Source organism: Acidovorax sp. GW101-3H11, from assembly GCF_001633105.1.
Classification (GTDB): domain Bacteria; phylum Pseudomonadota; class Gammaproteobacteria; order Burkholderiales; family Burkholderiaceae_C; genus Acidovorax.
In genome coordinates, this window is record NZ_LUKZ01000032.1 from 34,396 (window position 1) to 80,613 (window position 46,218).

Annotated in this window: 45 protein-coding genes; 13 read left to right on the top strand and 32 right to left on the bottom strand. The window is 65.3% G+C overall.

All coding sequences use genetic code 11. The annotated features are described in order from the left end of the window. Window positions 1–358: 358 nt before the first annotated feature. From A1D30_RS25660 to A1D30_RS22620, 15 genes are all read right to left on the bottom strand, one after another. Entirely contained in the window at window positions 359–673 is a 315-nt protein-coding gene (locus tag A1D30_RS25660; protein ID WP_131798519.1) for a hypothetical protein, read from the bottom strand. 244 nt (window positions 674–917) lie between these two features. Continuing rightward, on the bottom strand, window positions 918–1,190 hold the full coding sequence (locus A1D30_RS25665; protein WP_131798520.1) for a hypothetical protein: 273 nt from the start codon (window positions 1,188–1,190) through the stop codon (window positions 918–920). A 118-nt stretch (window positions 1,191–1,308) separates the two neighbouring features. Next, a complete protein-coding gene (gene dgoD, locus A1D30_RS22560; protein WP_063462977.1) occupies window positions 1,309–2,457 on the bottom strand; it encodes a galactonate dehydratase in 1,149 nt (382 codons plus the stop codon). A gap of 57 nt (window positions 2,458–2,514) precedes the next feature. Next, entirely contained in the window at window positions 2,515–3,174 is a 660-nt protein-coding gene (locus tag A1D30_RS22565) for a 2-dehydro-3-deoxy-6-phosphogalactonate aldolase (protein ID WP_063462978.1), read from the bottom strand. Beyond that, the gene (locus tag A1D30_RS22570) at window positions 3,171–4,220 is read right to left on the bottom strand and encodes a 2-dehydro-3-deoxygalactonokinase (protein ID WP_063462979.1); all 1,050 of its coding nucleotides are present in this window, start codon (window positions 4,218–4,220) and stop codon (window positions 3,171–3,173) included. Before A1D30_RS22570 ends, A1D30_RS22565 begins: the two co-directional genes overlap by 4 nt. Before the next feature lie 11 nt (window positions 4,221–4,231). Continuing rightward, window positions 4,232–5,170: a dihydrodipicolinate synthase family protein gene (locus tag A1D30_RS22575; protein WP_063462980.1), complete on the bottom strand. Its 939-nt coding sequence runs from the start codon at window positions 5,168–5,170 to the stop codon at window positions 4,232–4,234. A 132-nt stretch (window positions 5,171–5,302) separates the two neighbouring features. Continuing rightward, window positions 5,303–7,036, bottom strand: coding sequence for an IlvD/Edd family dehydratase (locus A1D30_RS22580; RefSeq protein WP_063462981.1), 1,734 nt, complete (start codon window positions 7,034–7,036; stop codon window positions 5,303–5,305). Between the two features lie 34 nt (window positions 7,037–7,070). Beyond that, on the bottom strand, window positions 7,071–8,108 hold the full coding sequence (gene yjfF, locus A1D30_RS22585) for a galactofuranose ABC transporter, permease protein YjfF (protein WP_063462982.1): 1,038 nt from the start codon (window positions 8,106–8,108) through the stop codon (window positions 7,071–7,073). Further along, on the bottom strand, window positions 8,105–9,151 hold the full coding sequence (locus A1D30_RS22590; RefSeq protein WP_063462983.1) for an ABC transporter permease: 1,047 nt from the start codon (window positions 9,149–9,151) through the stop codon (window positions 8,105–8,107). The genes yjfF and A1D30_RS22590 overlap by 4 nt, the downstream gene beginning before the upstream one ends. Next, window positions 9,144–10,697, bottom strand: coding sequence for a sugar ABC transporter ATP-binding protein (locus A1D30_RS22595; protein WP_242422012.1), 1,554 nt, complete (start codon window positions 10,695–10,697; stop codon window positions 9,144–9,146). Before A1D30_RS22595 ends, A1D30_RS22590 begins: the two co-directional genes overlap by 8 nt. Then, window positions 10,694–11,923, bottom strand: coding sequence for a multiple monosaccharide ABC transporter permease (mmsB, locus tag A1D30_RS22600; protein ID WP_063462985.1), 1,230 nt, complete (start codon window positions 11,921–11,923; stop codon window positions 10,694–10,696). The genes A1D30_RS22595 and mmsB overlap by 4 nt, the downstream gene beginning before the upstream one ends. A 1-nt stretch (window position 11,924) precedes the next feature. Further along, window positions 11,925–13,442, bottom strand: a complete 1,518-nt coding sequence (mmsA, locus tag A1D30_RS22605; RefSeq protein WP_063462986.1) for a multiple monosaccharide ABC transporter ATP-binding protein — start codon at window positions 13,440–13,442, stop codon at window positions 11,925–11,927. A gap of 110 nt (window positions 13,443–13,552) precedes the next feature. Then, on the bottom strand, window positions 13,553–14,623 hold the full coding sequence (gene chvE, locus A1D30_RS22610; protein WP_063462987.1) for a multiple monosaccharide ABC transporter substrate-binding protein: 1,071 nt from the start codon (window positions 14,621–14,623) through the stop codon (window positions 13,553–13,555). Between the two features lie 214 nt (window positions 14,624–14,837). After that, window positions 14,838–15,803 (bottom strand): ABC transporter substrate-binding protein, encoded by a 966-nt coding sequence (locus A1D30_RS22615; protein WP_063463018.1) that lies wholly within the window; start codon window positions 15,801–15,803, stop codon window positions 14,838–14,840. A gap of 73 nt (window positions 15,804–15,876) precedes the next feature. Beyond that, the gene (locus A1D30_RS22620; RefSeq protein ID WP_063462988.1) at window positions 15,877–17,328 is read right to left on the bottom strand and encodes an aldehyde dehydrogenase family protein; all 1,452 of its coding nucleotides are present in this window, start codon (window positions 17,326–17,328) and stop codon (window positions 15,877–15,879) included. A 144-nt stretch (window positions 17,329–17,472) separates the two neighbouring features. On the opposite strand from A1D30_RS22620, the gene A1D30_RS22625 reads away from it, so the two are divergent. Continuing rightward, window positions 17,473–18,435 (top strand): LysR substrate-binding domain-containing protein, encoded by a 963-nt coding sequence (locus tag A1D30_RS22625; protein WP_063462989.1) that lies wholly within the window; start codon window positions 17,473–17,475, stop codon window positions 18,433–18,435. Between the two features lie 1,146 nt (window positions 18,436–19,581). Here the strand turns inward: A1D30_RS22625 and A1D30_RS22630 are convergent. Then, window positions 19,582–20,403 carry an SDR family oxidoreductase gene (locus tag A1D30_RS22630; RefSeq protein WP_063462990.1) on the bottom strand — a complete coding sequence of 274 codons (822 nt, stop codon included), beginning with the start codon at window positions 20,401–20,403 and terminating at the stop codon, window positions 19,582–19,584. 120 nt (window positions 20,404–20,523) lie between these two features. Here A1D30_RS22630 and A1D30_RS22635 point away from each other — a divergent pair, with 120 nt between their 5' ends. Then, entirely contained in the window at window positions 20,524–21,474 is a 951-nt protein-coding gene (locus tag A1D30_RS22635; protein WP_063462991.1) for an SMP-30/gluconolactonase/LRE family protein, read from the top strand. A gap of 191 nt (window positions 21,475–21,665) precedes the next feature. After that, window positions 21,666–22,607 (top strand): aldose 1-epimerase, encoded by a 942-nt coding sequence (locus A1D30_RS22640; protein ID WP_063462992.1) that lies wholly within the window; start codon window positions 21,666–21,668, stop codon window positions 22,605–22,607. Between the two features lie 72 nt (window positions 22,608–22,679). On the opposite strand, the gene A1D30_RS22645 is transcribed toward A1D30_RS22640, so the two are convergent. Both A1D30_RS22645 and A1D30_RS22650 read right to left on the bottom strand, forming a co-directional pair. Continuing rightward, entirely contained in the window at window positions 22,680–23,528 is an 849-nt protein-coding gene (locus A1D30_RS22645) for a nucleotidyl transferase AbiEii/AbiGii toxin family protein (protein ID WP_063462993.1), read from the bottom strand. Beyond that, entirely contained in the window at window positions 23,525–24,106 is a 582-nt protein-coding gene (locus A1D30_RS22650) for an AbiEi antitoxin N-terminal domain-containing protein (RefSeq protein ID WP_199866035.1), read from the bottom strand. The genes A1D30_RS22645 and A1D30_RS22650 overlap by 4 nt, the downstream gene beginning before the upstream one ends. 234 nt (window positions 24,107–24,340) lie before the next feature. Between A1D30_RS22650 and A1D30_RS26560 the strand changes: the two genes are divergently transcribed. Beyond that, window positions 24,341–24,625 (top strand): hypothetical protein, encoded by a 285-nt coding sequence (locus A1D30_RS26560; RefSeq protein ID WP_242422014.1) that lies wholly within the window; start codon window positions 24,341–24,343, stop codon window positions 24,623–24,625. A gap of 293 nt (window positions 24,626–24,918) precedes the next feature. Here A1D30_RS26560 and A1D30_RS22660 read toward each other — a convergent pair whose 3' ends face one another. Further along, window positions 24,919–25,560, bottom strand: coding sequence for a TetR/AcrR family transcriptional regulator (locus A1D30_RS22660; RefSeq protein ID WP_063462996.1), 642 nt, complete (start codon window positions 25,558–25,560; stop codon window positions 24,919–24,921). 95 nt (window positions 25,561–25,655) lie between these two features. Here A1D30_RS22660 and A1D30_RS22665 point away from each other — a divergent pair, with 95 nt between their 5' ends. Both A1D30_RS22665 and A1D30_RS22670 read left to right on the top strand, forming a co-directional pair. Continuing rightward, on the top strand, window positions 25,656–26,549 hold the full coding sequence (locus A1D30_RS22665; RefSeq protein ID WP_063462997.1) for an NAD(P)/FAD-dependent oxidoreductase: 894 nt from the start codon (window positions 25,656–25,658) through the stop codon (window positions 26,547–26,549). 148 nt (window positions 26,550–26,697) lie between these two features. Beyond that, window positions 26,698–27,162 carry an isoprenylcysteine carboxylmethyltransferase family protein gene (locus A1D30_RS22670; RefSeq protein ID WP_063462998.1) on the top strand — a complete coding sequence of 155 codons (465 nt, stop codon included), beginning with the start codon at window positions 26,698–26,700 and terminating at the stop codon, window positions 27,160–27,162. Window positions 27,163–27,214: 52 nt separating this feature from the next. Here the strand turns inward: A1D30_RS22670 and A1D30_RS22675 are convergent, their stop codons facing one another. Beyond that, the gene (locus A1D30_RS22675) at window positions 27,215–28,159 is read right to left on the bottom strand and encodes a LysR family transcriptional regulator (RefSeq protein WP_063462999.1); all 945 of its coding nucleotides are present in this window, start codon (window positions 28,157–28,159) and stop codon (window positions 27,215–27,217) included. A 97-nt stretch (window positions 28,160–28,256) separates the two neighbouring features. Between A1D30_RS22675 and A1D30_RS22680 the strand changes: the two genes are divergently transcribed. Beyond that, window positions 28,257–29,468, top strand: coding sequence for an MFS transporter (locus tag A1D30_RS22680; RefSeq protein WP_063463000.1), 1,212 nt, complete (start codon window positions 28,257–28,259; stop codon window positions 29,466–29,468). 110 nt (window positions 29,469–29,578) lie between these two features. On the opposite strand, the gene A1D30_RS22685 is transcribed toward A1D30_RS22680, so the two are convergent. Next, window positions 29,579–30,178, bottom strand: coding sequence for a hypothetical protein (locus A1D30_RS22685; RefSeq protein WP_063463001.1), 600 nt, complete (start codon window positions 30,176–30,178; stop codon window positions 29,579–29,581). A 243-nt stretch (window positions 30,179–30,421) separates the two neighbouring features. Between A1D30_RS22685 and A1D30_RS22690 the strand changes: the two genes are divergently transcribed. Beyond that, window positions 30,422–31,618 carry an MFS transporter gene (locus A1D30_RS22690; protein ID WP_242422013.1) on the top strand — a complete coding sequence of 399 codons (1,197 nt, stop codon included), beginning with the start codon at window positions 30,422–30,424 and terminating at the stop codon, window positions 31,616–31,618. A gap of 18 nt (window positions 31,619–31,636) precedes the next feature. Here A1D30_RS22690 and arsB read toward each other — a convergent pair whose 3' ends face one another. From arsB to A1D30_RS22710, 4 genes are all read right to left on the bottom strand, one after another. After that, on the bottom strand, window positions 31,637–32,659 hold the full coding sequence (gene arsB / locus A1D30_RS22695) for an ACR3 family arsenite efflux transporter (RefSeq protein WP_063463003.1): 1,023 nt from the start codon (window positions 32,657–32,659) through the stop codon (window positions 31,637–31,639). A 273-nt stretch (window positions 32,660–32,932) separates the two neighbouring features. Then, window positions 32,933–33,439, bottom strand: a complete 507-nt coding sequence (locus A1D30_RS22700) for an arsenate reductase ArsC (protein ID WP_063463004.1) — start codon at window positions 33,437–33,439, stop codon at window positions 32,933–32,935. Between the two features lie 13 nt (window positions 33,440–33,452). Then, window positions 33,453–33,944, bottom strand: a complete 492-nt coding sequence (locus A1D30_RS22705) for an ArsI/CadI family heavy metal resistance metalloenzyme (RefSeq protein ID WP_063463019.1) — start codon at window positions 33,942–33,944, stop codon at window positions 33,453–33,455. A 50-nt stretch (window positions 33,945–33,994) separates the two neighbouring features. Then, complete coding sequence (locus A1D30_RS22710) at window positions 33,995–34,321, bottom strand: metalloregulator ArsR/SmtB family transcription factor (protein ID WP_063463005.1); 327 nt, start codon at window positions 34,319–34,321, stop codon at window positions 33,995–33,997. Between the two features lie 295 nt (window positions 34,322–34,616). On the opposite strand from A1D30_RS22710, the gene A1D30_RS22715 reads away from it, so the two are divergent. Both A1D30_RS22715 and A1D30_RS22720 read left to right on the top strand, forming a co-directional pair. Then, window positions 34,617–35,672 carry a methionine ABC transporter ATP-binding protein gene (locus A1D30_RS22715; RefSeq protein WP_063463006.1) on the top strand — a complete coding sequence of 352 codons (1,056 nt, stop codon included), beginning with the start codon at window positions 34,617–34,619 and terminating at the stop codon, window positions 35,670–35,672. A gap of 14 nt (window positions 35,673–35,686) precedes the next feature. Then, window positions 35,687–36,352: a methionine ABC transporter permease gene (locus tag A1D30_RS22720; protein WP_055397552.1), complete on the top strand. Its 666-nt coding sequence runs from the start codon at window positions 35,687–35,689 to the stop codon at window positions 36,350–36,352. A gap of 869 nt (window positions 36,353–37,221) precedes the next feature. Here A1D30_RS22720 and A1D30_RS22725 read toward each other — a convergent pair. The 3 genes from A1D30_RS22725 to A1D30_RS22735 all read right to left on the bottom strand — a co-directional run bounded on the left by A1D30_RS22725 (window position 37,222) and on the right by A1D30_RS22735 (window position 40,256). Then, the gene (locus A1D30_RS22725; protein WP_063463007.1) at window positions 37,222–37,995 is read right to left on the bottom strand and encodes a GNAT family N-acetyltransferase; all 774 of its coding nucleotides are present in this window, start codon (window positions 37,993–37,995) and stop codon (window positions 37,222–37,224) included. 42 nt (window positions 37,996–38,037) lie between these two features. Further along, a complete protein-coding gene (locus tag A1D30_RS22730; protein WP_063463008.1) occupies window positions 38,038–39,057 on the bottom strand; it encodes a tripartite tricarboxylate transporter substrate binding protein in 1,020 nt (339 codons plus the stop codon). Between the two features lie 107 nt (window positions 39,058–39,164). Further along, window positions 39,165–40,256, bottom strand: coding sequence for a tartrate dehydrogenase (locus A1D30_RS22735; RefSeq protein ID WP_063463009.1), 1,092 nt, complete (start codon window positions 40,254–40,256; stop codon window positions 39,165–39,167). A 168-nt stretch (window positions 40,257–40,424) separates the two neighbouring features. Here A1D30_RS22735 and A1D30_RS22740 point away from each other — a divergent pair, with 168 nt between their 5' ends. Next, window positions 40,425–41,399 (top strand): LysR substrate-binding domain-containing protein, encoded by a 975-nt coding sequence (locus tag A1D30_RS22740; protein ID WP_063463010.1) that lies wholly within the window; start codon window positions 40,425–40,427, stop codon window positions 41,397–41,399. A gap of 100 nt (window positions 41,400–41,499) precedes the next feature. Next, window positions 41,500–42,072 carry a DUF1566 domain-containing protein gene (locus A1D30_RS22745; RefSeq protein ID WP_063463011.1) on the top strand — a complete coding sequence of 191 codons (573 nt, stop codon included), beginning with the start codon at window positions 41,500–41,502 and terminating at the stop codon, window positions 42,070–42,072. A 111-nt stretch (window positions 42,073–42,183) separates the two neighbouring features. Here the strand turns inward: A1D30_RS22745 and ttdB are convergent, their stop codons facing one another. Genes ttdB through A1D30_RS22760 form a run of 3 tightly spaced genes read right to left on the bottom strand, consistent with a single transcriptional unit; the run spans window position 42,184 to window position 44,712 of the window. Next, complete coding sequence (gene ttdB, locus A1D30_RS22750) at window positions 42,184–42,792, bottom strand: L(+)-tartrate dehydratase subunit beta (protein ID WP_063463012.1); 609 nt, start codon at window positions 42,790–42,792, stop codon at window positions 42,184–42,186. Further along, window positions 42,789–43,688 carry a L(+)-tartrate dehydratase subunit alpha gene (gene ttdA / locus A1D30_RS22755; protein ID WP_063463013.1) on the bottom strand — a complete coding sequence of 300 codons (900 nt, stop codon included), beginning with the start codon at window positions 43,686–43,688 and terminating at the stop codon, window positions 42,789–42,791. The genes ttdB and ttdA overlap by 4 nt, the downstream gene beginning before the upstream one ends. Before the next feature lie 43 nt (window positions 43,689–43,731). Then, entirely contained in the window at window positions 43,732–44,712 is a 981-nt protein-coding gene (locus A1D30_RS22760; protein WP_063463014.1) for a tripartite tricarboxylate transporter substrate binding protein, read from the bottom strand. Between the two features lie 127 nt (window positions 44,713–44,839). Here A1D30_RS22760 and A1D30_RS22765 point away from each other — a divergent pair, with 127 nt between their 5' ends. Further along, complete coding sequence (locus A1D30_RS22765; protein ID WP_063463015.1) at window positions 44,840–45,775, top strand: LysR family transcriptional regulator; 936 nt, start codon at window positions 44,840–44,842, stop codon at window positions 45,773–45,775. A gap of 97 nt (window positions 45,776–45,872) precedes the next feature. On the opposite strand, the gene A1D30_RS26235 is transcribed toward A1D30_RS22765, so the two are convergent. Beyond that, window positions 45,873–46,218: hypothetical protein (locus A1D30_RS26235; protein WP_206779312.1), on the bottom strand; the 346-nt coding region annotated here is incomplete at its 5' end.

The window sequence follows — 46,218 nt, forward strand, 5'->3', positions numbered from 1 at the left end:
GGGAGTGGTGCGGGCGTTCTTGTGCAGGGCAATCAACATGGCTTCACTCCCTGGATAGATTGCAAGGACTCTATCAACTCCTTCAAAACAGCTCGGGCCATGAAGAGTGGATAGCGTTTAGAGTCTATGCAATCGTCCGGGATGCGACATCTACCCCATGCAACGCCATCAATCGCCAACAGTTCGGGCACTGATGGCGTTTCTCTCGGAACAGATCCCCAAAAGGTTGAAGACACTGTCGATCTGATTTGCCTCGGGGTGACTAGACACTTTTTAGCTGCCGAGACCGGGTTTTGGGAGAGCTGCCTGCCTCAAATCAGTCGTTCGTCAAGGTCAGCAGATGGCCGAGAGCAGTTTGTTATAAATTCTCCTGAATGCTCAGCGCCAATTTAATTGTTGGAGTCAACTTGAAAGTTTCTTCTGAATTCGGGATCTCTTCTACTTTGCTGAATTTTATTTCGGCAATTTCATTTGTACTACGGGAGCATTCAAATATTCGCCAATCTCTTGTGACAATTATTGAATACTCCATTTCATCTTCGCTTTCCGCAAATGCGACAAGCAGTGTTTCCGCCGGATCATAGCCAAGCAGCTCAATGCATAGCCTGACATCAAGCCACTCATTCCTCATTAAATCGGTTAGCTCCTCTATTTCTTGAAGATGGCTAGACATTATTTCCCTCATTTGTATACGGTGAGCTTTCCCTGAAGGCGGCTCCAAAACTTACAGTTATGTACTCTCAGCTGCACGGCTTCAACTCAAGCCCGTTTCTCCATCATTCGAGATCGAAGCGGCGACGTTCAAGCCACTCTAGAAAATCACCGATTGAAGCAGCTATGAGCACGTATTCAGGTGAGCAGCGCGAATAAAATAGATCTTATTATCAGACGTTGGACAAGCATATTGGTTGCCACCGTCATCCTGAGCAGATGACACACCCAGCCAACTTTCCACGATCAATCAGGTGCATCCACTCTGCGCGGAAGCTCAGTACTTCAGCGATATCGCCGTAGCCGGTCGCGGTAAGGAACGCCTCGGCGCTCTCAGGAACTGGCACTTCCCCGCCGGTACCTGGGCTTGGGCGGCGGTACGGCTCAAACGGTTTGAACAACGGATGCAGTCGCCGCAACGTCGTTCGCTGGCCGGTCATCAGACGAACGATAAAGTCATTGATCTGTGTTGTAGCCATGCTCCTCCAATGTCTCCTTCTGGCCGATATTACTCATTCGTTTGCGGTCAGCGTATGACTGCAACCAGCCTAAAGCCGCCCATTGCCACCGAAGCCACTGACGAAGATCCCAACCCGCTCACCACTCCGCAAAACTCCCATCCCGGTGCCGCCACACCGGATTCCTCCACCGGTGCCCCTCCACTGCACGCTCGCGCACATAGTCCTCGTTCACCTCAATGCCCAATCCTGGCCCGTTCGGGATCGCAACCATCCCGTCTTCGTACGCAAACACCTCGGGGTTGGACACATAGTCCATCAGGTCGTTGGCCTGGTTGTAGTGGATGCCCAGGCTCTGCTCTTGGATGAACGCGTTGTAGCAAACCGCATCCAGCTGCAGGTTGGCCGCCAGGGCAATCGGGCCCAGCGGGCAGTGCAGGGCCAGGGCCACGTCGTAGGCCTCGGCCATGCTGGCGATCTTGCGGGTTTCGGTGATGCCGCCTGCATGCGAGGGGTCGGGCTGGATGATGTCGGCATAGCCGCCTTGCAGCACGCGCTTGAAGTCCCAGCGCGAGTACAGGCGCTCGCCCAGGGCGATGGGGGTGGACGAGATGCGGGCGATCTCCTTCAGCGCCTCTTCGTGTTCGCTCAGTACGGGCTCTTCGATGAACATGAGCTTGTAGGGCTCCAGCTCCTTGACCAGCACCTTGGCCATGGGCCGGTGCACACGGCCGTGGAAGTCCACGCCAATCCCCACATTCGGCCCCACGGCCTCGCGCACGGCGGCCACGTTCTGCAGGCAGCGCTCCACCTTGTCGTAGCTGTCCACGTACTGCACCTCTTCGGTGCCGTTCATCTTCACGGCCGTGAAGCCGCGCGCCACGGCCGCTTGGGCAGCAGCGGCTGTCTCGCTGGGGCGGTCGCCGCCGATCCAGCTGTAGACCTTGATGTGGCTGCGCACATTGCCACCCAGCAGCTCGGACACGGGCACGCCCAGTGCCTTGCCCTTGATGTCCCACAGCGCCTGGTCGATGCCGGCCAGCGCGCTCATGTGCACGCCGCCGCCCCGGTAAAAGCCGCCCCGGTACAGCACGGTCCAGTGGTCTTCGATGTGGCGCGGGTCTTTGCCGATGAGGTAGTCGGCCAGTTCATCCACTGCAGCGGCCACGGTGTGGGCGCGGCCTTCCAGCACGGGCTCGCCCCAACCGGTGATGCCTTCGTCGGTTTCGATTTTGAGGAAGCACCAGCGCGGCGGAACGATGAACGTGGTGAGTCGGGTGATCTTCATGGGAGCGATGCGATGCGTTGGGAAACGCGGGGTTGTTGGGGACGAACTGAGGGCTGGTCAGGTGGTGGCGGGTGCTGTGCCGAACGACGCCTGCCAAGCCCGCGCAAACGCTGCGGCCTTGTGCGCCACCTCGGGGGCCTGGTCGCCGGGCCGGTACAAGGCCGAGCCCAGGCCAAAGCCGCTGGCCCCTGCTGCCGCGTAGGGCGCGATGCTCTCGGGCACGATGCCGCCCACGGGTACCAGCGCCATGGGCGGCGTGATGACGGCGCGCCAGGCTTTGAGCACATGGGGCGGCAGCGCCTCGGCGGGGAACAGCTTGAGCATGTTGGCGCCCGCTGCCAGCGCGGCATAGGCTTCGGTCAGCGTGGCCACGCCGGGCGCGCAGGCCATGCCAGCGGCGCGGGCAGCGCGGATCACATCGGGGTCGCTGTGAGGCATGACGATGATCTGCCCACCGGCTGCGGCCACATCGGCCACGGCATCGATGGAGAGCACGGTGCCTGCGCCCACCAGGCAGTCGGCGGGCAGTGCATCGCGCAGCGCGCGGATGCTGGCCAGCGGCTCGGGCGAGTTGAGCGGCACTTCGATGATGCGAAACCCTGCGTCGTACAGCGCGTGGCCGATGGCCACCACCTCGTGCGGCTGCACGCCGCGCAGGATGGCGATGAGCCCGCAGCGCTGCAGGATGTGGAACAGGGCTTTGTCGATGGGGTTCATGCGGGCAGGCTTCCGGCGGTGAAGGGGTGTGAGGGGGAGGGCTCGGGCGCAACGACCAGCCCCGCCGCCAGCGCGATTTGCCACAGCCCGGTGGCTGTGGCCTGCGTGGCGATGGTGGGGGCGGCAAAGCCGTAGGTCTGCAGTGCAATCGCGTAGCGGCGGCACAGGTCGGGCTCGCCGCACAGCACCAGCGTTTGTGGTGTTGTTGGGGTTTGATCCTGTGCGCGGCTCAGGCTCGCCACCTCGTGCCCGATCAGCAGGCCCGAGAGGTAGTCCGCTTGCGCGGTAGGCGCCAGCGCGCCGGTTAGCCCCAGCGTGCGGGTGCTGAAGATGTGCGAGAGCAGTCCCAGCGCGGCATCGCTGCCGCGTGCCACCTCCAGCCCGCGCGCAAAGGCATCGTCGTCGGGTGTAACTGCAGCCTGCATGGTCTTGCCCAGAATCGTGTGGCCGCGCAGAGCGGCAAACACCTCGCCGGTCATGAAGGTGTGGAACTGTTCGATGTGGCCTTGGCGTGCCAGCACCCATTTGCTGTGGGTGCCGGGCAGGCCGATGAGCACGGGCCCATCCGCACGCAGTGCAAGGCCTGCCAGCACCCCCAGCACCTGGGTTTCTTCCCCGCGCATCACGTTGGGCAGCGTGCCCTGCTGCAACAGACCCGGCACGATGTGCAGCGGCGGGCCGTCGCGCCGCTCCGCCAGCGTCAGGCCCCGGGCCAGTGCATCGAGCGAGGTGGGCGTGGGCAGGTACTTGGCCTCGCGCCAGCCCTGCGCGCTGCCCACCATGCCGCAGGCCAGCAGGGGCAGGCCGGGTGTGGCGGCCAGCCAGTCGCCGCAGGTGTCTTGCAGTGCGCGTTCAAACGCGGCGCCGGGCTCGATGTCTGCCGCGCTCGCGGTGGTGGGGGGCAGGTTCATGATGCCCCAGGGGCGGTGCCGCGTCTCCAGCACCTCGCCATGCGCGCCCATGCGGAAGGCGCGCAATGCGCTGGTGCCCCAGTCCAAAGCGATAAGGCCCGCCTCGGCGGGCACCAGATAACGTGCAGGCGCCATGGGTGTCCTGCTTACCGTGCCCAGCGCAGCACCAGCGGGTCCAGCCGCCGCGCGATATCGACCAGGCCGCGCCGCACCTCGGGGTGCATGGCCGGGAAGGGATGGCGGCCTGCCTCGCAGGCGATCACGCCGCCTTCCTTCATCAGTGCCTTGGCGGTCAGGATGCCGCCCTGGCGGTTTTCGTGGTTGATGAGGGGCAACCAGCGCTGGTAGAGCGCAAACGCCTGGTCCATGTCGCCCTGGCGGTGTGCCTCGATGATGGGGCGGATGCCGTCAGGGAACGCGCCGCCCGTCATGGCACCCGTGGCGCCCGCATCCAGGTCGGCCAGCAGGGTGATGGCTTCTTCGCCGTCCCACGGGCCTTCGATGGCGTCTCCACCCAGGCGGATCAGCTCGCGCAGCTTGCTGGCGGCGCCGGGCACTTCGATCTTGAAGTAGGCCAGGTTTTCAATCTCTTGCGCCATGCGGGCCAGGAAGGGGGCCGACAGCACGGTGCCGCTGGCGGGCGCGTCCTGCACCATGATCGGGATGCGGATCGCATCCGACACACGGGCGTAGAACTCGTAGATCTGCGCCTCGGGCACGCGGAAGGTGGCACCGTGATACGGCGGCATGACCATCACCATGGCGGCGCCCATGTCCTGCGCGGCGCGGCTGCGCTCGGCGCACACGCGGGTGCCGTAGTGGGTGGTGGTGACGATGACCGGCACGCGACCCGCCACGTGCTCCAGCGATGTGCGGGTGAGGACTTCGCGCTCGGCATCGGACAGCGAGAACTGCTCGGAGAAGTTGGCCAGGATGCAGACGCCATCCACACCGGCGTCGATCATGAAGTCGAGGCAGCGCTTCTGGCTGTCGAGGTCGAGCGTGCCGTCTTCGTGGAAGGTGGTGGGCACGACGGGGAAGATGCCTCGGTAGCGAGGGTTCTGGAGGGAATGGGGGGCAGGCATGGCGGGTATGGGTAAAAAATTGAGTGAAATGAGTCTCTGTCGCCTGTCCATTAAGCTCTGATTGCTATCAAATGTGTAGCATTCTTCTGTGGCGGGCGCGGCAAAGGCGCGAAGCGGCTCCGGGGGCGTCCTTCAATGAGAGTGACGCGGGACCGCCGCACCTCGGCAACCCACCAGAAAGTCAAAGTCGCAACCATCGTCGGCCTGCAGTACGTGGTCCACATACAGGCGCTGGTAGCCGCCGCGTCCGCCCTGGTCGGTATTGGCCAATGCGGCCAGGCGCGCCGCCAGTTCCTCATCGCTGATATCCAGGTGCAGTCGGCCGTTTTCGCAGTCCAGCTCGATGAAGTCGCCATCGCGCACTGCGGCCAGCGGGCCACCCGCAGCCGCCTCGGGCGCCACGTGCAGCACCACGGTGCCGTAGGCGGTGCCGCTCATGCGCGCGTCGGAGATGCGCACCATGTCCTTCACGCCCTGGCGCAGCAGCTTCGGCGGCAGGCCCATGTTGCCCACCTCGGCCATGCCGGGGTAGCCCTTGGGGCCGCAGTTCTTGAGCACCATCACGCAGCTGGCGTCGATGTCCAGGTTCTCATCGACGATGCGCTCCTTGTAGTGCTCCAGGTTTTCAAACACCACGGCCCGGCCCCGGTGCTTGAGCAGCTCGGGCGATGCGGCCGAGGGCTTGAGCACCGCGCCGCGCGGCGCCAGGTTGCCGCGCAGGATGCAGATGCCGCCGTCGGCGATCAGCGGGTTGCTGATCGGGCGGATGACCTCGTCGTTGTACTGCGGGGCTTCGCGCACGTTGTCCCACAGGCTCTTGCCGTTGACGGTGAGCGCATTGGGGTGGGGCAGCAGGTTGTTCTCGCCCAGGCGGCGCAGCACGGCGGGCAGGCCGCCCGCGTAGTAGAACTCTTCCATCAGGAAGCGGCCCGAGGGCTGCAGGTCTACCAGCGTGGGCGTGCCACGGCCAATGCGCGTCCAGTCCTCCAGGTCCAGCTGCACGCCGATGCGGCCCGCGATGGCCTTGAGGTGGATGACCGCATTGGTCGATCCGCCGATGGCCGCATTGGTGCGGATCGCGTTCTCAAACGCCTCGCGGGTCAAGATCTTGGAGAGCGTGAGCCCTTCGTGCGCCATCTCCACAATGCGCTTGCCCGACATGTGGGCCAGCACATAGCGGCGTGCGTCCACTGCCGGGATGGCGGCGTTGTGCGGCAGCGAGGTGCCCAGCGATTCGGCCATGCAGGCCATGGTGCTGGCCGTGCCCATGGTGTTGCAGGTGCCCGCCGAGCGCGACATGCCCGCCTCGGCCGCGAAGAACTGGTGTTCGTTGATCTCGCCCGCCTTCAGCGATTCGTGCAGGCGCCACACGGCCGTGCCCGAACCAATGTCCTTGCCGTCGAGCTTGCCGTTGAGCATGGGGCCGCCCGTGACCACGATGGCGGGCACGTCACAGCTGGCTGCGCCCATCAGCAGCGCGGGCGTGGTCTTGTCGCAGCCCACCAGCAGCACGACCGCGTCGATAGGGTTGCCGCGAATGGCTTCTTCCACATCCATGCTGGCCAGGTTGCGCGTAAGCATGGCCGTGGGGCGCAGGTTGGACTCCCCGTTGGAGAACACCGGGAACTCGACCGGGAAGCCGCCCGCCTCATAAATGCCGCGTTTCACATGCTCGGCAATCTTGCGAAAGTGGGCATTGCACGGGGTCAGCTCGGACCAGGTGTTGCAGATGCCGATCACGGGGCGGCCGTCGAACGCGTGGTCGGGGATGCCCTGGTTCTTCATCCAGCTGCGGTACATGAAGCCGTTTTTGTCGGCGGTGCCGAACCATTCGGCGGAGCGGAGTTTGCGCTTGGGGGTGGTCATGGTGGGGTGCGAGAGAAAGGGGAGAAATGAAAAGTCAGCGGGCCTTGCTCGAGCGGCGCGAGAGCAGCCGCTGCAGCAGGCAGAAAGCGAACAGCAGCACACCGACGACGATGCGCGTCCACCAGGAGCTGAGCGTGCCGTCGAAGGAAATCAGGGTCTGGATGATTCCGAGCATGAGCACGCCAAACAGCGTGCCCGCCACATAGCCCACGCCACCGGTGAGCAGCGTTCCGCCAATGACCACGGCGGCAATTGCGTCTAGTTCCATGCCCACGGCATGCAGGCCGTAGCCTGAGAGCATGTAGAACGTGAACACCACGCCTGCCAGCGCTGAGCAAAAGCCCGAGAGCGTGTAGACGCCAATCAGCGTGCGGCGCACCGGCAGGCCCATGAGCACCGCCGAGTGCTCGCTGCCGCCCACCGCATACACGCTGCGGCCAAACGGCGTGCAGTGCGCCACAAACAGGGCCACCAGCAGCACGGCGATGGCGATGAGCGCGCCCAGCGATAGGGATGCGCCTTCCCACAGCGGCAGGCGCCACTGGGCCAGCTCCGAATAGCCTTCGTGTGTGATGCTGATCGAGTCGATGCTGATCAGGTAGCACAGCCCGCGCGCCAGGAACATGCCCGCCAGCGTGACGATGAAGGGCTGCAGCCGAAAGCGCTCGATGAGGAAACCCATGAACGCGCCAAATGCCGTGCCCATCAGCAGCACCAGGGGTATGGCAACCATCGGGTTCCAGCCCCGGTGTTCCACCAGCGCGGCCAGCACCATGGTGGTCAGCGCCACCACCGAGCCCACCGACAGGTCGATGCCGCCCGACAGGATCACGAACGTCATGCCCACCGCCACGATGATGAGGAAGGCGTTATCGATCAGCAGGTTGAGGAACACCTGGGCCGAGAAGAAGCCGGTGTACAGCACCGAGCCCAGCGTGGCCATCGCCACGAACAGCGAGATGGTGGCGGCCAGCGGCAGGTACTTGGGGTTGAACCGCGCGCGCGCGGCGGTGGCCTGTGGGGCAGGGTGGTTCACGGTGCCGAAGCCTGCGGTCTTGGGTACGGCGCTCATTGCAAAGCTCCCGCGCCGGGGCGGCGTGCCAAGGCGCCCACTTGCGCCCGGAACTCGGGCGACTGCAGCAGCATCACGATGAACACCACCACGGCCTTGACCACCAGGTTGATCTCGGGCGGTACGCCCAGCGAATAGATGGCGTAGGTCAGCGTCTGGATGATGAGCGCGCCAATCACGCTGCCCACAAGGCTGAAGCGCCCACCGGTGAGCGCGGTGCCACCCAGCGTGACGGCCAGGATGGCGTCCAGCTCCAGCAGCTGCCCGGCGTTGTTGCCGTCCGCACTCTTCACGTTGGAGCTGATCAGCAGCCCCGCAATGCCCGCGCACACGCCGCAGAACACATAGGCCGCCACAATGAGCCGCCCCGCCTGCACACCCGCCACCCGCGCCGCCGTGGGGTTGATGCCCACTGCCTGGATGAACAGGCCCAGCGCAGTGCGCGTGATGGCGAGGTACAGCGCCACGAAGACAGCGGCCACTACGAACACAGAGAACGGCAGCCCTGCCAGATACCCGCCACCCAGGAAGAAGTAGGGCGTGTAGTAGATGGTGATGATCTGCCCGTCGGTGATGAGCTGGGCAATGCCCCGGCCCGCCACCATCAGGATCAGCGTGGCGATGATGGGCTGCATGCCCACCTTGGCGACGAGCACGCCGTTCCACAGCCCGCATAGCAGCGCCACGCCGATGGCGCCCAGGATGGCGACCGGCAGCGGGAACCGGCTTTCGGTGCCCGATACCGATCCGCCGATCATCCAGGCCGCCACCGCCGCTGCAATGGCTACCGTGGCACCCACCGAGATGTCGATGCCGCGCGTGGCAATCACCAGCGTCATCCCCAGAGACACGAGCACCAGCGGTGCGGCGCGGTTGAGGATGTCGATGAGGCTGCCGTACAGGTGCCCGTCGCGCCATTCAATGTGCAGGAAGCTGCTGTTGAACACCGTGTTCACGACGAGCAGCAGTGCCAGCGTGATCAGGGGCCAGGCCAGACGGTGTCGCAGCAACGCCGCCAGAAGGGAAGGGGAACGTTCAAGCATGTTCGGCAGCAATCAGGTCGTAAACGGCGTCTTCGCTGCTGCCCGCAGGCAGCTCACCCACCTTGCGGCGGTCGCGGAGCACCACTATGCGGTGCGCCACGCGCACCACCTCGCTCATTTCGGAAGAGATGAACAGCACGGCCATGCCCGCCTGGGCGAGGCGCAGGATCTGGTCCATGATTTCCTGCTTTGCGGCCACGTCGATGCCGCGTGTGGGTTCGTCCAGGATCAATAGGCGCGGCTCGATGGCCATCCAGCGCGCGAGGATCGCCTTTTGCTGGTTACCACCCGAGAGCAGGCCGATGGGCTTGTCCACGGTTTCGGTCTTGATGCCCAAAAGCTTCACATAGCGCTCGGCCAGCTCCGTCTGCTCGGAGCGCGAAAGGAACTTGCCGACGCCCATGCGCGCCTGCAGCGCCAGCGCAATGTTTTCGCGCACCGACAGCTCGGCCACGATGCCGTCGGTCTTGCGCTCTTCGGGGCACAGGGCCAGGCCGTGGCGGATCGCATCCATGGGGTTCGCGAACTTCACCACCTGCCCGTCGATGCGCAGCGCGCCCCGGTCGGGCTGCTCCAGGCCGAACAGCAGACGTGCCAGCTCGGTGCGGCCTGATCCCAGCAGCCCGGCCAGGCCCACCACCTCGCCCGCGCGGATCTGCAGGTCCAGCGGCTGCAGTTGCGTGTCTTGTCCCAGGCCCTCGGCTTGCAGCAGGTTGGCATGGCGGCTGTCCACAGCGGGTGCTGGTGCGGGTTGCTCCGATGCAGCGGCCAGGTCGCGGCCCAGCATGGCAGCAATCAACGCCTGCGGGCCCAGGTCCTTAGCCAGCCACTCGCCGACCCAGCTGCCGTTGCGCAGCACGGTGATACGGTCGGACACGGCATACACCTGGTTCAAGAAATGCGTCACAAAGACGATGGACAGCCCCTCGCTGCGCAGGCGCCGCAGCACCTCGAAGAGCTTTTGCACTTCGTCGTCGTCCAGGCTGGAAGTGGGCTCATCCAGGATCAGCACGCGCGATTCGATGCTGAGTGCACGCGCAATCGCCACCAGCTGCTGCACGGCCACGGGGTAGTCCGACAGCAGGCGCGTCACGTCGATCTGCAGACCGATGCGCGCCACCAGATCGCGGGCGCGCTGGTGCAGCGTGGCCCAGTCGATGCGAAAGCCCTGCGCGATACCGCAGCGCGGGTAGCGGCCCGCAAAGATGTTCTCGGCCACCGAGAGGTTGGGGCAGAGGTTGACCTCCTGGTACACGGTGCTGATGCCCAGGCGCTGCGCGGCCAGAGGCGAGTCGGGCCACACGGCTTGCCCGCCCAGCCGCATCTGCCCGCCGCTGGCCTCCAGCACGCCCGTCAGCACCTTGATCAGCGTGGACTTGCCCGCACCGTTTTGCCCCATCAGCGCATGGATCTCGCCAGGGTAGAGGTTGAGCTGCACATCGCGCAGCACGGTGATGCCCGCAAACTGCTTGTGGATGCCCGAAAGCTGCAGCACCGGGGCTGCAGCAGGGGCGTGAGCGGTGGATGCGTCCATGGAAACCGTCATGCCTTGTTCTTGTTGTAGACATCCACGAGCACGGCTGCCAGCAGCACGACGCCCTTGATGACCTGCTGGTAGTCGATGCCGATGCCCAGGATGGACATGCCGTTGTTCATCACGCCCATCACAAAGGCGCCAATGACCGCGCCCATCACCTTGCCCACGCCACCCGATGCCGATGCGCCGCCGATGAAGCACGCCGCAATCACGTCCAGCTCAAAACCCAGCCCCGCTTTGGGCGTGGCGGTGTTGAGCCGCGCTGCAAACACCAGCCCTGCCAGGGCCGCCAGCACGCCCATGTTGATAAAGGCATACAGCGTGAGCCGCTCGGTCTTGATGCCCGAGAGCTTGGCCGCCTTCTCGTTGCCGCCCATGGCGTAGATGCGGCGGCCGATGGTGGTGCGGCTGGTGACGAAGTCGAACAGCACGATCAGCAGCGCCATCACGATGAGCACGTTGGGCAGGCCCTTGTACGAGGCCAGCAGGTAGCTGAAGTACACCAGCAGCCCGCCGAACACCACGGTACGCGCGATGAACAGGCCTGCAGGCTCTGTCTGCACGCCGTGGCGCAGCCGGTTGGCGCGCTGGCGCAGGCCGCCCACAGCCAGGGCCGCAGCCACGGCCGCGCCCAACAGCAGCGAGGTCATGCGCAGCCCCTCCACACTGAACAGGTCGGGGATGAAGCCCGAGCTGAGCATCTGGAAGGCCGAGGGGAACGGCCCCACCGACTGCCCCGCCAGCAGCGCTAGCGCCAGCCCCTTGAACACCAGCATGCCCGCCAGCGTGACGATGAACGAGGGAATGCGCGAGAAGGCCACGAAACTGCCCTGGATGGCGCCGATGAGCCCGCCGCACAGCAGGCACACCAGCGTGGCAGGCACAAAGTGCCAGTTGTACTCAACCATCAGCACCGCTGCCAGCGCGCCGATGAAGCCACACACCGAGCCCACCGACAGGTCGATGTGCCCGGCCACGATGACCAGCAGCATGCCCAGCGCCATGATGACGATGTAGCTGTTCTGCAGCACCAGGTTGGTGAGGTTCAAGGGCTGCATCAGCGTGCCCTCGGTCATGTACTGGAAGAAGCCCATGATGGCCACCAGCGTGATCAGCATGCCGTATTCGCGCAGGTTGTGCTGGAGGTGCTGTAGCAGCGATTTGTCGTGCCGCGCCGCAGTTGTTGGGTTTCCGTCGGCCAGCGTGCTGGCGGGGGGATGGGTGGTCTGGCTCATATCAACTGGCTTTCACAATCGCTCGCATGATCTTTTCTTGCGAGGCCTCTGAAGTTGGCATCTCGGCCACAAAGCGGCCTTCGTTCATCACATAGATGCGGTCCGTGATGCCCAGCAGCTCTGGCATCTCCGAAGAAATCACGATCACACACTTGCCCTCGGCCGCCAGCTGGGCGATGAGCGTGTAGATCTCGTACTTGGCGCCCACGTCGATGCCGCGCGTGGGCTCATCGAGGATGAGCACTTCGGGGCTGGTGAACAGCCATTTGCTCAGCACCACTTTTTGCTGGTTGCCGCCCGACAGGTTCAGCGTCTTCTGGTCCACGCCCGAGCAGCGGATGCGCAGCTTCTCGCGGTAGTCCTGCGCCACGCGGTGCTCCTGCCCGCTGTCGATCACGCTGGCGAACGACACACCCGGCAGGTTGGCCAGCGAGGTGTTGAACTGGATGTCTTCGTTCAGCACCAGGCCATTGCCCTTGCGGTCTTCGGTCACATAGGCCAGGCCGTGACTCACGGCTTTCTCTACCGTGCTCACATCGATGGGCTGGCCGTGCAGCCGCACCTCGCCGCTGATGCGCTGGCCCCACGAGCGGCCAAAGATGCTCATGGCCAGCTCGGTGCGGCCTGCGCCCATCAGGCCTGCGATGCCCACGATCTCGCCGCGCCGCACGTTCAGGTCGATGCCCTTGAGGTGCTCGCGATCGCTGCGCTGCGGGTGGTGGGCGCGCCAGTTGCGCACCTCAAAAACAATCTCGCCCACCTGAGGCTGGCGCTGCGGATAGCGGTCGCTCATCTCGCGGCCCACCATGGCCTGTATCACGCGGTCTTCGCTCACCGGGCCTTCGCGGCAGTCCAGCATCTGTACGGTGCTGCCGTCGCGCAGCACGGTGATGGCATCGGCCACGCGCGAGATTTCGTTGAGCTTGTGCGAGATCAGGATGCAGGTGATGCCCTGGGCTTTCAGCTCCAGCAGCAGGTCCAGCAGGGCCTGGCTGTCGTTCTCGTTCAGGCTGGCGGTGGGCTCGTCCAGGATCAGCAGGCGCACCTTGCGCGACAGCGCCTTGGCAATCTCCACCAGCTGTTGCTTGCCCACCCCCAGTTGGCCCACTGGCGTGTCGGGCGATTCGCCCAGGCCCACCTTGTGCAGCAGCGCCTGGGCGCGGCTGTGGGCGGCCATCCAGTCGATGACGCCGTGCCGCGCGGTTTCGTTGCCCAGGAAGATGTTCTCGGCAATCGACAGCAGCGGCACCAGCGCCAGCTCTTGGTGAATGATGATGATGCCCAGGTGCTCGCTGTCGCGGATGCCCGCAAACTCGCGCTCCTGCCCGTCGAACAGGATCTGCCCGCTGTAACTGCCGTGCGGGTACACACCCGACAGCACCTTCATCAGCGTGGATTTGCCCGCCCCGTTTTCGCCGACGATGGCATGGATCTCCCCGGCCTGCACCTGCAGGTTGACCTGGTTCAGCGCCACCACGCCGGGGAAGGTTTTGCGGATGTTCCGCATTTCAAGAAGCATGGTCTCTCAGTCTGTTGGCGGGGCCTCTGGCCCCATCCCGGTTGCAGGCCGCCTGCGCTGCCCCGGTGGCATTCGCAGGCGGCGGCTTTAGATGCAGAAGCCGCTCGTGCTCACTTGATTTGCGATTCCTTGTAGTACCCACTGCCTACCAACACCGCGTTCCAGTTGGAGGAATCCACCGCCACCGGCTTGAGCAGGTACGACGGCACCACCTTCACGCCGTTGTTGTAGGTCTTGGTGTCGTTGATCTCAGGCTGCTTGCCTGTCAGCACGGCGTCCACCATGTTGGCGGCTACCTTGGCCAGCTCGCGGGTGTCCTTGAACACCGTGGAAGATTGCTCGCCCTTGAGGATGGACTTGATCGAAGGCACCTCAGCGTCCTGGCCGCTGACCACTGGGCAGGGCTGCTGGGCAGTGCAGTAGCCCACGCCCTTGAGGGAGGACAGGATGCCGATGGAGATGCCGTCATACGGCGACAGCACGGCATGCACCTTGTCCTTGCCGTAGTAGGCCGACAGCAGGTTGTCCATGCGCGCCTGGGCCACCGAGCCGTCCCAGCGCAGGGTGCCTACCTTGTTCATACCCGTCTGCTTGCTGCGCACCACCAGCTTGCCGCTGTCTATGTAGGGCTGCAGCACGCTCATTGCGCCGTCGTAGAAGAAGAAGGCGTTGTTGTCGTCGGGCGAGCCGCCAAACAGTTCGATGTTGAACGGGCCCTTACCTTGCTTGAGGCCCAGCTTGTCCACGATGGACGTGGCCTGCAGCACGCCGACCTGGAAGTTGTCGAACGTGGCGTAGTAGTCCACGTTCTTCGATCCCTTGATGAGGCGGTCGTACGCAATGACCTTCACGCCCTTGTCGGCCGCGTTTTGCAGCGCCTTGGACAGCGTGGTGCCATCAATGGACGCGATCACCAGCACCTTGGCGCCCTTGGTGATCATGTTCTCGATCTGCGCGAGCTGGTTGGGGATGTCGTCATCGGCGTACTGCAGGTCGGTCTTGTAGCCGCGCTCCTTGAGCACCTTGACCATGTTGTCGCCATCGGCAATCCAGCGCGCCGAGGACTTGGTGGGCATCGAGATGCCGATGGCGCCCTTGTCCTGGGCCGATGCCACGGACGTGGCGCCGATGGCAGTCAGTGCCATGCTGGCCAACACGGCCTTGAAAATTGCACGCTTCATTTGAGTCTGTCTCCTGTTTTGAATTTGTTTTTCGGGAACGGCCTATGACTTGCTGCTGCCCGTAGGGACTGGCGCGGCCCCAGGCCAGAGCCACCGCCCAAGGGCCGCCATGCAGCGAAGGCTGCGTTTCACTTGCGGGTGCCGGTGGCGTCCCCCTTCCCGCATCGCGCAGCGATGCGAGAGAAAGGGGGAAGGCGCGCAGCGCCTCAGGGGGTTAATACTTGCGGTTAGGCATTTCCTTGGCCGCCACTTCCATCGGGAAGATGCCTTCCTCGGTCACGATGCGCTTGGGCACCGCTTTGCCAGCCTTGATGTCTTTGACTGCGGCCATGAGTTGCGGGCCCAGCAGGGGGCTGCACTCCACGCTCACGTTGAGCTTGCCGGCGATCATGGCTTCGAAGGCGCCCTTCACTGCATCGATGGAGATGATCACGATGTCCTTGGCTGGCTTCATACCGGCCTCTTCGATGGCCTGGATGGCGCCAATCGCCATGTCGTCGTTGTGCGCGTACAGCACGTTGATCTTCTTGCCCTCGGCCTTCAGGAAGGCTTCCATCACTTCCTTGCCCTTGGCGCGGGTGAAGTCGCCGGTCTGGCTGCGGATGATCTTGAACTTGGGGTCGGCCTTGATGATTTCCTCAAAACCCTTCTTGCGGTCGATGGCAGGGGCGGAGCCCACGGTGCCTTGCAGCTCGACGATGTTGACCTCGCCCTTCTGGTCCTTCATCTTCTCCACCAGCCAGCGGCCGGCCTTGCGGCCTTCTTCCACAAAGTCCGAGCCCATGAACGTCACGTAGAGCGACGTGTCCTTGGTGTTCACTGCACGGTCGGTCAGCACCACGGGGATCTTGGCGGCCTTGGCTTCGCGCAGCACCGGCTCCCAGCCAGACTCGACCACGGGCGAGAACGCAATCACGTCCACCTTTTGGGCGATGAACGAGCGGATGGCCTTGATCTGGTTCTCTTGCTTTTGCTGCGCGTCTGAGAACTTCAGCTCAATGCCAGCCTCTTTGGCGGCGGACTTGATGGACTCGGTATTGGCGGTGCGCCATTCGCTCTCGGCCCCCACCTGGCTGAAGCCCAGCACGAGGGGCTTTTGCGCCCAGGCAGTGCTGGGCAGCAAGGCGGCCACAGGCACGCTGGCCAAGGCGGCAGCAACGGTGCGGCGGTTCATTTTCATCATCTTGTCTCCTGTCTGTAATGGTTGGTTGACGACGGTTGCGGGATGGAAAGAAAGAACAAAAGAAGGAGGCTCAGGCCAGCATGTAGCCCGTCTTGACGGTGGTGTAGAACTCGGCCGCGTAGCGCCCCTGCTCGCGGGCGCCGTAGCTCGACTCCTTGCGGCCCCCAAAAGGCACATGAAAGTCCACACCCGCCGTGGGCAGGTTCACCATGGTCATGCCCACGGCGGCGTGGCGCTTGAAGTGCATGGCGCGCTTGAGCGATGTGGTGCAGATGCCCGCGCACAGACCAAACGGCGTGTCGTTGGCCAGGGCCAGCGCGTGGTCGTAGTCGTCGGCCCGCAGCACGCAAGCCACGGGGCCAAAGATTTCCTCGCGCGCCACGCGGTGCTCGGGGCGGGCCAGGAAGAGGGCGGGGCTCATGTAATGGCCTGGGGTGGGGCGCTCCAGGCGCTCGCCACCCCAGACATGCTCCGCCCCCTCGCTTTTTGCAATGTCGATGTAGCCCAGGTTTTGCGCCAGCTGGTTGTCGTCCACCACCGGGCCCATCTCGGTGCCACGCTCCAGCGCGTGGCCCACTTTCAGGCTGGCCAGCCGGTTGCGCAGGCGCGCCACAAAGGCGTCGTGCACCTCGGCTTCGACAATGAGGCGGCTCGACGCCGTGCAGCGCTGGCCGGTGGAGAAGTACGAGCCCTGCAGCGCGCAGTCCACCGCCTGATCCAGGTCGGCGTCGGCCAGCACGATGAGCGGGTTCTTGCCGCCCATCTCCAGCTGCACCTTGGCGCGGCGCTGGCTGGCGGCGCGCAGGATGCGGTCGCCCGTGGCCACCGACCCAGTAAAGCTCAGCGCGTTGACCAGTGGGTGGTCCACCAGCGTCTGACCCACCTCGCGGCCGCTGCCCATGATGAGGTTGAACGCACCGGCGGGCAGGCCGCTGCGGCTGATGATTTCGGCCAGCGCCCAGCCACAGGCGGGCACCAGCTCGGCGGGCTTGAACACCACGGTGTTGCCGTAGGCCAGGGCTGGGGCGATCTTCCAGGCCGGGATGGCGAACGGGAAGTTCCACGGCGCGATGATGCCCACCACGCCCACGGGCTCGCGGGTCACGTCCACCTGCACGCCCTGGCGCACAGAGGCCAGCAGCTCGCCCTGGATGCGCAGCGCCTCGCCCGCAAAGAACTTGAAGATCTGCCCGCTGCGCGCCACCTCGGCCACGCCTTCGGGCAGGGTCTTGCCTTCTTCACGGGCCAGCAGCGCACCCAGCTCGTCCTTGCGTGCCAGCAGCTCGCTGCCGATCATGTCCAGCACGTCGGCGCGGCGTTGGGGGGTGCTCTGGCTCCAGGTGGGCAGGGCGTCGGCTGCGGCGCGCACGGCCAGCTCGGTCTGGTTGCGGTCGGCGCGGGCATATTCGGCCACCACCTCGCGGGTGTCCGACGGGTTGGTGCTGATGCCGGTGGTGGTGCCGATTTCCCACCGGCCATTGATCAGGTGCCGGGGGCTGAGCTGGAGGTCGCCGAGCTTCATGGAGAGGGGCCTTTGTTGCAGTTGCGGCGAAGTCTAGGCAAGGTTTTGATATCACTCCAATCATTTTTTAGACAAAATACATATCGTTCTTCGCATTCTGGAAAACCCCTCCCTTTTCTCGCCCTCTCTCCCTTCCTTCCTTCCATGAGCACCTACAACCACTGGTTCATCCGCGCCCGCCTCAAGACGCGCCAACTGCTGCTGCTGGTGGCCCTGGCCGAAGAAGGCAACATCCACCGCGCCGCCCAGGTGCTCAGCATGACCCAGCCCGCCGCGTCCAAGCTGCTCAAGGACCTGGAGGACGTGCTGGAGGTGTCGCTGTTTGACCGCCTGCCGCGCGGCATGCGCCCCACCTGGTATGGCGAAACGATGATTCGCCACGCACGCATGGCCCTGGCCAACCTGAACCAGGCGCACGACGAGATCGGTGCACTCAAACGCGGGCACTACGGCCAAGTGGGCATCGGCGCCATCACTTCACCCGGCCTGAGCCTGCTGCCCGCCGCTGTGGCGCAGGTCAAGCAGGAGCACCCCAGCCTGCGCATCTCGCTCGACATCGAGACCAGCCCGGTGCTGCTGGAGCGGCTGGAGCAGGGCAAGCTCGACATCGTGGTGGGCCGCCTGTACGAGGAGCACGATAAGGAGAACCTGCGTTATGAGTCGTTGACGGAGGAGCTGGTCTGCGCCATGACGCGCCCGGGCCACCCGCTGTCGAGCATGAGCGGGCTGACGCTGCGCGATGTGGTGTCGGCCAGCTGGATCGTGCCGCCTGCGGGCAGCGTGCTGCGGCACCGCTTTGACCTGATGTTTCAGCAGGACGGGCTGGCGCCGCCGCTGCACACGGTGGAGACATCGGCCCTGCTGTTCATCACGCGCATGCTGCAGCAGAGCGACATGATTGCGGTGGTGGCGGAGGATGTGGCGCGCTATTACGCGGCGCATGGGATCGTGACGGTGTTGCCACTGGCGATGCCGTGCCATATGGATGCGTTCGGAATCATCACGCGGTCGGACCGGCTGTTGTCGCCGGCGGCGAAGGTGATGATGAAGGCGTTGAAGCAGACGAGTCTGGTGCAGTACGGGCGGAGGTTGGAGGTGGGGGATTGATTTTTGGATGAAAATCGCTTCTGCCGCCTGCTGGTAAAGCGTTGATAGCTATTGTTTTTGTAGTGGATGCCTACTGGCTGTGAGGGGCGGGTCTGTCGAAGTTCATGTGGCTTGCGAACCGTTCGGGCTGAGCTGGTCGAAGCCTTGGTGTTCTGGTTTGGAAGGCGTGCTGGGGTTGAGGGCGGGAGCCGGGTTGTCGCCCCGGCAGGCGACTCACTTTCTTTTGCTTCGCCAAAAGAAAGTAAGCAAAGAAAAGGCGACCCCCAGTCTGCGACCCCTGCGCTGCGCTACGGGGCAAACCNTTTGGAAGGCGTGCTGGGGTTGAGGGCGGGAGCCGGGTTGTCGCCCCGGCAGGCGACTCACTTTCTTTTGCTTCGCCAAAAGAAAGTAAGCAAAGAAAAGGCGACCCCCAGTCTGCGACCCCTGCGCTGCGCTACGGGGCAAACCTGCGGCGGGGCGATTGCGGGGTGCGCCGTGGAACTCGCTTTGCTGCTACGCAGCGCCGCTCGAACAACCACGGCGAGTCAGAGCACGAAGCACGCGCGCTCCGACGCGCGTGCCACCCCGCAACCGCCCCGCCGCAGGCGCAGCCAGCAGGGGGTGGACAGCCGAGCAGCCACCCGGGCCTTTGCTTCGCTCGGCCCCATCTCGCGGGCGCAAGCGCCACGCACCACGCGCTGCGCAGGCGGGGCCGAGCGCAGCGATGGCCCGTGTGGATGTCCGATTCGCGGGTCCCCTTCACGATGCGCCGAGGAGCACAGGGCGTGGGGCGGCACGGGCGTCGGAGCGCCCGTGCTTCGTGAACTGACTCGCTGCGGTTGTCCGAGCGAAGCGCGCAGCGCGTAGCGAGTTCCGCAGCGCGCCCCACGCACGAGCACCGCAGGTTGCCCGCAGCGAAGCGAAGGGACGCAGCGTGTAGGGTCGCCCTTTCTTTGGTGACTTTCTTTCGGCGACGCGAAAGAAAGTTACTGCGCCGCCGGGCGCACACCCCGGCCTCCGCCTTCAACCCAAGCATGCTTGTCAAACCAGCCCGCCAAGGCTTCGACACGCTCAGCCCGAACGGCTCGGAGGGCGCTAGCAACTACAAAAATAATAGCTACCAGCGCTTAATGGATAAGCGCCAGAGCCCAAAAAAACCTCAAAACCTCAAACCCACCCCGCATCCACCTTGAACTCCTGCGCCGTACACATCGCCGCATCATCCGACGCCAAAAACAACACCATCCGTGCAATGTCATGCGGCCGCAGCTTGTCTGGCAAACACTGGTTGCGCGCCAGTTCCTTCTCGCCCTCGGCGTCCAGCCACAGCTTGATCTGCCGCTCCGTCATCACCCACCCCGGCGACACCGTGTTGATGCGGATCCGGTCCTGCCCCAGCGTCTTGGCCAGCCCGCGCGTGAGGCCGTTCACCGACGACTTGGCAATGGCATAGCAGGGGTAGCCCGTACCCTTGCCTTGCCAGCCGGTGGAGCCCAGGTTGATCACCGAGCCCGCGCCCAGCCTGCGCATGCCGGGCACCACGGCCTGGATGGCGAAGAAGGCGGGGCGTTCGTTGATGGCCATGCGCTCGTCGTAGTACTCCGGCGTCACGGACTCCAGCGTATGCCGGTCGTCGCTGGCCACGTTGTTCACCAGCACCGCAAAGTCGCTGCCCAGCTCGGCCGCTGCATCGGCCATGCAGGCTTGCAGGGCTTGCACATCGCGCACATCACACACACGCCACCAGGGGCGGGGCAGGCCCGCGTCGGCGATGTGCTGGGCCAGGGCCTCGCTGGCCTCGCGGGCCACGTCCACAAAGGCCACGCGGGCGCCCTGTTCGGCAAACGCCGCCACGATGGCCGCGCCAATGCCGCTGCCGCCGCCCGTCACAAACACGGCGCGGCCCTGCAGGCTGGGGAACTTTGCCAGGCCCTGGGGGGCGCCCGTGGCGTCGGTCGAGGAAGAGGAGGGGGCAAAAAGCTGTGTCATATCAATATTGCAATCAATCAATGGCAAAAAATTTCATTTCAAGCATCAATTGGCGTTGATAAGATGCCGTTCGTCAAGTGCCTGGCGGCAGGCCGATACAAAAAAAGACCGGAGACACGCATGCGCCCCTTTCTGGATACCCCCTTCTCTCCGCCCGAGGGCGCTGCCTTTTCCGCGCCCGTCACAGGCGCCGTGCGCTGCGTGATCGCACTGGGCAACGCGCTGGGCGAAGGCGTGCTCTGGTCGGTGCGCGAGCAGGCCGTGTACTGGGTGGACATCCTTGGTCGCGAGCTGCACCGCTGGGACCCGGCCACCGGCGCCCACCAGCGCTGGACGTTTGACGAAGAGATCTCCGCCATTGCCGAACGCGCGCACGCGCCGGGCTTCATCGTCACGCTGCGCCGGGGTTTTGCGCTGTTCGACCCGGCCACCGACATGGCGCCGCGCTACCTGCACCAGCCCGAGCCCGACCGCGCGGGCAACCGCTTCAACGACGGCAAGTGCGATGCACAAGGGCGCTTCTGGGCGGGCTCCATGGACTTCGCGTGCGAGGCGCCCACGGGCGCACTCTACCGCTATGACTCCGACGGCAGTTGCACCCGCCACGACGACGGCTTTGCCGTGACCAACGGCCCCACCTGGTCTGGCACGGGGCAGGGCGCGGCCATGTTTTTCAACGCCACCATCGAAGGCAACACCTACCGCTACGACAGCGATCTGGCCACAGGCACCGTGTCCAACAAAACGCTGTGGAAGCATTGGCTGCCCGAAGACGGCCTGCCCGACGGCATGACCACCGACGCGCAGGGCCGCCTGTGGATTGCACACTGGGGCGGCTGGTGCGTGACCTGCCACGACCCGGTCACCGCCGCCGAGCTGGGCCGCGTGCGCTTGCCGGTCAGCCAGGTCACCACCTGCGCGTTTGGCGGCGCAGACCTGCGCACACTGTTCATCAGCTCCGCGCGGGTAGGCCTCACGCCCGAGCAGCTGGCGGCCGAGCCGCTGGCCGGGGCCCTGTTTGCGGTGGACACCGACAGCCTGGGCCTGCCCGCCCATCCATTTGGCGGCTGAGAGCGGCTCACAAAACCCTTCTGGCGTCGTTGCCGCGTCTTGTCGTACTAACTCGTACTGCCTGCGACGCGGCGCCTGGCCAGAACCGCTTCGCTGGGTTTTGTTATCCGCTCTCAGCACTGAAGAACGCAGCCCTGCGCGCTCTGCCAACCCGCAATCCCTGTCAACACCCCAAAGAAAGCACACCGCCCATGACCGAGGCCGCATCCCCCCATCCCATCGTCTGGCTGCACCACGCGGGGCAGCACTTGGGCCTGGTGCCTACCCTCGGCGGCAGCGTGGCGGCCTGGCAGATCGACGACCCGCAAGAGGCGGGCGCGCGCATCGACCTGTGGCGCCCGTGGGACGGCTCCACGCCCGATCTGTATCAGCTTGCGTCCTTCGCCATGGTGCCCTGGTCCAACCGCATCAGCGGCGGCGGGTTTGAGCACGCGGGCCAGTTCCACCCCATGCGCCCCAACCGCGTGGGCGAGCCGTACCCCATCCATGGCGATGGCTGGCTGCAGCCCTGGCAGATCACCCAGCCCGCGCCCGACACGCTGCAAATGCAACTACGCTCACAGCGCTTTGACGGCAACCCCTACGAGTACGAATGCGTGCAGACCTTCCGCCTGGTGGACGGCGGCCTGGACCAGTCGATGCAGGTGCGCCACCTGGGCGCGCAGCCGCTGCCCTACGGCCTGGGCCTGCACCCCTGGTTTCCGCGCACTCCCGGCACGCGTATCACGGCGCCGGTGCAGGGCGTGTGGCTGTGTGGCGACGACCCCTTGCCCACAGAGCACACGCAGCACTTCCCGCCCGGCTGGGACTTGAACAGCGGCGCGCCCGCCAACGGCGGCTTGATCGACAACGCCTACACCGGCTGGGGCGGCACCGCGCAGATTGACTGGCCCGAGCGCGGCCTGCGCCTCACGGCCCGCATGCCTGATTTTGAAAAAGACGGCGGCACGGCACACCACTACTGCCTGGTCTACCGCCCCCCGCAGGGCCCCGCGTTCTGCTTCGAGCCCATCACCCAGCCCATCGACGCCTTCCACCAGCCGGGGCAGCCGGGCCTGCGCACGCTGGGGCAGGGCGAGACGATGGTGATGAATGTGCAGTGGCGCTACGCGCACCGCCCGCAAGGGCATTGATGGCGTCTGCCTGCTGTGGGGTGTGGGCACCCCCGATCAGCCCCATGGCATGACCCCCGTGGCTCCATCGCTTCACAGCGTCTGTAGCTTCTTGAATTCGCTGCGCAGCAACCCCACCACCTCTGCAAGGTCCAGGGCTTGCAGGCGGTTCTTTTTCAGAAACGCGGCCCATTGTTTCTGCTTGGCCGCATCTTGTGCAAACGCATCGCTCAGGCCTGAGGGAATGGCATGGGGCAAGGCCAATTGGCGCCGATGGAACGTGGCGGCCACTGCGCGGCGCAGTTCTTGCGGGTCCAACACGCCTTCGGTCAGCAACACCCACAGGTCAAAGTAGTCCTTCATGCGCGTGTTGGCCATGCCCAGCAGGCACACCGCATGAAACTTCTCCGCTACCACCGTGTACTTGGGGTAAGCGCGCAACTGGGGCGCGGGCAGGTCCTGCAGCAGCACCGGGTAGTGCACCGCCTCGGGCGCCGGGGTCACCGCGTCGCCAAAGCCAATGTCCACTTGCAACGCAATGCGTGCCCCATCCAGTGTGGCTAGAAGGTCCACCCGCACACCGCCATACCCCGCCTCTTTGCGAATGGTGGTGCCTTTGACCGAGGCCGGTTCAAACGCCATTCCATCGTCCACCTCAATCTGGCACATCTCGCGGAACGCCAGCACGGCGGATTCGATGTCGTCTGGCCCAAAGCCCAACAGGTCCGCATCGCGCGTGGGCCGGTGGGGCTGGTCAAACCACAGCGAGAACAGCAGGGCGCCTTTGAGCAGATAGCGGTTGGCGTGCGGCGAGATCGACAGCCGGTACAGCAGCCGCTCCAGCCCGTAGCGGGTCAGCGTCAGGTTGAAATCCTGTTGGCGCGCATCGGCATGCTGCTTAAGCCGCGCGCGGATGGAGGCCCCCACATTGCGCTGGCTCATGCCGTCACGCTTTCCAGATAAGGCCGCACTACATTGGCCACGCGGTTCACTGTGGCGTAGTGCCACAGGGCATCCATGGGCAACTTGCCTTGCTGCCAGCCGTCACGCAGCGCCTCCAGCGCTACATCCAGCCCGATCTTGTTGCGGTATTTGAAGCAGTCCGCCACCGTCTTGGCGGCGTTGAACACGGGCACCTGCACGCCGTCAATCTCCACCAGGTCCACGCCTTCGGTCAGCGCCGCGCCAGACATGCGCACCACCCGCAGCGCGGGTTGCTCCAGGCGCGGGGTGGGCGTGTTGGGGGGTATCGCCATCCACACCTCAAACGGCGCCTGCGTGCCAATGCCATGCACGCGCAGGGCGGAGAGCAAACACACCACGCCCTTGGGTATGCGCAGCGCCACCTCGGCCAGCGAGCGGTGTTCGCTGAGCGCCCGGCCCGGCAGGCTGTACACACCGCGTGCCACGCGTTCGAGCTTGCCTGCGGCGACCAGCCGGGTCAGCAGCACCGTGGGCAGGCCATGCGCACTCAGGTCGCGCGCGCGCAGCAGGGGGTGGTGCTGGGCAAGCGCAAGCACTGTGCTTGTTTGGGAGGTGGATGGGGTTGGAGACACGCTACGAGTTTGTTGTTTTTGCTAGTTGTTTGTCAATAAATAACTAGAAAATACAACAAACTGTCTAGACCTTGCAAAGAGAACTGCTGCGCGCGACCCGTTCGGCAACGCGCCCGACCCGGTGCCAATGGCAGCGGCGCAAAAGCCGCGCACGGCACCCAGCGATTTGACCGGCTGGGTGAGCGGGGGCGAAGGGCGCTGCATTCCTTCGCCGCGCTGGATGCCGAATTTGTGGGCAGCGGCGGCAACTGGCCGGTGATCGCGAGGGCGTTGTGGAAGGAGAGCGTCATCACCGCCCAGGCCTTTGACACGGCCTGCCTGCTGCGGGCGTTTGGCACCCTGATCGGCAACACCGACATGCACAGCGGCAATCTGTCGTGCTTGTCAGAGGGGCACAGGCCTTACGAGCTGGCGCCTGTTTGCGACATGACGCCCATGGCGTTCGCACCCACGGCTGGGGGGCGGATCGGACGCTTGAACTGACGGTGGGGGAGCAGGTCAGTGCGGCGGCGTGTAAAGAGGCGCTTGCAATGGCCCAGGTGTTTGTTCGGCGGTTGGAGGGCGAGGAGGGATTTAGCGCGGACTTCGACGCGTGCAAGGTCGAGTTGCTGTGCCACGTGATCGTGGCATCTGAGCGTATTGGGCGGCTTGCGGTTTAGAGGGGCGACCAGCGCTGCCGCGCATTACTCCATCATTTTGAGGTCAGCGGCGCACTTGCAGGCGGTCTGCGCTGCCCGGCGCGCACTCGCGGCGCCCTTCTGCATGGCAGGGTCTGACTACGCGCCGTAGGCCGCCATAAAGACCCGTACGGCCTCGCGCAGAAGAGCTTTGTTTTCCCGAGAATCCGGCTTTTCGAGCATCAGTAGTCCGCGAAAGTGCCCCGAGCCTAGGAACATCGACAGGAACAGGTCCGCCGCCTGAAGCGGGTTCCGCACCTTCAGCATGCCCGCCAAGTGGGCGCTCCGCAGGTACGCAGCCAGTTCGCTGGTTGCACGTTCCGGGCCTACCTTGTAAAACTCGCGGCAGACTTCCGGTTGCGCCCCCGCGACTCCGTAGACGGAGCGCAACGCGCCAAGCGCGTCGTCCCCACGCGTCAGTGCAAGAAACCGGGCGCCGATCACCAGCAGCGCCTTCTCCGGCTCGGTCGGGTCCAGCGCCCCGGCGCCAGGGACGTCAGCCACCACCATCGCCGTCCTGTCGCGCACGACTGCGTGGAACAGCCCCTCCTTGGAGCCGAAGTTGTTGTACAGGGTCATCTTGGACACACCAGCGTCCGCTGCGATGGCATCCACGCTGGCACGCTCCAGGCCATGCTCATTGAAGTGTTTTTGTGCCGCCTCCATGATGCGCCGCACACGCACAGGATCGCGTGGTCGGCCACGTTGGGACTTGGGCGTGGGCGATAGGGCGGTGGGCATGGTTTATATAGTGGACTTGACGGTCCATTATATATATCCTACATTACTGTACTTGAAAGTCCAATAATCAACCAACCTACACGGAGCCCATCACCATGGATGACGTCATCATCATCGGCGGCAGCTTTGCTGGCCTCGCCGCCGCCCTGCAACTCGGCCGAGCCCGCCGCAAGGTCACGGTCCTCGATACTGGTCGGCCGCGCAATCGCTTCGGTCATCACTCGCATGGCCTGCTCGGCCACGATCACAAGCCACCGCTGGACATCCTGGCCGAGGCGCGGCAGCAGCTGGCGCGTTATCCCGCGATCAGGCTGGTCAGTGCCCGGGCCGAGAGCGTGTCTGGCGCCATCGACGATTTCTGCGTCGTCACTGACGATAACGAAAGCCTCAGGGCGCGCCGTCTGATCCTGAGCTATGGCGTTGCCGACCAGATGCCCAATGTTCCAGGCTTTGCCGAAAGCTGGGGCAAGTCCATCGTGCCGTGTCCCTATTGCGACGGTTTTGAAGTCGCCGACCAGCATTGGGGTGTCCTCTGGTCGGGTCCGCAGTCACACCAGTCCGTCAGGCTGTTCCGCGATTGGACTGACAAGCTGACGGTCTTTGCCGATGGCCATGACATTGCGCCCGACGTCCTGGCCGATCTGGCGCGCCGCAACATCCCAGTTGCCGATGGCCGGATCGTCGAGATCGCCCACCAGCAGGGCCACATCGCCACCGTCAATCTCGATACCGGCCGCAACGTCGCGGTCGATATCCTGTTTGCCCAGCCGCGCAACAAGCCGTCCGCAAGCCTGCACGAATCATTGGGCCTTGCCACGGTCGATACGCCCACCGGCATCGTCCTCAAGGTTGACGAGCGCCGCCAAACCAGCATGCCTGGCACCTACGCAGCTGGCGACCTCGCGACGCCCTTTTTGCCCTCGGTCACCCAGTCAACATGGCAGGGCGCGATGGCGGGCATCTTTGCCCAGCAGTCAATGGTGGTTTGAAGACACTGATCACCCCTTTGGGGGTTGCTGTGGGCTGTTGCTAGAAACACGTCGTGGCGAGGAAGCAAGCCGCAACACTTGCCGCTGATTCGGTGGGTATGTAGCTATGCATGCTGGGCACGACCTCATCATGGAGTGATACGGTGATATGAGCTTGCTTGAACTGAAGGTTCCGCCCCCCATCGTTGCGCTTGTCCTGGCGCTTCTCATGTGGATGACGACGCCATCCGTCGTAGGCCTCTTGCAGTTGCCCCATCCGGTCAGCGTGCTCTGCTCTGTTGTCTTGGTGTGCGTTGGCCTGAGCATCAGCTTTGCTGGAGTTTTTGCGTTTCGGCGCGCCAAGACCACAGTGAGTCCGACCAAGGCAAGTTCGGCGTCTTCTTTGGTTGTCCAAGGCGTCTACAGATACACGCGCAATCCCATGTACGTCGGTTTCTTGCTAACCCTGTTGGCCTGGGCAGTGTTTCTGGAAAATCCGCTTGCTGTCCTATGGGCTCTGGTGTTTGTGCTTTACATCACCCGGTTCCAAATCATCCCGGAAGAACGCGTGTTGGCTTCTCTCTTTGGAGCAGAGTACGAGGCATACAAAGGGAGAGTACGCAGATGGCTGTGAGGCCTGATGGTCTGCAAGCACTTTCTCCGGTCCCTGTCACTAGCCTCGCATCTCACCCCACCGCCCGCATCCCCACCAACCCCGGCATCGCCCCCCGCATTGCCTCCAAAAACAATCGCAGCCGCGCCGGATAAAACCGCGCATACGGATACACCAAGTACACCGGCAGCGGCGCCGCGTGCCAGTTGGGCACCAGGTGCAGCAAGTTCCCCTGCCGCACGTCGTTGTCCACGATCCACGCCGATGAAATACACGCCCCCAGCCCCGCCAGGGCGGCGCTGCGCAGGGCGTACAGGCTGTCGGTGGCCAAACGCGGGGTGATGCCGAAGGTGTGGGCCTCGCCACCGGGCTCTTGGGTCAGTGTGACCTCGCGGCGGTAGAAGGTGCTCAGGGCCAGCCAGGGCAGGGGTCGCAGGTCTTGCGCGTGCTGGGGCGTGGGGCGCCCGGCCATCAGGGCGGGGGCGGCCAGCACGATGCGGGGCACTTCGGCCAGGCGCACTGCGACCACGCTGGGGTCGTCCACCGCGCCGACCTGGATGGAGCAGTCGATGCCTTCGGCGATGAAGTTGGGGCGGCGGTCGTGCAGCATCCACTCCACGTCCACCTCGGGGTAGCGGCGCAGGTAGGCCATCAGCGGGGCGATGAACTGGTCTTGCCCAAAGGCGTGCGGCGCCAGCACGCGCAGGGTGCCGCGCGGGGTGTCGGCCGTGCCGCGCAGGTCGTCCTCCATGGCGCGCCAGTCTTCCAGCAGCGCCTTGGCGTGGGCAAAGCAGCGGTCGCCGTCTTCCGTCAGCTTCATCACATGGGTAGATCGCTGCAGCAGCTTGATGCCCAGGCTGCGTTCCAGCGCCTGCAGGCGGCGGCTCACGGTGGGCTGGCTGGTGCCCAGTTGCTGAGCGGCGGCAGACAGGCTGCCGGCCTCGACGATGCGGACAAAGGTCTGCATCAGCTCGATGCGGTCGGCGCCTGGTTGCAGCGCTGATGGGGTGGTGCTCATACGCCAAGCGTATAACGAATCTGCAGTTCAGCCTACTACCCAGCGTGGAGGCGCGCTAGAACAATCGCACCATTACTTTTCAACCGATGGTGTTGTGATGTCTTCCATTCAAAGTGTGCATGCAAGTGGCGCGGCGGACGCTGCCCCGGTGAGTGCGCCGCTGCTGTTGCTGCTGGCGACCACGGCGGGGCTCAGCGTGGCGTCGCTGTATTACAGCCAGCCCATGCTGGGTGTGCTGGGGCCCGACATGCAGGCCGACAGCCGCGTGGTGGGGCTAGTGCCCACGCTCACGCAGCTGGGGTATGCGCTGGGCATCTTGCTGCTGGCGCCGCTGGGTGACCGGTTTGACCGGCGCCGCATCATCGTCATCAAGTCCATCGCGCTGATGCTGGCGCTGCTGCTGAGCGGCCTGGCACCCGGCATGGGCGCGCTGCTGGCGGCCAGCCTGGCCGTGGGCCTGGCGGCCACGGTGGCGCAAGACGTGGTGCCTGCCGCCGCCACGCTGGCCCAGGCGGCGCAGCGCGGGCGCATGGTGGGCATGGTGATGACGGGGCTGTTGCTGGGCATCTTGTTGTCGCGCGTGGTCAGCGGCTTTGTGGCGCAGCAGTGGGGCTGGCGCACGGTGTATGTGGCGGCGGCGGTGGCCATTGCGCTGCTGACGGTGGCCGTGTGGCGCGGGCTGCCGCGCTTTGCGCCCACCACGCAGATGGGTTACGGCGCGCTGATCGGCTCGATGGTGGCGCTGTGGCGCCAGCACGCGGCGCTGCGCCGTGCGGCCTGGGCGCAGGGGTTGGTGGCGGTGGGCTTCAGTGCGTTCTGGTCCACGCTGGCGGTGATGTTGCACACCCAGTTCAACCTGGGCACGGCAGCGGCCGGGGCGTTCGGGCTGGCAGGGGCTGCGGGTGCGCTGGCCGCACCGCTGGCCGGGCGCCTGGCCGACAAGCGCGGGCCGGAGGTGGTCACTCGCTACGGCACGGGGCTGGCGGCTGCGTCGTTTGCGGTGATGGCGCTGGCGCCGTTACTGCCTGCGCAGGCGCAGCTGGGCTTGATCGTGCTCAGCGCCACCGGCTTTGACTTTGGCGTGCAGGCCACGCTGGTGGCGCACCAGACCATCGTGTACGGCATCGACCCTGCGGCGCGCAGCCGGCTCAATGCGCTGCTGTTCACGGGCATGTTCATCGGCATGTCGGCCGGGGCGGCGCTGGGCGCCTTGGTGCTGGCGCAGTGGGGCTGGCTCGGGGTGGTGGGGCTGGCCACCGTGTCGTCACTGGCGGCCCTGGGGGTGCGGGTGGCGCGGCGGGCCGAATGATTTGAATAAAAAAGGGCTCTGCCGCCTGATGGGTAAGCGCTAGTAGCTATCAAAAAAAGAGCAACCAGGGAGCCGCTCTTTCTTTCTTCTGGGCCACCTTGCCGGTGGCCTCAGGCCTTCTTCACTTCAATGTGATACAGCCCCCAGGGGCACAGGCCAAAGCGTTCCTTCACCGGCTTGTCCTTGAAGGCGGGCAGCACATCGGCGTCGTACACCGCCCACTGCGGGCCCAGGCCGCCCAGGGCCATGGGCTGGCCGTCGATGTGGGTGGCGACGATCATGCGGTAGGCCTGCACGTCGGCCATGCTGATGGTGACGTTGTAGCCGTCCACCGCGCGCAGCACCAGCTGCACGGGGCTGCCAGCGGCCACACCGGCTGCGGCCAGCACGGTGGTGAGTAGGGGGCCTTTGAGCGTGTGGGGCTTGCTGTCGTATTCGAGCGTGGGCTTGATGGTGACGGCGGGCATGCGCTGCAGGGCGGCGGCGTCCAGCGCGTGGGCCTTGTCGAACTGGATGCCGTGTTTGCCCATCATCTGGTCGATGGTGGCATCGAGCGCGCCCCGGTTGGGCTGGCTGATGGCGCCGCTGATGGTGAGCAGGGCGGGGCTGGTGGATGTTTTGGCGGGTGGGGCGGCGTGGCTGCTGGTGGTGGCAGCGGTCCACAGGCCTGCCAGGCCGACGCTGGCGGCCACAAAGTTTCTTTTGTTCATGCGCGGTTTCTCCTTGTGTGTTGTTTGCCTGGTTGATTGATCGATGGATGGGGCGCATCAATCCGGGGCGCATGGTAAGCGCAGGACTGGCGCTTGCCACCCAAAAAAGTGTCAGTACCTGTGTGCGTGTGCCGCATGTGCCGTGTATGCCGTGTGGCATGCGTGCCCTGTGGCCTTCAACCCCCAGGGTGCATGGCGCACCCCGCCAGCGCGCAGGCGCGCGCCGCACCACAATCGGCGCCCATGACTTCTTCTTCGACGATGCTGCGGCTGATCAGCTTGGCGGCCTTTTGCAGCATGGCGTCCATGCGTGTGTGCGACCCGATGCTGGTGGCACTGTCCCTTGAGTACAAGATCACCACGGGCGATGCATCGGCCGTGATTGCGGCGTTTGCCGTTGCTTACGGCGTGCTGCAGCTGGTGTATGGCCCGCTGGGCGACCGGGTGGGCAAGGTGCGCGTGATCATCGGCGCCACGGCGGCCTGTGCGGTGTTCAGCGCCATGACGGCGCTGGCGCCCAGCTTCAGCCTGCTGGTGGTGGCGCGTGCAGGAATGGGCGCGGCGGCGGCCGGGATCATTCCGCTGTCGATGGCGTGGATTGGCGATGAGGTGGCCTACGAGCAGCGGCAAGAGACATTGGCGCGCCTGATGGTGGCCACGGTGACCGGGATGATGGCGGGCCAGTGGTTTGGCGGCTTTGCCACCGAAACGCTGGGCTGGCGTGCGGCGCTGGGTGTGCTGGCCGTGCTGTTCTTCACGGCGGCCACGCTGCTGCTGCGCCATGCACGTGCCAGTGGGGCGCTGCGTCCGGTGGTGGTGCCGGGCGCACCGGCGTTCTCGCTGGCCAACTACCTGGCGGGCACCCTGGCGCTGCTGCGCATCCCGCGCGTGCGCTGGGTGCTGACGGTGGTGGCGATTGAGGGCGCTCTCGCGTTTGGCACGCTGGCCTTTGTGCCCGCGCGCATGGTCGATGGCTTTGGCCTGTCGGCCTCGGCCGCTGGCGGGGTGATGGTGCTGTATGGCGTGGGCGGGCTGATCTACAGCGTGTTTGCGCGGCGCTGGCTGGCGGCGCTGGGCGAGCGGGGGCTGGCCGTGCTGGGGGCCAGCTTCATTGCCATAGGCCTGCTCTCGCTGGCGTGGGCGCCTGCGGTGGGTTGGGCCATGCTGGGCTGCTTCTTGGCGGGCATCGGCTTTTACATGCTGCACAACACGCTGCAGGTGCAGGCCACCCAGATGGCGCCGGAGGCGCGGGGCACGGCGGTGACGCTGTTTGCGTGCCTGCTGTTCCTCGGGCAGTCCACGGGCGTGCTGCTGGTGGCCTTCTGTGTGGACCGAGGATGGCTGCCGCCAGTGTTCACGGCGGCGGCGGTGGGGGTGTTTGTGCTGGGGCTGCTGATCTCGCGCCGGGTGCAGGCGCGTGGGGCGGTTGCAGGCGCGTGATCACCCCGCCAGTGGTTGTCAGCCCCGCGCCTCGTACCAGCCCTTGCTGCGGTTGACCACGGCCACCACCAGCAGCATCACCGGCACCTCGATCAGCACGCCCACCACGGTGGCCAGCGCTGCACCGGAGTGAAAGCCAAACAGGCTGATCGCCGTGGCCACGGCCAGCTCGAAGAAGTTGGACGCGCCGATCAGCGCCGAGGGGCAGGCGATGTTGTGCTTTTCGCCCACGGCGCGGTTCAGGCCGTAGGCCAGGGCCGAGTTGAACAACACCTGGATCAGGATGGGCACGGCCAGCAGGGCGATCACCAGCGGCTGCTGCAGGATGGCTTCGCCCTGAAAGGCGAACAGCAGTACCAGCGTGGCCAGCAGGGCGGCGATGGACCAGGGCCCGGTGCGCGCCACGGCGGCGTCGAAGGCGGCCTGGCCCTTGCGCAGCAGTCGCTTGCGCAGCCATTGGGCGATCACCACGGGGATCAGGATGTACAGCACCACCGAGGTGAGCAGCGTGTCCCACGGCACGGTGATGGCCGACAAGCCGAGCAAGAATGCCACCAGCGGCGCAAACGCCACGATCATGATGCTGTCGTTGAGCGCCACCTGCGACAGCGTGAACAGCGGGTCGCCCCCGGTGAGTCGGCTCCACACAAACACCATGGCCGTGCAGGGTGCTGCGGCCAGCAAGATGAGCCCGGCGATGTAGCTGTCGATCTGGTCGGCAGGCAGGTACGGCGCAAACCAGTGGCGGATGAACAGCCAGCCCAGCAGCGCCATCGAAAACGGCTTGACCAGCCAGTTGACGAACAGCGTCACGCCAATGCCGCGCACGTGCTGGCGCACCTCGGCCAGCGCGCCAAAGTCCACCTTCAGCAGCATGGGGATGATCATCACCCAGATGAGCAGGCCCACCGGCAGGTTGACGCGCGCCACCTCCAGCGCGCCCACGGCGCGCGCCGCGCCGGGCAGCCACTGGCCCAGCGCAATGCCCACCACGATGCACAGCAGCACCCAGACGGTGAGGTAGCGCTCGAACACCGCCATGCCGGCGGCCGGGGAGGGGGGCAGCGCACTGACAGCAGCACGTTGTAAAGGGCTTGGTGGCAGGGTCATTTCAGTGGTCCATTCAGTTATCCATTGCGCTGCGCGCCACCCGCGATGCATGCAACTGGCGCGCTCTAAACCAGCGCCCCCGCGCAAGGGCCGCCAAGCCGCACGCGCGGCGCATTGCTTGCGTGCGCTGGGGGCGTCCCCCTCCCGGCTCGCGCAGCGAGGCGAGAGAGGGGGAAGGCGCGAAGCGACTCAGGGGGTGTTTCATCATTGCTTGGGCAGGTTGCGGGCCGTGGCTTGCAGCGCGGTGGCGGCGAGCTTGTCGTCGGGCAGGTTCACCAGCAGCTCCAGGCGCTGCTTGATGGCGTGCAGGGTTTTGCGGAAGGCCTCGGCCTTGTCGGCGTCCGAGCCATCGCCCGCTGACGGGTCGGCATAGCCCCAGTGCGCCGTGGCCGGGTGGCCGGGCCAGAAGGGGCAGACCTCGCCCGCTGCGTTGTCGCACACGGTGATGATCAGGTCCATGTGCGGCGCACCGGGGGCGGCAAACTCGTCCCAGCTTTTGCTGCGCAGCCCTTCGGTGGGGATGCCCGCGTGGGCCAGCGCCTGCAGGCCCAGCGGGTGGGGCTGCTGGTTGTCGCGCGGGCTGCTGCCCGCTGAATAGGCCTTGAAGCGGCCCTGGCCCATGGAGTTAAGCAAGGCCTCGGCCAGGATGCTGCGGGCGGAGTTGTGCGTGCACAGAAACAGCACGTTCAAAGGATTGCGTGGGGTGCTCATCGTAGACCTGGGCTCAGCAGCATTTGTTGGGGTTGTTGGCGGTGGGGCCGCAGCAGGCGGCCTGGCCCGGCGCGGGGGCAGACGGTGCGCCCGTGGGGCAGCAGGCGGCCTGGGGTTGCTGTGCAGCGGCTTCGTTGAACACGGGGATGTTGCCCAGCGTGTGGAAGTGTTCCCAGGCCACGCCCTGCGGGTCGGTGATCCAGTGCTTGTCGCTGCGGGCGTAGCAGCAGGTGGTGGCGCCTTCGTCCAGCAGGGCCATGTCGGCGCCCTGGGCGCGGGCCTTGAGTTCGGCCAGCTCGTCGGCCTCGTCCACCTGAAAGCCCAGGTGGTCCACGCCGGGCTTGTCGCCCCGGGTGGAGATGGCGAAGTTCACGCGCGGGTCTTCGAGCATCCACTTGGCGTAGTCGGTCTCGACACGCGCAGGTTCGGCCGCGAACAGCCTGGAATAGAACGCGATGCTCTTGGCAAGGTCATCGACATGCATGTGGACGTGGAATCGCTTCATGGTGGTTTCCTTTCGGCTGTGGGTCGTGGGGTGGAAGTTGTTGGGGGCAATCAGCACTTGCAGGCGGCGGTGGCCTCGTCGGTCAGGCAGGCGGCGCCCTGGCAGCAGTTCTCGGTCAGGTAGGCCAGCAGGTCGTTCATGGTGGCAAACGAGGCGCGGTAGATCAGATTGCGGCCCTGGCGCTCCTGGCTCACCAGGCCCGCGTGGGTCAGCTCCTTGAGGTGGAACGACAGCGTGTTGGGCGCAATGCCCAACTGCTCGGACAGCCCGCCGGGCGTGAGCCCCTCCTGGCCCGCCACCACCAGGGCGCGGAACACCCGCAGGCGCACTTCCTGGGCGAGGGCGGCGAGGGATCGGATGACGTCGGTTTCTTGCATGATTCGATAATACAACAAAAGTTGAAATATAGAATTATTGTGTGATGCCGCGCCTGGAGTTGTCAGGAAAATTCAAGGAAAAATGCCAGTCTGCGCGCTATGGTATTGCTCTGATAGCTATGAATTTCATAGTTGTTGAAGTCTGTGTATCACGGTCTTCATAACTCAGCGATCTAATCACCCGATTTTTTAATCGTTTGTGAACTTACGATTCGCCGATACAGTCGCCCATCCTTTTCCAGACCCGCGCGGCAGCGGCCACTCACCGTGAGGCCGCTGCCGCGCACTGCTTTCCATGATCGATTTACGGGGTATCACCCAAACCTACCAGGGCCCACAAGGCCCCGTCGAGGCCCTGCGCGGCATCGACCTCACCATCCAGCCGGGCGAAGTGTTCGGCATCATCGGCAAGAGCGGCGCGGGCAAAAGCTCGCTGGTGCGCGTCATCAACCTGCTCAACCGGCCCACCACGGGCCAGGTCATCGTGGGCGGCCGTGACCTGACCCAGCTGAACGACGCGCAACTGCGCGAGGCCCGGCGCGAGATCGGCATGGTCTTCCAGCACTTCAATCTGCTGTCGTCGCGCACCGTGTTCGACAACGCCGCGCTGCCGCTGGAACTGGCGGGCATGAGCAAAACCGACATTCGCGAGCGCGTGAACCCGCTGCTGGAGCTGGTGGGCCTGGACCACCTGGCCGACCGCTACCCCGCACAGATCAGTGGCGGGCAAAAGCAGCGCGTGGGCATTGCGCGCGCACTGGCGAGCCGCCCCAAGGTGCTGCTGAGCGACGAAGCCACCTCGGCGCTGGACCCGGAGACGACCCGCTCCATCCTCGACCTGCTGCGCCAGGTCAACCGCGAGCTGGGCCTCACCGTGGTGCTCATCACCCACCAGATGCAGGTCATCAAGCAGGTGGCCGACCACGTGGCCGTGATCGAGGCGGGCCGCATCGTGGAGCAGGGCCGCGTGTTGGATGTGTTCACCCGCCCGCAGCAGGCCATCACCAAGAGCCTGATCGACGAGATCCTGCCGCAAGAGCTGCCCGTGAGCGTGCTCGACCATGTGCGCAAGCTCACCCGCCAGCTGGCCACCACGGCGCCCGACCACGCGGGGCGGCTGCTGCGGTTGTCGTACTCGGGCGACAGCGCCTACCAGCCCATCCTGTCGCAGCTGATCCGCGAGTTTGGTGTGGACATGAGCATCCTGCACGGCCAGGTGGACGAGATCCAGGACGAGACCTTCGGCTCGCTGGCCGTGTACGCCAGCGGCGAGCCCATGCAAGTGCGCGGCGCGGTGGAGCACCTGCGCGCTGGCGGCGTGGCGGTGCAAGAAGTCACTATTGAAATTTGAGGGAGCCGTAAGCCATGTTCGACCATTTCACTCCGGCCATGCTGGACCTCTTTGCCTCCTCGCTGTGGGAGACGCTCATCATGGTGGGCATCTCCGGCATCGTGGGCGGCCTCATCGGCGTGCCGCTGGGCGTGTTCCTGCGCCTCACGGACCATGGAGGTGTGCTGCAGAACGGTCCCGTCAACAAGCTCGTGGGCTGGCTGGTGAATGCCGTGCGCTCCACGCCTTTCATCATCCTGCTGGTGGCCATCATCCCCTTTACGCGCTTCATCACGGGTTCGTCCATCGGCACCGCTGCTGCCGTGGTGCCGCTGACGATTGCCGCTGCGCCGTTCGTCGCGCGCCTGGTCGAAGCCGCCTTGCGTGAGGTGGACCACGGCCTGGTCGAAGCCGCCCAGGCCATGGGCGCCACCACCAGCCAGATCGTGTGGAAGGTGCTGCTGCCCGAGGCGCTGCCCGGCATCGTGGCGGGCCTGACCATCACCTTCGTGAGCCTGACCGGCTACTCGGCCATGGCTGGAGCCATTGGCGGCGGCGGTTTGGGTGACCTCGGCATCCGCTACGGCTACCAGCGCTTTCTGCCCGAGATCATGCTGGCCGTAGTGCTGGTGCTGATCTTCTTTGTGCAGGCCGTGCAGAGCCTGGGGGACTGGGCGGTGCGCAGGTTGAGCCACCGGTAAATGTTGTTCTGCCCACTCTATTTGCTATTTATTTGATAGCTATAAAGAGATGATGGACGCGCGCAGACGGCCATTTTTTCTCTAAATATTGGCCCCAATCGTCACATCCATAGCCGCCCCTGCCTTCACTCCCTCTCCCCTCGCGGGAGGGCGGGGGAGAGGGGGCGCACAGGCACGCCGCACAGATTCACCCCCTCTCCCCAACCCTCTCCCGCGAGGGGAGAGGGGGCAAAACCTCCTCTGCTTGGCGCCGGGTGGTAGTAGTGATCCGCCGTTGGACCCCCATCGAAACCCTGTTCACCCCAGTCTCCAGGCCGACGGCGGCGCTGATCTCCACTCCCTCTCCCCTCGCGGGAGAGGGCTGGGGAGAGGGGCGCACAGGCACGCCGCACAGATTCACCCCCTCTCCCCAACCCTCTCCCGCGAGGGGAGAGGGGGCAAAACCTCCTCGGCTTGGCACCGGGTGGTGGTTGCGATCCGCCGTTAGACCCCCATCGAAACCCTGTTCGCCCCAGTCTCCAGGCCGACAGCGGCGCCGGTCTCCACTCCCTCTCCCCTCGCGGGAGAGGGCGGGGGAGAGGAGGCGCACAGGCACGCCGCGTAGATTCACCCCCTCTCCCCAACCCTCTCCCGCGAGGGGAGAGGGGGGCCCCCCTGGGCGCGGCACCGGTTGGTGGTGGCGATCCGCCGTTGGACCCCCATCGAAACCCTGTTCGCCCCAGTCTGCAGGCCGACAGCGGCGCTGGTCTTCACTCCCTCTCCCCTCGCGGGAGAGGGCGGGGGGAGAGGGGGCGCACAGGCATGCCGCGTAGATTCCCCCCTCTCCCCAACCCTCTCCCGCGAGGGGAGAGGGAGTCTGAAAACCCCCTTCAGCCCGGCACCCGGTAGTGGTAGCCATACGCCGTCTTGAACCCCATCGACTGGTACAGCCCCAGCGCTGGTGTGTTCTGCGCGCGCACCTGCAAATAGGCGCTGGCCGCCCCGGCCTCGGCGGCCCAGTGCAGCAGGGCGGTGACCAGTGCGCGCCCGCGCCCGCCGCCCCGGTGCTCGGGCGCTACGGCCAGGTCGTACAGGCCCACGGCACCGCGCTCCAGCACTGCCAGCCCAAAGCCCACGGCCTGGCCCTGTGCGTCGTGCTGCAGGGCAAATGCGGCAGGGTGGGCGATGTGGTCCAGCATGCTGTTGTGCAGCGCGCGGTGGTGCGTTGGCACGCTGTTGGCGGCGGCAAATCCCTCTAGCCAGGCGGCAGTGGGCGTGGTGCTGATGTGGGTGCTGCCATCGGGTTTGCCCACCGAACCCAGGGCCAGCGGCCGGTGCAACACCAGGGATGGGTCGAAGTGCTGGTAGCCCGCCTCGGCCAGCTCCTGGTCGGCCTCGGGCGGGGCCAGGGGCGAGATGCGGAACACGGCGGGTAGCCCGTGCCGTGCGTACAGCGCTGCAGCCGCTTCGCGCACCCCGTCAAACGGCGCGCCGGGCAGCAGCGCGTTGACCGAGTTGGCGCGCTTGGTGTAGCCGCCCGACAGCCGGAACACCCAGCCCCGGTGGAACACCGTCTGGCGCGCGGGCCAGGCGTTGAAGGCGCGTTCTTCGAGTGCGCGGATCAGGGCGGCGGGGACGGTGGGCTCGATGGTGGTGGGTGTCATGGCTGGCGTTATACCAACCCGCTCCCACCAGATCACGCTCAATCAATCGGTCGTGATCTTGTGGTCGGCCACCAGCTTGGCAAAGCGCGTGGTGTCGCTGGCGATCTGCTCTGTCATCTGCGCGGGCGTGTTGCCAATGGGTTCGGCGCCGATGTCCTGCATGCGCTTCCTGAAGTCGGGCGACTGGATCACCTTGACCATCTCGGCATTCAACCGGGCCACCACATCGGCAGGTGTGCGTGCCGGTGCCAGCACGCCAAACCAGGTGCCGATGTCAAAGCCTGCAAAGCCGCTCTCTTGCAGCGTGGGCACGTCGGGCAGCGACGAAGACCGCTTGGCCGTGGTCACCGCCAGCGCGCGCAGCTTGCCTGCCTTGATGTGGGGCAGAACGGGTGTGATGGTGTCGAACGACATCGACACCTGGCCGCCCAGCAGGTCGGTGGTCAGCGGGCCGCTGCCCTTGTAAGGCACATGCAGCACAGGCTGGCCGATGGTGGTGGAGAACTGCGTGCCGATCAGGTGCTGCGCCGTGCCCGCGCCGTTGGAGCCGTACGAAAACTTGTCGGGCGCGGCTTTGATCAGGGCCACGAGTTCCTTCACGTCCTTGGCGGGCGTGGTGGCGCTCACGGCCAGCACGTTGGGCACCAGGGCCACGGTGGTGATGGGCGCAAAGCTCTTTTGAAAGTCGTAGCTGAGCTTTTTGTAGACGCTGGTGGCAATGGTGTGGTGCACCGCGCCCATCAGCAGCGTGTAGCCGTCGGGTGCGGCCTTGGCTACGTAGTCGGCGCCAATGGTGGCGCCTGCGCCGCCCCGGTTTTCCACGATCACGGGCTGGCCCAGCGCGGTGCTGAGCTTTTCGCCCAGCGCACGCGCCAGCACGTCGGTGGTGCCGCCTGCGGCAAACGGCACGACGAGGGTGACGGGTTTGCTGGGCCAGGCCTGCGCGTGGGCCGCTTTGCCGGGCAGCAGGCAGGCGGCTGCGGCCAGCGCCGCCAGGGCTAACAGGTGTTGACGGCGCAGCGGGTGGGCGATGTGGGTGGGGCCGGGGGCAGGGCGGTGCATGGTTTGTCTCCTGAAGGATGGGGGCGGCGGGTGTGTGGCCTGTGCGGCCTTGTGGTTCTGCCCGCCTGGGTTTCACAGGCCCGTCTTGGCGGGCCGTGGGGGGGCGATCAGGCCGCTTTGCGGGCGGCCGGTGCGCTGCCAATCAGCGCGCACACTGCATCGGTCACCTGCGCCGTGGTGGCCGTGCCGCCCAGGTCGCGGGTGTGCAGGGCAGGGTTGGCGGTGACCTGTTCGATGGCCTGCATCACGGCGCGGGCGGCGTCCATTTCGCCCAGGTGCTCCAGCAGCATCACCACCGACCAGAAGGTGCCGATGGGGTTGGCCAGGCCTTTGCCCATGATGTCGAACGCCGAGCCGTGGATGGGCTCGAACATGCTGGGGTAGCGGCGCTCGGGGTCGATGTTGCCGGTGGGCGCAATGCCCAGGCTGCCCGCCAGCGCGGCGGCCAGGTCCGACAGGATGTCGGCATGCAGGTTGGTGGCGACGATGGTGTCGAGCGTGGCGGGGCGGTTGACCATGCGGGCCGTGGCGGCGTCCACCAGCTCCTTGTCCCATTTCACATCGGGGAACTCGGCCGCCACCTGCGCGGCGATCTCGTCCCACATCACCATGGCGTGGCGCTGGGCGTTGCTTTTGGTGATGACGGTGAGCAACTTGCGGGGGCGCGATTGCGCCAGTCGGAAGGCAAAACGCAGGATGCGCTCCACCCCCACGCGGGTCATGATGGAGACATCGGTGGCCGCCTCGATGGGGTGGCCCTGGTGCACGCGGCCGCCCACGCCCGAGTATTCGCCCTCGGAGTTTTCGCGCACGATCACCCAGTCCAGGTCCTTGGGTGTGCAGCGCTTCAGGGGTGCGTCGATGCCCGGCAGGATGCGTGTTGGGCGCACGTTGGCGTACTGGTCAAACCCCTGGCAGATCTTGAGGCGCAGGCCCCAGAGCGTGATGTGGTCGGGGATGTCCGGGTCACCGGCGGAACCGAACAGGATGGCGTCTTTGCCGCGCAGGGCATCCAGCCCATCGGCCGGCATCATCACGCCGTGCGCGCGGTACCAGTCGCCGCCCCAGCCAAAGTTTTCGAACTGGAACTGCAGGCCGGGGTGGCGCGCAGCCAGCGCTTCCAGCACACGCTGGCCCGCAGGAATCACTTCCTTGCCGATGCCGTCTCCGGGGATGGTGGCGATTTGATAGGTTGTCATGCAGATGCCTGGGTGAAAAAGGGGCTGGAAATGCCCGTGCAGCAAGGCCCGGGCGTGGAAAAGAGACACAAGAGAAACCAAACGGTGAGAAGGACTGTAGGGCTGGACGCCTTTGTAGAACGCCGCTAAAGTGAATCCATCGTTAACCTGCAGTTAAGGTCATCACCGATGAGTTCCACCATCCAGCCCGCAGAACTGGGTTTCTTTTCTGCGCTCGCCGCCAGCCCCAGCCTGAGCGCCGCCGGGCGCGAAATGGGGGTTTCCACGGCGGCGGTCAGCAAGCACCTTGCGCAGATGGAAAAGCGCCTGGGCGTGGTGCTGGTCAACCGCACCACCCGCCGCATGAGCCTCACGCCCGAGGGCGAGCTGCTGCTGGAGCACGCACGCCGCATCCTGCGCGAGATCGATGCGCTGGATGAACTCATCGTGCAGTCCAAGGCCAGCCCCAAGGGCCTGCTGCGCGTGAACGCCACGCTGGGCTTTGGCCGCATGCACATCGCGCCCGTGATTTCGGACTTTGTGCGCCAGTACCCCGAGGTGGATGTGCAGCTGCAGCTGTCGGTGCACCCGCCGCCGATCACCGATGACGCCTACGACGTGTGCGTGCGTTTTGGTGAGCCACCCGACGGCCGCGTGATTGCCCGCCGCATCGCCCCCAACCGGCGCGTGCTGTGCGCCGCACCGGCTTACCTGGACCGCCACGGCAGGCCCCGCGTGCCGCGCGATCTGATGGAGCACCAGTGCATTGGCATCCGCCAGGGCGACGAGGCCTATGGCCTGTGGCGCCTGACCACCGGGCGCGGCAGCAAGGCGCACACCGAGTCGATCAAGATCACCGGCAACCTCACCACCAACGACGGCGAGATTGCCGTGCTGTGGGCGCTGCAGGGCCACGGCATCGTGATGCGCGCCGAGTGGGACGTGAACCGCCACCTGGCCCAAGGCCTGCTGGAGCCCGTGCTGCCGCACTACCAGACCCCGGCCGCCGACATCTATGCGGTGTACCCGCAGCGGCACCAGTTCTCCACCCGCGTGCAGGCGTTTGTGGGGTTTCTGGCCGAGGCGCTGGCAGCCTCGGGGGCGCCGGCCGGTGTACCCGGCAAGCCAGGCAAACCAAGTAAAGGCGCAATGCAGGTTTCTTGATCTGCGGGGTGGCGCTGAGCTGGCAGTCTGGCTAGGGTGTTGCTATCCAACTCGCTGAGCCTGCCGTCATCCATAGCCCTTTCGAGGCCACGTTTTGCCCATGAAACCACTCCCACTACTTTTTGCCCTGCTGGTGGGCGCCTTCGCTGCCCTGCCTGCGCGGGCTGCAGATTCCACCGCCGCGCAAGACTGGTCGCTGTCGGCCGACGGCGCCTATGTGCTCGACCACCGCGCGGGCTTGGCTTGGCCGCGCTGCGTGGAAGGCATGCAATGGACCGGCACAAACTGCACTGGCAAGCCCCTGCTGCTGGACCGCGCCGAGGCCACGGCCCTGGCCACCGAGCGCTGGAAGGCCGAGGGCGTGGGCTGGCGCATCCCGCGTGCGGCCGAGCTGCAGCGGCTGGTGGACAAGTCCCTCTCGCCCCCCGGGCTCAACCCCCAGATGTTTCCGTCTGCACCAGGCCAGTGGCACTGGTCGGCCACCGCCAACGTGAACGCGCCCAGCGTCAACCAGTACACCTACGGCAACATCGCCCAAAGCCGCGCAGGCGATGGTGCCCGGCAGGCCGCCATGATCAATGGCTGGGCCGTGAACCTGTCCACCGGCGAGGCGCGGGGCGATGCGGCACGGGCCAGCAAGCTGCCGGTGCGGCTGGTGCGGCCCATGCCCTAGGCGGCAACGCCAAGCCACGGTGGACGTGGCCTGGCGCTGGTGCGTGTGCGTGCGGGCGCGCTGGCTTGCGTGGCTGTTGTTGCCCGTGCCGCAGCGCCGCCGGGCGATCACTTACTTGATAAAGCGCACCTGCGCGTTGATGCGCTCCAGGATCGGCTTTTTCTTCGCGTTGAAGACCGCCTTGTTCTCCTCAATCAGGTTCTTGCCCTTGGTGTCGATCGAGATGATGAGCGGGCCGAACTCTTTGACGCGGTTGACCCACAGGGTCTCGGGCATGCCCAGGTCCTTCCACTCGGCGGCCTCGATCTTCTCGACCTTGGTGGCGGCCAGCACGGCGCAGCCGCCGGGGAAGATGGCGTGCACGGCCTTGTTCTCCACGCAGCCCTCTTGCGTCTCGGCGCCCATGCCGCCCTTGCCCACGATGAGCTTCACGCCCGTCTGCCGGATGAACTCCTTCTCGAATTTTTCCATGCGCATGCTGGTGGTGGGGCCGATGGAGACCATTTCGTACTCGCCATCTTCCTTCTGCCGCACGATGGGCCCGGCGTGGAAGATCGCGCCGCCTTTCAGGTCCACCGGCAGCTCGCGGCCCAGTTCGATCAGGCGGCGGTGCGCCACGTCGCGGCAGGTGACGAGGGTGCCGCTCAGGTAGACCACGTCGCCGATGTTCAGCGCTTCCAGGTCTTCGTCACGGATGGGGGTGGTGAGAATTTTTTTCACAGCGCGAATCCTTGGTGCGAGATGACTTCGTAAGACAGGTCGGCGTTGATGCGGACCTTGCCGCGGCGGTGTGCCCAGCAGCCGGTGGACACCGCCACGCCGATGGTGGAAGGGTGGCGGGCCGATGACTCGATGTTCACGCCCATCACGCTGGCATTGCCCGTGAGACCCTGCGGCCCCAGGCCCAGCTCGTTCAAGCCCTCGGCCATCAGCTCTTCCATCAGCGCCGCGCTGTCATTGCTGTGGCGCGATGTGACGGGGCGCAGGATGGCTTTTTTCGACAGGCGTGCCGCCGTCTCGGCCGAGGTCGAGACCCCCACGCCCACCAGTAGCGGCGGGCAGGCATTCACGCCGCGCGAGGTGATCACGTCGAACACGAACTCGGCCACGCCTTCGTAGCCCTGGCCCGGCATCAACACCTTGGCTGCGCCCGGCAGCGTGCAGCCGCCGCCCGCCATGTAGACATCGATGGTCACGCTGTCGTCGCCCGGCACGATCTCCCAGTCCAGCCAGGGGATCTTGGTGCCGGTGTTGGTGCCGGTGTTCTTCTCGACAAAGGTCTCCACCGCGTTGTGGCGCAGCGGGCCGTCCTTGGTGGCGCCTGCGGTGGCGCCCAGCAAAATGCCCTCCAGCTCGCCCAGCAGCGGAAAGTTGGCACCGGCGGTGAGGAAGTACTGGATCACGCCGGTGTCCTGGCAACTGGGGCGGTCCAGCTTGTCGGCCGCCTCCTGGTTCTGGCGCATTGATTCGTACACTTCCTTGGCGAGGAAGTTCACTTCCTTCTCGCGCAGCTCGCCGAGTTTTTCGGTCACGTCGGTGGGCAGGCGTTTGCCGATGTACGACGTGAACTTCGACATGAGGTGGGTGAGGTCTGCGACGGCAGCTTCTTTGTCCATGGGGCTCTCCTGTGGGCTGTGGGTTGGGGTGGGGTTCGGTCTGTCAGTCGAGCGTGACCTTGCCCACCTTGACCAGGTGCGCAAACTTCTCGGTCTCTTCCTTGATCTGGGCGGCCATCTCTTCGGGCCTGTTGCCGATGGGCTCGGCGCCGATGTCCAGCATCTGCTTCTTGAACTCGGGCGAGTGGACGATCCTGACCACCTCGGCATTCAGCTGCGCCACCACCCCCTTGGGCGTGGCAGCGGGCGCCAGCAGCCCGAACCAGGTGCCGATGGCGATGTGGGGCACGCCCATTTCCTGCAGCGTGGGCACGTTGGGCAGGGCGGACGAGCGCTTGGCCGTGGTCACTGCCAGGGCTTTCAGCTTGCCGTCCTTGATGAACGGGAGCACCGGCGTGATGGTGTCGAACGACATGTCGATCTGCCCGCCCAGCAGGTCGGTGGTCAGCGGGGCGCTGCCCTTGTAGGCCACGTGCAGCACCTTGGCGCCCGTCTCCATCTGGAACTGCGTGCCGATCATGTGCTGCGCCGTGCCGTTGCCGTTGGAGCCATAGGACAGCTTTTCGGGCGCGGCCTTGCCCGTGGCGATCAGATCCTTCACGCTGCCGTAGGGCGCCTTGGCGCTCACCACCAGCACATTAGGCACCAGGGCCACGGTACTGATGGGCGCAAAGTCTTTTTCAAAGCTGTACTGCAGGTTCTTGTAGACGCTGGGGGCCACCGTGTGGTGCACCGCCCCCATCAGCAGGGTGTGCCCGTCGGCCGGGGCCTTGGCCACCAGCAGCGCGCCCAGCGTGGCGCCCGCGCCGGGCTTGTTGTCCACGATGACGGGCTTGCCCAGCGCGGTTGCCAGCTTGGTCGAGACGGCGCGCGCCAGCACATCGGTGGTGCCACCGGCCGGGAAGGGCACGACGATGGTGAGGGTCTTGGTGGGCCAGGCGGGTGCCTGGGCCTGCGCCGAAGCTAGCTGCGCAAAGCCGCACAGTGCGGCGGCAAGAAGTCCTTGAGAACGTGGGAGTGCCATCTTTTTTGTCTCCGTGGGTTTGGAATTTCCGCAACCTCATGGTCTCGGATGGCTTGTAATTTAGGCGATTGAAACTTTAAAATCCGGCCTGTTTTTCAATTGGTTATTAACCTGGAGTTAATAAAAAATGGCCCGACTCATCAGCCCCACCGACCTGGAGTTCTTCTTGGCGCTGGCCAATGCCTGCTCGGTGAGCCGAACCGCGCGCGAGCTGGGCATCACGCCCGCTGCCGTCAGCAAACACCTGGCATTGATGGAGTCGCGCCTGGGCGTGCCGCTGTTCAACCGCACCACCCGCAGCATGAGCCTGACCCCCGAGGGCGATGTGTACCTGGGCCATGCGCGCAAGATTTTGGCGAGCATCGGCGAGATGGAAGACCAGCTGCTGGGCGCCAATGCGTCACCGCAGGGCCTGCTGCGCGTGAACGCCACGTTGGGCTTTGGCCGCAGCCACATTGCGCCGCTGATCTCGGACTTTGTGCGCAAGTACCCGCAGGTGGACATCCAGCTGCAGTTGTCGGTCAACCCGCCGCCCAGCGGGGACGACGCCTATGACATCTGCTTTCGGTTCGGCAACCCGCCAGACAGCCGATCCATCGCCCGCCTGATCGCCCCCAACCGCCGCGTGGTGGTGGCGTCGCCCGCATACCTCAAGCGCCATGGCGAGCCCAAGACGCCCGCCGACCTGGCCCGCCACAACTGCATCGGCATCCGCCAGGGCGACGAGGCCTATGGCCTGTGGCGGTTTGCCACGACCAAAGGCAAGGGCAAGAACAACAGCAGCAACAGCAAAACCGAATCCACAGAGAGCGTGAAGATCCGGGGCAACCTCACCACCAACGATGGCGGCATCGCCGTGAACTGGGCGCTGGACGGCCACGGCATCCTGCTGCGCGCCGAGTGGGATGTGCAGAAATACCTGCAGTCGGGCCGGCTGGTGCAACTATTGGCGCAGTACAGCAGCCCGGACGCGGATATTTATGCGGTGTATGCGCAGCAGCACCGGACCTCGCTGCGGGTCAAGACGTTTTTGGATTTTGTGGTGGCGGCTTCGGGGGGGTGAGGGGCGTCCTTTTCGAACTGCAATCATATTTTTTCCACATATGTAGAGTGCAAGTTTTTGGCGTAAAAAAGCCCGCCGAAGCGGGCTTGATCGTGTTTTAGGTTAAAGAACCCCACGCGGCTCTGAAATGTCCGCAGACTGAGAAGAAATTCCCGTTGCGGCAACGAGTGTGTGGAGAAACCCACACGGTTTTTTGAGTCGTTGATTTGGTCATTTTTTCCTTTCTTAAAATAATATTCGCATGCGTCTTTGAATCGACACGCCGCGACATGACCAAGTTGTGGTGATTAGGTTTCGCATCCCGGACGATTGCATAGACTCTAAACGCTATCCACTCTTCATGGCCCGAGCTGTTTTGAAGGAGTTGATAGAGTCCTTGCAATCTATCCAGGGAGTGAAGCCATGTTGATTGCCCTGCACAAGAACGCCCGCACCACTCCCGC

What these genes read in the sequence shown, in the direction of transcription:
- A1D30_RS22630 (WP_063462990.1), bottom strand. Translation starts at nt 20,403, where the DNA reads ATGACACAGCTTTTTGCCCCCTCCTCTTCCTCGACCGACGCCACGGGC.
- ttdA (WP_063463013.1), bottom strand. Translation starts at nt 43,688, where the DNA reads ATGGACAAAGAAGCTGCCGTCGCAGACCTCACCCACCTCATGTCGAAG.
- A1D30_RS22645 (WP_063462993.1), bottom strand. Translation starts at nt 23,528, where the DNA reads ATGAGCCAGCGCAATGTGGGGGCCTCCATCCGCGCGCGGCTTAAGCAG.
- A1D30_RS25665 (WP_131798520.1), bottom strand. Translation starts at nt 1,190, where the DNA reads ATGGCTACAACACAGATCAATGACTTTATCGTTCGTCTGATGACCGGC.
- A1D30_RS22570 (WP_063462979.1), bottom strand. Translation starts at nt 4,220, where the DNA reads ATGGCGCCTGCACGTTATCTGGTGCCCGCCGAGGCGGGCCTTATCGCT.
- dgoD (WP_063462977.1), bottom strand. Translation starts at nt 2,457, where the DNA reads ATGAAGATCACCCGACTCACCACGTTCATCGTTCCGCCGCGCTGGTGC.
- A1D30_RS22700 (WP_063463004.1), bottom strand. Translation starts at nt 33,439, where the DNA reads ATGAGCACCCCACGCAATCCTTTGAACGTGCTGTTTCTGTGCACGCAC.
- A1D30_RS22575 (WP_063462980.1), bottom strand. Translation starts at nt 5,170, where the DNA reads ATGCCTGCCCCCCATTCCCTCCAGAACCCTCGCTACCGAGGCATCTTC.
- mmsA (WP_063462986.1), bottom strand. Translation starts at nt 13,442, where the DNA reads ATGCTTCTTGAAATGCGGAACATCCGCAAAACCTTCCCCGGCGTGGTG.
- A1D30_RS22740 (WP_063463010.1), top strand. Translation starts at nt 40,425, where the DNA reads ATGAGTTCCACCATCCAGCCCGCAGAACTGGGTTTCTTTTCTGCGCTC.
- A1D30_RS22690 (WP_242422013.1), top strand. Translation starts at nt 30,422, where the DNA reads ATGACTTCTTCTTCGACGATGCTGCGGCTGATCAGCTTGGCGGCCTTT.
- A1D30_RS22730 (WP_063463008.1), bottom strand. Translation starts at nt 39,057, where the DNA reads ATGCACCGCCCTGCCCCCGGCCCCACCCACATCGCCCACCCGCTGCGC.
- A1D30_RS22735 (WP_063463009.1), bottom strand. Translation starts at nt 40,256, where the DNA reads ATGACAACCTATCAAATCGCCACCATCCCCGGAGACGGCATCGGCAAG.
- A1D30_RS22620 (WP_063462988.1), bottom strand. Translation starts at nt 17,328, where the DNA reads ATGAAGCTCGGCGACCTCCAGCTCAGCCCCCGGCACCTGATCAATGGC.
- A1D30_RS22725 (WP_063463007.1), bottom strand. Translation starts at nt 37,995, where the DNA reads ATGACACCCACCACCATCGAGCCCACCGTCCCCGCCGCCCTGATCCGC.
- A1D30_RS22760 (WP_063463014.1), bottom strand. Translation starts at nt 44,712, where the DNA reads ATGGCACTCCCACGTTCTCAAGGACTTCTTGCCGCCGCACTGTGCGGC.
- A1D30_RS22640 (WP_063462992.1), top strand. Translation starts at nt 21,666, where the DNA reads ATGACCGAGGCCGCATCCCCCCATCCCATCGTCTGGCTGCACCACGCG.
- A1D30_RS22565 (WP_063462978.1), bottom strand. Translation starts at nt 3,174, where the DNA reads ATGAACCCCATCGACAAAGCCCTGTTCCACATCCTGCAGCGCTGCGGG.
- A1D30_RS22675 (WP_063462999.1), bottom strand. Translation starts at nt 28,159, where the DNA reads ATGAGCACCACCCCATCAGCGCTGCAACCAGGCGCCGACCGCATCGAG.
- A1D30_RS22705 (WP_063463019.1), bottom strand. Translation starts at nt 33,944, where the DNA reads ATGAAGCGATTCCACGTCCACATGCATGTCGATGACCTTGCCAAGAGC.
- A1D30_RS22670 (WP_063462998.1), top strand. Translation starts at nt 26,698, where the DNA reads ATGAGCTTGCTTGAACTGAAGGTTCCGCCCCCCATCGTTGCGCTTGTC.
- A1D30_RS25660 (WP_131798519.1), bottom strand. Translation starts at nt 673, where the DNA reads ATGTCTAGCCATCTTCAAGAAATAGAGGAGCTAACCGATTTAATGAGG.
- A1D30_RS22680 (WP_063463000.1), top strand. Translation starts at nt 28,257, where the DNA reads ATGTCTTCCATTCAAAGTGTGCATGCAAGTGGCGCGGCGGACGCTGCC.
- A1D30_RS22660 (WP_063462996.1), bottom strand. Translation starts at nt 25,560, where the DNA reads ATGCCCACCGCCCTATCGCCCACGCCCAAGTCCCAACGTGGCCGACCA.
- chvE (WP_063462987.1), bottom strand. Translation starts at nt 14,623, where the DNA reads ATGAAGCGTGCAATTTTCAAGGCCGTGTTGGCCAGCATGGCACTGACT.
- A1D30_RS22625 (WP_063462989.1), top strand. Translation starts at nt 17,473, where the DNA reads ATGAGCACCTACAACCACTGGTTCATCCGCGCCCGCCTCAAGACGCGC.
- A1D30_RS22710 (WP_063463005.1), bottom strand. Translation starts at nt 34,321, where the DNA reads ATGCAAGAAACCGACGTCATCCGATCCCTCGCCGCCCTCGCCCAGGAA.
- yjfF (WP_063462982.1), bottom strand. Translation starts at nt 8,108, where the DNA reads ATGAGCGCCGTACCCAAGACCGCAGGCTTCGGCACCGTGAACCACCCT.
- A1D30_RS22615 (WP_063463018.1), bottom strand. Translation starts at nt 15,803, where the DNA reads ATGAAAATGAACCGCCGCACCGTTGCTGCCGCCTTGGCCAGCGTGCCT.
- A1D30_RS22580 (WP_063462981.1), bottom strand. Translation starts at nt 7,036, where the DNA reads ATGACCACCCCCAAGCGCAAACTCCGCTCCGCCGAATGGTTCGGCACC.
- A1D30_RS22765 (WP_063463015.1), top strand. Translation starts at nt 44,840, where the DNA reads ATGGCCCGACTCATCAGCCCCACCGACCTGGAGTTCTTCTTGGCGCTG.
- arsB (WP_063463003.1), bottom strand. Translation starts at nt 32,659, where the DNA reads ATGGCGGTGTTCGAGCGCTACCTCACCGTCTGGGTGCTGCTGTGCATC.
- mmsB (WP_063462985.1), bottom strand. Translation starts at nt 11,923, where the DNA reads ATGAGCCAGACCACCCATCCCCCCGCCAGCACGCTGGCCGACGGAAAC.
- A1D30_RS22590 (WP_063462983.1), bottom strand. Translation starts at nt 9,151, where the DNA reads ATGCTTGAACGTTCCCCTTCCCTTCTGGCGGCGTTGCTGCGACACCGT.
- A1D30_RS22665 (WP_063462997.1), top strand. Translation starts at nt 25,656, where the DNA reads ATGGATGACGTCATCATCATCGGCGGCAGCTTTGCTGGCCTCGCCGCC.
- A1D30_RS22635 (WP_063462991.1), top strand. Translation starts at nt 20,524, where the DNA reads ATGCGCCCCTTTCTGGATACCCCCTTCTCTCCGCCCGAGGGCGCTGCC.
- A1D30_RS22685 (WP_063463001.1), bottom strand. Translation starts at nt 30,178, where the DNA reads ATGAACAAAAGAAACTTTGTGGCCGCCAGCGTCGGCCTGGCAGGCCTG.
- A1D30_RS22745 (WP_063463011.1), top strand. Translation starts at nt 41,500, where the DNA reads ATGAAACCACTCCCACTACTTTTTGCCCTGCTGGTGGGCGCCTTCGCT.
- A1D30_RS22715 (WP_063463006.1), top strand. Translation starts at nt 34,617, where the DNA reads ATGATCGATTTACGGGGTATCACCCAAACCTACCAGGGCCCACAAGGC.
- A1D30_RS22595 (WP_242422012.1), bottom strand. Translation starts at nt 10,697, where the DNA reads ATGACGGTTTCCATGGACGCATCCACCGCTCACGCCCCTGCTGCAGCC.
- A1D30_RS22720 (WP_055397552.1), top strand. Translation starts at nt 35,687, where the DNA reads ATGTTCGACCATTTCACTCCGGCCATGCTGGACCTCTTTGCCTCCTCG.